General features: G+C 40.7%; 58 protein-coding genes (2 of these 58 cut by a window edge). 44 read left to right on the forward strand and 14 right to left on the reverse strand.

Going from position 1 to position 57,671, the window contains the following annotated elements; genetic code table 11:
- The 27 genes from M3M39_RS04575 to M3M39_RS04705 form a co-directional block, all read left to right on the forward strand.
- A protein-coding gene (locus M3M39_RS04575) for a CvfB family protein (protein ID WP_252796697.1) crosses the window boundary here: on the forward strand, positions 1-111 show its end. The gene continues 768 nt to the left of window position 1, outside the view; 111 of the gene's 879 nt are visible here — the last part of the coding sequence; its start codon lies beyond the left edge, outside the window; it ends in the stop codon at positions 109-111.
- Entirely contained in the window at positions 101-988 is an 888-nt protein-coding gene (xerD, locus tag M3M39_RS04580) for a site-specific tyrosine recombinase XerD (protein WP_252796698.1), read from the forward strand. The genes M3M39_RS04575 and xerD overlap by 11 nt, the downstream gene beginning before the upstream one ends.
- 15 nt (positions 989-1,003) lie before the next feature.
- Complete coding sequence (locus M3M39_RS04585) at positions 1,004-1,360, forward strand: riboflavin biosynthesis protein RibT (RefSeq protein ID WP_252796699.1); 357 nt, start codon at positions 1,004-1,006, stop codon at positions 1,358-1,360.
- Positions 1,353-2,093 (forward strand): segregation and condensation protein A, encoded by a 741-nt coding sequence (locus tag M3M39_RS04590; RefSeq protein ID WP_252796700.1) that lies wholly within the window; start codon positions 1,353-1,355, stop codon positions 2,091-2,093. Before M3M39_RS04585 ends, M3M39_RS04590 begins: the two co-directional genes overlap by 8 nt.
- Positions 2,083-2,646, forward strand: coding sequence for an SMC-Scp complex subunit ScpB (gene scpB / locus M3M39_RS04595; RefSeq protein ID WP_252796701.1), 564 nt, complete (start codon positions 2,083-2,085; stop codon positions 2,644-2,646). The genes M3M39_RS04590 and scpB overlap by 11 nt, the downstream gene beginning before the upstream one ends.
- The gene (locus M3M39_RS04600) at positions 2,643-3,395 is read left to right on the forward strand and encodes a pseudouridine synthase (protein WP_252796702.1); all 753 of its coding nucleotides are present in this window, start codon (positions 2,643-2,645) and stop codon (positions 3,393-3,395) included. Before scpB ends, M3M39_RS04600 begins: the two co-directional genes overlap by 4 nt.
- Complete coding sequence (locus M3M39_RS04605; protein WP_252796703.1) at positions 3,382-3,948, forward strand: ECF transporter S component; 567 nt, start codon at positions 3,382-3,384, stop codon at positions 3,946-3,948. Before M3M39_RS04600 ends, M3M39_RS04605 begins: the two co-directional genes overlap by 14 nt.
- On the forward strand, positions 3,948-5,003 hold the full coding sequence (locus M3M39_RS04610; protein ID WP_252796704.1) for a helix-turn-helix domain-containing protein: 1,056 nt from the start codon (positions 3,948-3,950) through the stop codon (positions 5,001-5,003). Before M3M39_RS04605 ends, M3M39_RS04610 begins: the two co-directional genes overlap by 1 nt.
- The gene (locus M3M39_RS04615) at positions 4,987-6,396 is read left to right on the forward strand and encodes a RecQ family ATP-dependent DNA helicase (RefSeq protein ID WP_252796705.1); all 1,410 of its coding nucleotides are present in this window, start codon (positions 4,987-4,989) and stop codon (positions 6,394-6,396) included. The genes M3M39_RS04610 and M3M39_RS04615 overlap by 17 nt, the downstream gene beginning before the upstream one ends.
- A gap of 53 nt (positions 6,397-6,449) precedes the next feature.
- Positions 6,450-7,154, forward strand: a complete 705-nt coding sequence (locus M3M39_RS04620) for a LysM peptidoglycan-binding domain-containing protein (protein ID WP_252796706.1) — start codon at positions 6,450-6,452, stop codon at positions 7,152-7,154.
- Positions 7,155-7,170: 16 nt separating this feature from the next.
- The gene (cmk, locus tag M3M39_RS04625) at positions 7,171-7,860 is read left to right on the forward strand and encodes a (d)CMP kinase (RefSeq protein ID WP_252796707.1); all 690 of its coding nucleotides are present in this window, start codon (positions 7,171-7,173) and stop codon (positions 7,858-7,860) included.
- An 82-nt stretch (positions 7,861-7,942) separates the two neighbouring features.
- Complete coding sequence (gene rpsA / locus M3M39_RS04630; RefSeq protein ID WP_252796708.1) at positions 7,943-9,151, forward strand: 30S ribosomal protein S1; 1,209 nt, start codon at positions 7,943-7,945, stop codon at positions 9,149-9,151.
- A gap of 63 nt (positions 9,152-9,214) precedes the next feature.
- Entirely contained in the window at positions 9,215-10,522 is a 1,308-nt protein-coding gene (der, locus tag M3M39_RS04635) for a ribosome biogenesis GTPase Der (RefSeq protein WP_252796709.1), read from the forward strand.
- Between the two features lie 179 nt (positions 10,523-10,701).
- Entirely contained in the window at positions 10,702-10,977 is a 276-nt protein-coding gene (locus M3M39_RS04640; RefSeq protein ID WP_252795547.1) for an HU family DNA-binding protein, read from the forward strand.
- A 68-nt stretch (positions 10,978-11,045) separates the two neighbouring features.
- The gene (locus M3M39_RS04645) at positions 11,046-12,317 is read left to right on the forward strand and encodes a tetratricopeptide repeat protein (RefSeq protein ID WP_252796710.1); all 1,272 of its coding nucleotides are present in this window, start codon (positions 11,046-11,048) and stop codon (positions 12,315-12,317) included.
- Between the two features lie 227 nt (positions 12,318-12,544).
- The gene (locus M3M39_RS04650) at positions 12,545-13,747 is read left to right on the forward strand and encodes a CCA tRNA nucleotidyltransferase (protein WP_252796711.1); all 1,203 of its coding nucleotides are present in this window, start codon (positions 12,545-12,547) and stop codon (positions 13,745-13,747) included.
- Positions 13,748-13,759: 12 nt separating this feature from the next.
- Positions 13,760-15,673, forward strand: coding sequence for an ABC-F family ATP-binding cassette domain-containing protein (locus tag M3M39_RS04655; RefSeq protein ID WP_252796712.1), 1,914 nt, complete (start codon positions 13,760-13,762; stop codon positions 15,671-15,673).
- Positions 15,674-15,704: 31 nt separating this feature from the next.
- Positions 15,705-16,655 carry a thymidylate synthase gene (locus M3M39_RS04660; RefSeq protein WP_252797976.1) on the forward strand — a complete coding sequence of 317 codons (951 nt, stop codon included), beginning with the start codon at positions 15,705-15,707 and terminating at the stop codon, positions 16,653-16,655.
- An 11-nt stretch (positions 16,656-16,666) separates the two neighbouring features.
- The gene (locus M3M39_RS04665; protein ID WP_252796713.1) at positions 16,667-17,167 is read left to right on the forward strand and encodes a dihydrofolate reductase; all 501 of its coding nucleotides are present in this window, start codon (positions 16,667-16,669) and stop codon (positions 17,165-17,167) included.
- Positions 17,160-17,381, forward strand: coding sequence for a YozE family protein (locus tag M3M39_RS04670; RefSeq protein ID WP_252796714.1), 222 nt, complete (start codon positions 17,160-17,162; stop codon positions 17,379-17,381). Before M3M39_RS04665 ends, M3M39_RS04670 begins: the two co-directional genes overlap by 8 nt.
- Positions 17,382-17,392: 11 nt before the next feature.
- A complete protein-coding gene (gene ylqF, locus M3M39_RS04675) occupies positions 17,393-18,256 on the forward strand; it encodes a ribosome biogenesis GTPase YlqF (protein ID WP_252796715.1) in 864 nt (287 codons plus the stop codon).
- Positions 18,246-19,007, forward strand: a complete 762-nt coding sequence (locus M3M39_RS04680; protein WP_252796716.1) for a ribonuclease HII — start codon at positions 18,246-18,248, stop codon at positions 19,005-19,007. Before ylqF ends, M3M39_RS04680 begins: the two co-directional genes overlap by 11 nt.
- Positions 19,008-19,038: 31 nt before the next feature.
- A complete protein-coding gene (gene dprA / locus M3M39_RS04685; RefSeq protein ID WP_252796717.1) occupies positions 19,039-19,917 on the forward strand; it encodes a DNA-processing protein DprA in 879 nt (292 codons plus the stop codon).
- A 119-nt stretch (positions 19,918-20,036) separates the two neighbouring features.
- Complete coding sequence (locus tag M3M39_RS04690) at positions 20,037-20,354, forward strand: hypothetical protein (RefSeq protein ID WP_252796718.1); 318 nt, start codon at positions 20,037-20,039, stop codon at positions 20,352-20,354.
- Positions 20,355-20,529: 175 nt separating this feature from the next.
- A complete protein-coding gene (topA, locus tag M3M39_RS04695; protein WP_252796719.1) occupies positions 20,530-22,647 on the forward strand; it encodes a type I DNA topoisomerase in 2,118 nt (705 codons plus the stop codon).
- A 52-nt stretch (positions 22,648-22,699) separates the two neighbouring features.
- The gene (gene xerA, locus M3M39_RS04700) at positions 22,700-23,620 is read left to right on the forward strand and encodes a site-specific tyrosine recombinase/integron integrase (RefSeq protein ID WP_252796720.1); all 921 of its coding nucleotides are present in this window, start codon (positions 22,700-22,702) and stop codon (positions 23,618-23,620) included.
- 108 nt (positions 23,621-23,728) lie between these two features.
- Positions 23,729-24,601, forward strand: coding sequence for an aldose 1-epimerase family protein (locus M3M39_RS04705; RefSeq protein ID WP_252796721.1), 873 nt, complete (start codon positions 23,729-23,731; stop codon positions 24,599-24,601).
- Between the two features lie 98 nt (positions 24,602-24,699).
- Here M3M39_RS04705 and plsY read toward each other — a convergent pair whose 3' ends face one another.
- On the reverse strand, positions 24,700-25,326 hold the full coding sequence (plsY, locus tag M3M39_RS04710) for a glycerol-3-phosphate 1-O-acyltransferase PlsY (protein WP_252796722.1): 627 nt from the start codon (positions 25,324-25,326) through the stop codon (positions 24,700-24,702).
- Positions 25,327-25,476: 150 nt separating this feature from the next.
- Here plsY and parE point away from each other — a divergent pair, with 150 nt between their 5' ends.
- The 10 genes from parE (at position 25,477) to argH (ending at position 38,768) form a co-directional block, all read left to right on the forward strand.
- A complete protein-coding gene (parE, locus tag M3M39_RS04715) occupies positions 25,477-27,438 on the forward strand; it encodes a DNA topoisomerase IV subunit B (RefSeq protein ID WP_252796723.1) in 1,962 nt (653 codons plus the stop codon).
- A gap of 11 nt (positions 27,439-27,449) precedes the next feature.
- Positions 27,450-29,906, forward strand: coding sequence for a DNA topoisomerase IV subunit A (parC, locus tag M3M39_RS04720; protein WP_252796724.1), 2,457 nt, complete (start codon positions 27,450-27,452; stop codon positions 29,904-29,906).
- 75 nt (positions 29,907-29,981) lie between these two features.
- Positions 29,982-30,923 (forward strand): manganese-dependent inorganic pyrophosphatase, encoded by a 942-nt coding sequence (locus M3M39_RS04725; RefSeq protein ID WP_252796725.1) that lies wholly within the window; start codon positions 29,982-29,984, stop codon positions 30,921-30,923.
- A gap of 121 nt (positions 30,924-31,044) precedes the next feature.
- Entirely contained in the window at positions 31,045-31,494 is a 450-nt protein-coding gene (msrB, locus tag M3M39_RS04730) for a peptide-methionine (R)-S-oxide reductase MsrB (protein WP_252796726.1), read from the forward strand.
- Positions 31,491-32,012 carry a peptide-methionine (S)-S-oxide reductase MsrA gene (gene msrA, locus M3M39_RS04735; protein WP_252796727.1) on the forward strand — a complete coding sequence of 174 codons (522 nt, stop codon included), beginning with the start codon at positions 31,491-31,493 and terminating at the stop codon, positions 32,010-32,012. Before msrB ends, msrA begins: the two co-directional genes overlap by 4 nt.
- A 472-nt stretch (positions 32,013-32,484) precedes the next feature.
- The gene (locus tag M3M39_RS04740) at positions 32,485-33,945 is read left to right on the forward strand and encodes an ABC transporter substrate-binding protein/permease (protein WP_252796728.1); all 1,461 of its coding nucleotides are present in this window, start codon (positions 32,485-32,487) and stop codon (positions 33,943-33,945) included.
- Between the two features lie 23 nt (positions 33,946-33,968).
- On the forward strand, positions 33,969-35,423 hold the full coding sequence (locus tag M3M39_RS04745) for an ABC transporter substrate-binding protein/permease (protein WP_252796729.1): 1,455 nt from the start codon (positions 33,969-33,971) through the stop codon (positions 35,421-35,423).
- Positions 35,416-36,159: an amino acid ABC transporter ATP-binding protein gene (locus M3M39_RS04750; RefSeq protein ID WP_274705422.1), complete on the forward strand. Its 744-nt coding sequence runs from the start codon at positions 35,416-35,418 to the stop codon at positions 36,157-36,159. Before M3M39_RS04745 ends, M3M39_RS04750 begins: the two co-directional genes overlap by 8 nt.
- A gap of 22 nt (positions 36,160-36,181) precedes the next feature.
- Positions 36,182-37,393 (forward strand): argininosuccinate synthase, encoded by a 1,212-nt coding sequence (locus tag M3M39_RS04755; RefSeq protein ID WP_252796730.1) that lies wholly within the window; start codon positions 36,182-36,184, stop codon positions 37,391-37,393.
- Complete coding sequence (argH, locus tag M3M39_RS04760; protein WP_252797980.1) at positions 37,383-38,768, forward strand: argininosuccinate lyase; 1,386 nt, start codon at positions 37,383-37,385, stop codon at positions 38,766-38,768. Before M3M39_RS04755 ends, argH begins: the two co-directional genes overlap by 11 nt.
- A gap of 77 nt (positions 38,769-38,845) precedes the next feature.
- Here argH and M3M39_RS04765 read toward each other — a convergent pair whose 3' ends face one another.
- Positions 38,846-39,073 (reverse strand): hypothetical protein, encoded by a 228-nt coding sequence (locus tag M3M39_RS04765; RefSeq protein WP_252796731.1) that lies wholly within the window; start codon positions 39,071-39,073, stop codon positions 38,846-38,848.
- Between the two features lie 36 nt (positions 39,074-39,109).
- Positions 39,110-39,475 (reverse strand): hypothetical protein, encoded by a 366-nt coding sequence (locus M3M39_RS04770; RefSeq protein WP_252796732.1) that lies wholly within the window; start codon positions 39,473-39,475, stop codon positions 39,110-39,112.
- Between the two features lie 333 nt (positions 39,476-39,808).
- On the opposite strand from M3M39_RS04770, the gene M3M39_RS04775 reads away from it, so the two are divergent.
- The 5 genes from M3M39_RS04775 (at position 39,809) to M3M39_RS04795 (ending at position 47,771) form a co-directional block, all read left to right on the forward strand.
- On the forward strand, positions 39,809-40,669 hold the full coding sequence (locus M3M39_RS04775) for a helix-turn-helix domain-containing protein (RefSeq protein WP_252796733.1): 861 nt from the start codon (positions 39,809-39,811) through the stop codon (positions 40,667-40,669).
- Positions 40,670-40,760: 91 nt separating this feature from the next.
- Positions 40,761-45,611 (forward strand): glycoside hydrolase family 70 protein, encoded by a 4,851-nt coding sequence (locus M3M39_RS04780; protein ID WP_252796734.1) that lies wholly within the window; start codon positions 40,761-40,763, stop codon positions 45,609-45,611.
- A 196-nt stretch (positions 45,612-45,807) separates the two neighbouring features.
- Positions 45,808-46,710: an XRE family transcriptional regulator gene (locus tag M3M39_RS04785; protein ID WP_252796735.1), complete on the forward strand. Its 903-nt coding sequence runs from the start codon at positions 45,808-45,810 to the stop codon at positions 46,708-46,710.
- Positions 46,711-46,843: 133 nt separating this feature from the next.
- Entirely contained in the window at positions 46,844-47,428 is a 585-nt protein-coding gene (locus tag M3M39_RS04790; protein ID WP_252796736.1) for a hypothetical protein, read from the forward strand.
- A gap of 31 nt (positions 47,429-47,459) precedes the next feature.
- Positions 47,460-47,771, forward strand: a complete 312-nt coding sequence (locus M3M39_RS04795) for a hypothetical protein (protein ID WP_252796737.1) — start codon at positions 47,460-47,462, stop codon at positions 47,769-47,771.
- A gap of 6 nt (positions 47,772-47,777) precedes the next feature.
- On the opposite strand, the gene M3M39_RS04800 is transcribed toward M3M39_RS04795, so the two are convergent.
- Positions 47,778-49,523 carry an MFS transporter gene (locus M3M39_RS04800; protein WP_252796738.1) on the reverse strand — a complete coding sequence of 582 codons (1,746 nt, stop codon included), beginning with the start codon at positions 49,521-49,523 and terminating at the stop codon, positions 47,778-47,780.
- Between the two features lie 144 nt (positions 49,524-49,667).
- Here M3M39_RS04800 and M3M39_RS04805 point away from each other — a divergent pair, with 144 nt between their 5' ends.
- On the forward strand, positions 49,668-50,225 hold the full coding sequence (locus M3M39_RS04805) for a TetR/AcrR family transcriptional regulator (protein WP_252796739.1): 558 nt from the start codon (positions 49,668-49,670) through the stop codon (positions 50,223-50,225).
- Between the two features lie 312 nt (positions 50,226-50,537).
- On the opposite strand, the gene M3M39_RS04810 is transcribed toward M3M39_RS04805, so the two are convergent.
- Together M3M39_RS04810 and M3M39_RS04815 are read right to left on the reverse strand one after the other, a co-directional pair.
- Positions 50,538-51,407 (reverse strand): DegV family protein, encoded by an 870-nt coding sequence (locus tag M3M39_RS04810; RefSeq protein WP_252796740.1) that lies wholly within the window; start codon positions 51,405-51,407, stop codon positions 50,538-50,540.
- A 1-nt stretch (position 51,408) separates the two neighbouring features.
- Entirely contained in the window at positions 51,409-51,837 is a 429-nt protein-coding gene (locus tag M3M39_RS04815) for a MarR family winged helix-turn-helix transcriptional regulator (RefSeq protein WP_252796741.1), read from the reverse strand.
- A 129-nt stretch (positions 51,838-51,966) separates the two neighbouring features.
- Here M3M39_RS04815 and M3M39_RS04820 point away from each other — a divergent pair, with 129 nt between their 5' ends.
- Positions 51,967-53,676 carry an Rqc2 family fibronectin-binding protein gene (locus tag M3M39_RS04820; RefSeq protein ID WP_252796742.1) on the forward strand — a complete coding sequence of 570 codons (1,710 nt, stop codon included), beginning with the start codon at positions 51,967-51,969 and terminating at the stop codon, positions 53,674-53,676.
- A 37-nt stretch (positions 53,677-53,713) separates the two neighbouring features.
- Here the strand turns inward: M3M39_RS04820 and M3M39_RS04825 are convergent, their stop codons facing one another.
- The 8 genes from M3M39_RS04825 to M3M39_RS04860 form a co-directional block, all read right to left on the reverse strand.
- Positions 53,714-54,646, reverse strand: a complete 933-nt coding sequence (locus M3M39_RS04825; protein WP_252796743.1) for an MFS transporter — start codon at positions 54,644-54,646, stop codon at positions 53,714-53,716.
- 116 nt (positions 54,647-54,762) lie between these two features.
- Complete coding sequence (locus M3M39_RS04830; protein ID WP_252796744.1) at positions 54,763-54,963, reverse strand: hypothetical protein; 201 nt, start codon at positions 54,961-54,963, stop codon at positions 54,763-54,765.
- Between the two features lie 605 nt (positions 54,964-55,568).
- Positions 55,569-56,495, reverse strand: coding sequence for an N-acetylmuramoyl-L-alanine amidase (locus tag M3M39_RS04835; protein ID WP_252796745.1), 927 nt, complete (start codon positions 56,493-56,495; stop codon positions 55,569-55,571).
- The gene (locus M3M39_RS04840; protein WP_252796746.1) at positions 56,479-56,751 is read right to left on the reverse strand and encodes a phage holin; all 273 of its coding nucleotides are present in this window, start codon (positions 56,749-56,751) and stop codon (positions 56,479-56,481) included. The genes M3M39_RS04835 and M3M39_RS04840 overlap by 17 nt, the downstream gene beginning before the upstream one ends.
- A complete protein-coding gene (locus tag M3M39_RS04845) occupies positions 56,741-57,046 on the reverse strand; it encodes a hypothetical protein (protein WP_252796747.1) in 306 nt (101 codons plus the stop codon). The genes M3M39_RS04840 and M3M39_RS04845 overlap by 11 nt, the downstream gene beginning before the upstream one ends.
- A 46-nt stretch (positions 57,047-57,092) precedes the next feature.
- A complete protein-coding gene (locus M3M39_RS04850) occupies positions 57,093-57,245 on the reverse strand; it encodes a hypothetical protein (protein ID WP_252796748.1) in 153 nt (50 codons plus the stop codon).
- Positions 57,238-57,600, reverse strand: coding sequence for a hypothetical protein (locus tag M3M39_RS04855; RefSeq protein WP_252796749.1), 363 nt, complete (start codon positions 57,598-57,600; stop codon positions 57,238-57,240). Before M3M39_RS04855 ends, M3M39_RS04850 begins: the two co-directional genes overlap by 8 nt.
- 15 nt (positions 57,601-57,615) lie before the next feature.
- Positions 57,616-57,671, reverse strand: the end of a protein-coding gene (locus M3M39_RS04860) for a hypothetical protein (RefSeq protein WP_252796750.1). Its footprint extends 436 nt past the window's final position; only the last 56 of its 492 coding nucleotides appear in the window; its start codon lies beyond the right edge, outside the window; it ends in the stop codon at positions 57,616-57,618.

Below are 57,671 nucleotides of genomic sequence, written 5' to 3' on the forward strand. Positions count from 1 at the left end.
GGGATTAGTAAGGCCCAGTTCAAACGAGCAATCGGGCACTTGTTTAAGCACCACAAACTAACAATTACTCCAGCCGGAATCGAATTGGTGGAAGATCAGCATGAAGGATGAGGTAGATAACTATCTGCACTATCTGGTGGTAGAACGAGGATTAGCAGAAAATTCCGTGCAAAGTTATCGTCAGGATTTGATGCAGTTTGTCGATTATTTACAAAACCACCAACTAACGAGTTGGGGTGCCGTCGACCAATTTACGATTTTAAGTTATTTAGAAACGGAAAAGAAGGCTGGAAAAGCTCGAAACTCCGTGATTCATATTGTGTCGTCTTTACGTAAGTTTTTTCAGTACTTGATGCGCCTGAAACGGATTCAGGTTGATCCCATGCAAAAGATTGCCACCCCCAAGCGGGGGGTTCATCTTCCTGCCGTGTTGAATGACCAAGAGTTGCACCGGTTGTTGGCTGTTCCCAACGTCCAAAAAAAGTTGGGGATACGAGATCGGGCAATTTTAGAGGTGTTATATGCGACGGGGTTACGGGTGTCTGAGTTAGTGCATCTTAAATTGCAGGATCTTCACCTTGAAATGCAGTTGATTCAAACCCTTGGAAAGGGGCACAAGGAGCGAATCGTTCCCATTGACGTAGTGGCAATTAGTTGGCTTGCACGGTATCTGGATGAAGTCCGGCCGGCATTATTGAAACAGACGAAAACCCCGTATGTTTTCTTAAATTCCCGAGGCAACCAACTGAGTCGGCAGAGTGTCTGGAAAATGTTGAAACAAACCGCAATCGCTGCTGGCATCCAAAAAAACATTACTCCCCATACGCTGCGCCATACGTTTGCAACTCATTTGTTAGAAAATGGTGCTGATCTGCGAACGGTACAGGAACTACTCGGGCACGCTGATATTTCAACCACCCAAATTTATACGCATGTTTCTCACGAACATTTAACTCAGGAATATCAGAAATATCATCCTCGGGCGTAGGTACAGGAGGAAGCAATGTTATATAAATACCAACCAGAAAACGAAAAAGTGGTCCTAGGAATTTTAACGTTATCCCAGCGCTCCCATCAAATTGAATTTTTACAGGAAGAGATTCAGTGGTACGAAGACGGTGATAATCGAGATTTGTACCTGTGGAAGGATCAATTTAATAACTGGGCAGGGGTCATTGGCATTGAAGAGCAGCCCCAGTGCTTATTGGTCCGCAAAATGATTCTCACCCCGGATGCGGATACCTATTTTAATGCCTTTCGGGTTCTCGATAATCTCAAGAATTTGTATCCTAACCTTCCGTTCCTAGGAACGTTGCAAAATCAAGAAGTGATCACGCGATGGGAGCGAAATAATGAGTAAATCAAAGCTAAAAATCCACCTTGCAGATTTTGACGGTCCCTTAGAACTCTTGCTACACCTCATTAAAGCAGCACAAATGGATATCTATGACATTAATATTAAAGAGATTACCGACCAGTATGTGAGTTATTTACAAGAAATGAAGGAAGCCCAGTTAGACGTTGCGGGGGAGTTCTTTGTGATGGCTGCTAACTTGATGCACATTAAATCACAGTGGCTTTTAGCCGAGGAAATTGAAGACGAAGAGCCAGACGAAGACCCACGAGCAGATTTGGTGGAACAACTATTAGAATACAAACGATATCAACAAGCAGCCCAAACCCTGCAAAAGCGGGAAAAACATCAACAAAAGGTGCATACGCTGGTTCCAGTTAAAGCGGAAACTGAAGTTGAGATTCAAGCCGATGAGTTTGAAGTAACAGAACTTGCCAAAGCTTGGCAGCGGATTGTGCGACGCCACCGCCAGCTGAACGTAGGCCCCGTAAATCAGATTGAAGAGTGGCAATTTAGTATCAACGAACAGGCTGAATTGATTGTTCAAAAAGTAATTCAATCGGGGCGACGGACTTGTTTATTTTCGGAGTTGTTTGTTTCCCAAGCTAGTTTAGAAGAAGTCGTGACGGACTTTTTGGCAGTCTTAACCCTGGCAAAGCAACGGGTAGTGCGACTTACGCAACCACGGGGAAAAACTGATTTCATCATCGAAGGTGGGAAAAATAATAATGACGATTAGTGCTGAACTAGAAGCTTTAATTTATGCAGCCGGAACAACGGGAATTGAGATTAAGCAGCTAGCCCAATTAACTAACCGATCGATGGCAGTGGTCAGAGAAAATGTGTTTAAACTTGTGCAAGCAAGTGAAAATGACGAACGCGGACTCGTAATCCAGCAAACTGGAGAGTTGGTTTCAATGGGAACGAAATCAGAATATGATGCAGTCGTTCGAAAGATTATGAACGAGGATGATTCGTTGTTAACGCCTGCCATGTTAGAAACGTTAACGATTGTGGCGTACCAACAGCCGGTAACCAGATTAATGGTAGATGAAGTGCGTGGGGTGAATAGTTCGGTTTCGTTGAAAAATCTTCAAAGTCTGGGACTAGTTGTGATTAGTGGCCAGGCGGATGAACCGGGGAATCCGAGTCTTTACCAAACAACGGACTTATTTTTACATGCTTTTGGGTTAGTAGACTTAAGCAAGTTACCTCCACTCCCAGCAGAGGAGCAGCCGGGTGAAGAAACAATGTATCGCACGATGAATCATGATGAAGGAGAATCAGAATGAGTGAAAGATTACAAAAGGTAATGGCGCACGCTGGAATTGCTTCCCGTCGGGCCAGTGAACAATTAATTGAGACTGGGCATGTCCGAGTGAACGGCAAAGTGGTAACCACCCTAGGAACCAAGGTAACGGCAGCAGATCGAATTGAAGTTGATCATAAACCAATTCAAAAGGAAGCACCGGTGTATTTTTTGTTCAATAAGCCGCGTGGAGTGATCACTTCAGCTACTGACGAAAAGCACCGAAAAACCGTTTTAGACTATTTTCAACACCAAGTTTCAGAGCGGATTTATCCGGTGGGACGCTTAGACTACGATACGACGGGAGCACTGCTTGTAACCAACGACGGGGAACTAGATTATTTGTTGACCCATCCGAAACACGAAATTCCGAAAACATATTTAGCAAAGGTGACGGGAATTCCTAACGCCACCGATTTTCACCGCTTAGAAACGGGAGTGAAATTAGACGCTAATCATCGAAGTGCACCGGCTGAGGTTCGCTTGGCAAAAAAGATGGGAAATGACAACCAAAATGCGTTAGTGGAACTAACCATTCACGAAGGTCGCAACCACGAAGTGAAAAAAATGTTGCAAGCGGTTGGTCATCCAGTGGAAAAATTAAAGCGCACGGCCTTTGCGGGGCTAAAATTAGCGGATTTAGAACCCGGGCAGTGGCGCTCCTTAAATAAACGAGAGGTTAGAGACCTGTGGGAACTAGCGAAAGGAGAGCAGCAAAATGAAGTCAAATAATCAAGAACTAAAACGGATGGTGCTCATTGCCATGTTAGGGGCAATTGCCTACTTATTAATGTTCGTTTCGTTTCCGATTTTACCGTATGTTCCTTTTTTAAAGCTTGATTTTGCGGACGTTCCCATTTTATTAGGGCTATTAATGCTCGGACCGGTAGCAGCTATTGAAATTACCATCTTGAAGCTCTTTTTATATTGGATGACAATGGGCTTTTCGGTCATCGAACTAGTAGGGCTGCTCGGATCGTTGGTGGCTTCCCTCCTACTGATCATTAGCTTCTGGTTGATGAAAAAATGGTTACTGGCTGGATCCAAGAAAAAAGGGCTGGCAATTGTGTGCGCAGCTGTGGTCCTGGCCGTGGGAATGAGTCTCTTAAACTACTTCATCCTTATGCCCGTTTACATTAACGTAGCTGGATTTAAACTTTCGATTTCGCTTCCGAAACTAATTCTGATTGGGGTCTTTCCTTTCAACCTTATTAAGGGTGTGGTTGATGGAGCCCTGTTAGTCTTAATTTACGGACGGCTAAAGAATTGGATTGCCCAGCGCTAATGTCTAGTTTAGACCAGGAGCTTAGCCTACTGTTAGTGGATCAAAGGGAATGGCGTCGTCCCCGGTCATTAGAGAACCTCGTGAAGGGAAAACGGACGGTAGCTACCTTATATTGGGGCTTGCGCTATCAACTACTAGGCTTACTAGGAATCGCTCGTTACTTAGAGGTTAGTAAATTGGATTTTGTGGGTCTAGAGCAGCAACGGTTACTTCAAACAAACGCTGGTAAAGTCCGATTAACGCCACTAGGTGCTCAGCAACAAGCAAAACTAAAAGCACAATTGCAAATGGGCTGGAAAGTACGGTTTCAAACGACCGATTTAATGCGGTTAAAGCATCGTTTTTTATTACTAATCCAAGTTGCTTCGGAGTATCATCATCACCAAAATCAATATTTTGTGCTTAAAACTTCCTTACGAGAACAGCAGTGGATAAAGCGTTATTTTGGACAATTACGGTCGGGGAAAAAATTAGAGCAATTTCCAGACAATGTGAGTGCTTTTTTAGCGAAGTTACCAGAGGTAGTTGCTCAGGTGGTGGGAGCAGAATTAGTGGGTTATCACAATAACGGCCGTACCCGGGATCAAATTGCCCAAGAATTATGCCAAAGTTCTTTAGCCATCGCTTTTTTGGAACTGACCGCATTAGCTGCACTAGTTGACTGGGGTTCTGCCCACCCTGATTCACTTCTAACGCCATTGAAAAATGGGTTAGAACGCGGCTTGATTAGTAAAAATGCGGTCCAAACGCTGCGTCTTTATCAAGCAAACCACTCGTTGAAACAAGTGGCCCGGAAACAACGAATCCGTTTATCAACGGTTCAGGAACATCTCTTGGAAGTAGCGATCTACCTTCCGATTGCGCAGTTTCCCTATCTTGATTTTGTGAGTGCTGAGATGAAGCAGGATTTAATGGAACGGTTAGGGACAGATTTGGATGACTGGCAATTTGAAGCAGAGCGCGATTCTGAATTATCTTTTTTCCAATTTCGATTGATTCAAATTTGGATTACGAAGGGTCAACGGGAGGATCAGAAACATGGATCAGCTGACTAAATTATTACAGACTCAGTTTGGCTTTTGTGATTTTCGGCCGGGACAAAAAGAGGCGGTTGAAAAATTGCTGCATGGTGAATCAGTTTTAGCGGTCTTACCGACAGGAGCCGGGAAGACCTTGATTTATCAACTGTATGGCTGCATTACCAAACGTCCGGTGATCATCGTCTCGCCCTTGCTTTCGTTAATGGCAGATCAAGTTGAACGAATGCAGGCTCAAGGGGAAAAGCGGGTTGTTGCCATTAATTCGCAACAAAATTGGTTGGAACGCCAACAGACTTTAAATCATTTAGACCAGTATCGATTTATTTTTGTGGCCCCAGAAAGTTTAGCTAATCCGGAACTATTACAACGCTTGGCTGCTACTAACCCAGGGTTATTTGTTGTGGACGAAGCCCACTGTATTTCACAATGGGCGGTAGACTTTCGCCCCGATTACTTAGATTTGGGGACCTATTGGAGGACAGTTGGGAAACCACAGTTACTCTTACTAACGGCCACTGCTTCTCCCAAAGTTCAAACCGATATTTTGCGTAAATTACGGGTGAAAACAATCTCTCGTGTAATTTTAGACGTGGATCGGCCAAACATTTTTTTAGCGGAGCAAACCCTTGCTTCAGAAACTGAAAAACAAAAGTGGTTAGTGACTTTTTTTCAGCAGACGGCGGGTCCCGCTATCATCTACTTTTCTAGTAAAAAGCGGGCTAATCAAATGGCAGCTACGTTACAGGCAGAAACAGAACTGGAAGTTGCCCCTTATCATGCTGATCTTGATCCAGAAACCCGGTTTAAGGTGCAGCATCAATTTATGGATGATCAACTGCAGGTAATTTGTGCGACCACAGCCTTTGGTATGGGAATTGATAAACCTAACGTTCGGGTCGTAATTCACTATCATTTGCCTCAAGATTTAGAAAGTTATCTCCAAGAAATTGGGCGGGCTGGGCGAGATGGAAAGCAGAGCCTGGCATTAATGTTGTACACGCCTGGAGATGAAACGTTAGCGTTGAATCTAATTGACCGGGCTTTGCCGACTGAGATTGATTTGAATCGGTATGAACAGCATCAATCTTTAGAAGAACAGAAGCAGCGTCTTATTCAGTATTACTCTGAACATCACGTTTCTAGTCAGCGGATGTTGCAATTATTCCAAACGGAGCGAATACGGAAGGAACAAGCCCTTTATCAGGTTGTTCGTTACGCACTAACGACGAAGTGTCGCAGAATTGAATTACTACGTAATTTTACAAGTCAACCGCCCCAAGTACATCAATGGTGTTGTGATGTAGATCAACCAGAGTGGACGGTACCACAATTAAATTTAAAAGTAGCACCGCGAAAAAAGCAATCTGCTGTAAAAGACTGGCGGGAAGTTATGGCTGAGTTATTTTAACCAACGCTTAACATGCTATAATTAAGACATTATAAAGAGGGAGGCTGAACAGCTTGGAGAAACGAAATCAACCAGGAAATTCAGAGCACGCAGAACAACCGTGGGAACAATCTTTTGACGATGATCCTTCGGCCGCAGCATCTAATTCAGATTTAAAACAGCCAAATGATCCAAAACGACCATCACGAATGGCTTTGCGGAAACGACGCGGAAACATCAAGGTGATTGTGACCATTTTAGTTTCAATCGTAGTCCTCATTGCGGTATTCGCTTTGGCATTTGGGATGTCACAGCAAAATAGTTTAAATGATGGTAGCAAACAGACGACGAGCAAAACTACCAAGCAGGCCTCGAAAAAGCCAGCGAAGCAAACGCAGAAAAAGCAGCCTAAGAAACAGAACAAACGGAATAAGACCAATAATAAGCAGCTGGATAACACTACGGAACAGCAAACAAATACCGAGCAAGACACTGATAACACAACTGCTTCGCAACCAAGTAGTTCACAATCACAGACTACTACTTCTGCTCCAACCACAGAAACTACAACTGGTGCTGGACAAAGCAAACAAAGTTATAGCCAGAATCAGACGACTAATTCGGAAACAACCTCCAAGAACTACGTTGTCGTACAACAACATGAAGGATTGTATCGAATTGCCCAAAATGCAGGAATTAGTATGCAACAATTGGAACAGTTAAACGGCTTAACCCCCCAGAGCGTAATTATGCCTGGACAAAAATTAAGAATTAGATAGTTGAGGATTGATGAGGATGCACGCACAAGGATTACAAGTTGCCATTGATGGCCCGGCCTCGGCTGGTAAAAGCACGGTCGCTAAAATTGTGGCCCAACGATTTTCATATGTTTATGTTGATACGGGTGCCATGTACCGTACCATTACGCTGGTAGCTCTTGAGGCCCAAGTTGATTTAACCAATGAAGCTCAGATTATGAATTTGTTACAACAAACGCAAATTACATTTCGTCCAGGCGAACCAGTTCAACACGTCTTTGCTAATCAAACTGAAGTAACGAATGCGATTCGATCCGAAACGGTGACAAATAATGTTTCCACGGTTGCAGCCCTGCCACAGGTTCGCTCTGCTTTGGTGAAACGACAACAAGAAATTGCGGCAGATGGGGGAGTGGTCATGGATGGTCGTGACATTGGAACGACCGTTTTACCCAATGCCGAAGTTAAGATCTTTTTAATTGCAAGCGTCGAGCAACGAGCAGAACGTCGCTACTTAGAAAATCAGGCCAAGGGCATTACGACTAGTTTGTCTGATTTACAGACAGAAATTGCTGAACGTGACTATAAAGATTCGCATCGCGCGGTTTCTCCATTGCAAAAAGCACAAGATGCGGTTGAAATTGATACAACTACTCTTACCATTAATCAAGTTGTGGCTAAAATTGCCCAATTAATTGATGAAAAGCTAAATCTTACTAAAAATTAAGCTAGTTCATGATGTTTTACTGGTATTCTACAATCAATTAGGATAAAATGAACGTAGAGTAGTTTCAAGGAGGAAATGTTTGATGAGTGAAAATGAAAACAAACAGTTATTAGATGCGCTTGATAATATCAAGCAGGTAAACGTTGGAGACGTTGTTGATGGTGAAATTTTAGCCGTTGATAATGATCAACAATTAATGGTCGGAATCGAAGGAGCCGGAGTAGAAGGTGTGATTCCACGCCGCGAAATTTCTGGAGATCCAGACGAAAACATTGCTGACAACTACAAAGTAGGTGACCAAGTTAAAGTTGTAGTTGTTTCCAAAATCGGGGATGATAAGGAAAACGGAAGTTACCTCCTTTCAATTCGTCGTTTAGAAGCCTTGAAGGTTTGGGATGAAATCAAAGAAAAAGCAGAAAAAGACGAAACCATTACTGTTAAAGTAACTCGTCCAGTTAAGGGTGGGTTAGTGGTTAACGCTGATGGTGTCCGTGGCTTTATTCCTGCTTCGATGATTACTGATCACTTTGTCAGTGACTTGAACCAATACAAAGGTCAAGAACTGGAAGTTAAGATTATTGAAGTCGTTCCAGAAGAAAACCGTTTAATTCTTTCTCACCGGGCAATTGCTGAAAAAGACCGGGCTGAAGCACGAGAAAAGATTATGAATTCAATCAAACCAGGCGATGTTGTTGAAGGAACTGTTGCTCGTTTGACGAACTTTGGTGCTTTTATTGATCTTGGTGGAATGGACGGGTTGGTTCACATCTCTGAAATTTCATATGATCACGTTAGTAAGGCTGCTGATGTCTTAGAAGTTGGCGAAAAAGTTAAGGTTAAAGTTCTTTCCGTTGATCCTGATCGTGACCGGATTTCACTTTCCATCAAACAATTACAACCAGGTCCTTGGGATGATATCGAAGAAAAAGCTCCAGTTGGAAGCGTCTTAGACGGAAAAGTTAAACGACTTGTTGACTTTGGTGCCTTTGTAGAAGTCTTCCCTGGTGTGGAAGGATTAGTTCACATTTCTCAAATTTCCCACAAACACATTGATAAGCCAAGTGATGTGTTGAAGACTGGTGAAGACATTAAGGTGAAGGTCCTTTCGATTGATCCAGAAGAACACCGGTTAGCATTATCAATGAAGGCTTTAGAAGAAGCTCCTGCTGAAGAACACAAGCAAGCTCCTAAGCACAACATTGATGATAACTCAACTGCAAATGCTCCTGAAGAAGAAAGTGGCTTTACTTTAGGTGATATCTTAGGTGGAGACATTAATTCACAAGACTAATTAATTTGAAGAAGTCCTTCATTATAAAATGAAGGGCTTTTTTATTTCAAAAGGAGGAACAAGATGGCAAATCCAACCGTGGCAATTGTAGGACGTCCCAACGTGGGAAAATCAACCATTTTTAATCGCATTGCTGGAGAACGAATTTCAATTGTCGAAGATACCCCGGGAGTAACTCGGGATCGAATTTATGCACATGGAGAATGGCTGGGACATAATTTTAATTTAATTGATACCGGTGGAATTGAAGTCTCTGAGCAACCGTTTATGCAACAGATTACGGCGCAGGCAGCGGTAGCAATCGATGAAGCAGATGTGATCATTTTTATGGTAAACGGGCGCCAGGGCATTACAGATGCTGATGAACGCGTGGCTCAGTTACTATACCGTGCAGATAAGCCAGTTGTGGTGGCGGTCAATAAAATTGATAATTTTGAGAGTCGAGCAGACGTTTACGATTTTTACGCATTAGGATTTGGGGATCCCTATCCAATTTCTGGAGCGCACGGACTTGGATTGGGGGATTTGCTGGATGCAGTGATTAAAAACTTTCCAGAAGTTCCTGATCCAGAGCCGGATACAAGCATTCGCTTTAGTTTAATTGGGCGGCCTAACGTAGGAAAATCTTCATTAGTAAACGCCATCCTGGGGGATCAACGGGTCATTGTTTCGGATGTTGCTGGAACGACCCGCGACGCCATTGATACGAAATTTATCCATGATGGACAAGAATTTACCATTGTGGATACCGCCGGAATTCGAAAACGGGGCAAGGTTTACGAAAAAACCGAAAAATATAGTGTGATGCGGGCCATGAAGTCCATTGATGAAAGCAACGTGGTCCTAGTGGTCTTAAATGCTGAAGAAGGCATTAGAGAGCAGGATAAGCGGGTTGCAGGCTATGCTCACGAAGCTGGGAAGGGAATTATTATTGTCGTTAACAAATGGGATATCCTAAAAAAGGATAATCATACCCAGCGGCAATTTGAGGCCCAGATTAGAATGGAATTTAAATACCTAGATTACGCACCAATTATTTTTGTGTCTGCCAAGACGAAGCAACGCTTACAACAACTTCCGGAGTTAATCGAACGGGTTAATGATAACCACGAAAAGCGGATTAGTTCTTCAACCTTGAATGAGGTCATTATGGATGCAGTGGCGATGACGCCCACTCCAACCGTTAAAACTCGAAAATTGCGGATCTACTATGCTACTCAAGTAGCTATTGCTCCGCCAACCATCGTTCTGTTTGTCAACGACCCAGAACTGCTCCATTTTTCATACAAGCGTTATCTAGAAAACCAAATTCGGAAAAACTTTGACTTTAGCGGGACCCCCATTCACATTATTGCACGAAGTCGAAAATAGGCATGATGGGATGAAAACCCTTAAGATTGTGTTAAAATGGCGTTGCAATCGTGGTTTCCGTGTGCTATCTTTAAATACGAGATGATGCTTGCATTGTGTCATCTAGTGTTCTGATTGGATGAGAACGCTTAGAAGTCGATGTTTGAATTTCAAACATCTTTTCAGGAGGTGAATCACTCATGGCCAACAAAGCAGAATTAGTAGACGATGTTGCGCAAGCAACTGGTTTAACTAAAAAGGATGCTACGGCAGCAATGGATGCTGTTTTTGATGCAATCCAAGCACAACTTGCAAAAGGTGAACGTGTTCAATTAATCGGTTTTGGTAGTTTTGAAGTGCGTGAACGTGCTGCACGTAAAGGACGTAACCCACAAACTGGTAAGGAAATTGAAATCCCTGCAAGTAAAGTACCTGCCTTTAAACCTGGTAAAGCTTTAAAGGATGCTGTTAAATAAACATTATTTAGCAGGAGTCGGTTCGCATGTGCGAACTGGCTTTTTTTGTTGGAAAAGAGAGGTTGACAATGAGTTATTCAGAACAAGCACTAGAGGCATTACAAAATAACGATCTAGATTCATACCAAAAAAACTTAAAACTAGCGGAAGCACAAGATGACGATGAGCTCTTGTTTTCTCTAGCTGAAGAAATTTATTCCCTCGGTTTTGCTGATGATGCCCTGCAATTGTATCGAAAGCTACTCAAACGTTATCCTGATGAGGACGAACTGCGGACCTACATTGCAGACATTTTGATTACGCAAGATGAAACTGACAAAGCGCTCGATTACTTGCATCAGATTCAACCAGATTCGGAGTTTTACTTAAATTCTCTACTAGGTCAGGCTGACTTATACCAAACCCAGGGACTAACCGTGGTTAGTGAACAAAAATTAAAAGAAGCAGAAAAATTAGCGCCTGATGAACCAGTGGTAAAATTTGCCCTAGCTGAACTTTACTTTTCGGAAGGAAAATATGCCGAAGCGATTCCGTTGTATTTAGCTTTAATCAAACAGGGGAAGTTAAACATTTCCAACGTAAACCTCGTAGAACGGATTGGGGTGGCCTATGCCAACGTCGGGAACTTTGAGAATGCAATTGGTTATTTAGAACAGATTCAACCGGCCGAAATGTCTCCGGCCGTGCAATTTGAAACCGGGTTTACGTATTTACAACTCAAGGATTACAAAAAAGCGATTGCGCTGTTTGAAACGTTGCGTGATACCGATCCTCAGTATAGCTCTTTGTATCCGTACCTGGGTCAGGCTCTTGAAGCTGATCATCAACCGGAAGCAGCGCTGCGAACCTACCAGGAAGGGATTGGAATTGATGAATACAATGTGACCCTTTATCTTCTAGCAGCTAAACTGGCGGAACAACAAGGCGACCAAGCCACCGCCATTGATTACTTACAACGCGGGCATCAGGCTAATCCGGATAATCTAGCGGTAATTACCCAATTAGCTGCCGCTTATTTACGCAATCAGCAAAACCAAGCGGTTGTTGATTTATTAACGCCGTATCGAAACGAACACGAAACGGATGGTCAACTGGATTGGGACTTAGCCGTTGCCAATGCCCGCTTGGATAATTTGACTGAAGCCACTGCTGATTACAAGCAGGCTTATTCGAGTTTTAAAGATGATCCAGAATTTTTAAAAGAATACATTTTATTTTTGCGAGAAACTGGATCAGTTCAAGCAACGTTGCCATTACTGCGTCACTACGTTCAGCTGGCCCCGAATGACGACGAAATGATTTACATGTTAGAAGACTTAGAAGACTTAGAAGACCAATAGGTAGACAAAATACCTCCAAAAGTTAGAGCAAAATCTAATTTTTCAGAGGTATTTTTGCTTTGGTCATTTTTAGTTTTCATAAATTATTGCTATCCGTTAGCAGATCATCTAAAAATGAAACTGGACCGTTTTGCTGTTTATAAATAAATTGTCTCTGATGTCAATGGTTAAATTGACGTAGTTTCTTGGTATAATTGACAAAAAGACGAAGAAAGAAGTGGCACTGTTTGCAGATTAAAAAATTACCCAACGCTTTTAAAGAGGCCCAACAAGTGCTCCAAATCATTGAGGAGCATGGTTATGAAGCTTATTTTGTGGGAGGAAGCGTACGGGATACAATCTTGAAATTACCGCTTCATGACGTTGACATTGCGACGTCCGCTTATCCAGCAGAGATTAAGCAAATTTTTGTACACACGGTTGATACTGGAATCGAACACGGAACGGTCACCGTTTTGCATCATGGGCAAAGTTTTGAGATTACGACCTTTCGGACTGAGTCGGGGTATCAAGATTATCGCCGGCCGGATCAGGTTACGTTTGTGCGTTCTCTAAAGGAAGACCTCATGCGTCGTGATTTTACGGTGAATGCCCTGGCCATGCGCGAAAACGGGGAGGTAATTGACCTGTTTGGTGGCATTTCTGATTTACAGCAGCACATCATCCGCGCTGTGGGGAATCCCTCTGAGCGCTTTCACGAAGATGCGTTACGGATGATGCGAGCGGTTCGCTTCGGGAGCCAGTTGGATTTTACGATTGAAGCGCAGACAATGGCCGCTATTAAAAGTAATAGTCCGTTATTAGAAAAAATTGCGGTGGAACGGATTCACGTTGAGTTTGTAAAGATGCTACTGGGAATTGCTCCTTTACGCGGACTGGCTCAGATGCTCCAGACGGACTTGCTCTGTTATGTGCCCGTTTTAAATCACCATTTGAAGCAATTAGCGGTGGTAAGTGAACTTCCACTAGCACGTCAATTAGAGAATGAAACTGAGGTTTGGAGTTGGCTGGCCGTGAGCCTGGATTGGTCGGTCGCGCAAATTCGGACAACGCTGCAGGCGTGGAAGAGTTCTAAGCAACTAATTGCCGATGTGGCCAGCGTTACAGCAGCGAGTCAGTCCTTACTTACGGATCAAATGACGGATTGGCAGCTATACCAAACTGGAGCGACGAACTTACAAACAGCAGCCCAATTACTAGTTGTCTTAGGAAAACCGGATTACAGTCAGGAACTTGCCCGTCGGTACGAAACGCTGCCCATTCACAATAAGCACGAGCTTGCTATCAACGGGAAACAGTTGATGCAAGCAGGGATTAAACCGGGACCCCAACTGGGCCAAATCTTAAACCAATTAGAACAGCAGGTCGTGGCAGGAGCAATTGAAAATGAACCCCAGCAATTGTTAGATCACGCCCAATCAATGAAGTGAGGCAGGAAAGCAATGGTAGAAACGTTACGAGCCGAGCATTTAACCAAAACCTATGGAGAAAAGACCCTCTTTCGGGATCTGAATTTTATTATTAATGAACACGATCGGATTGGATTGATCGGGACGAATGGGAGTGGAAAATCATCTCTTCTAAACGTGATTGCTCAGTTAGATCACGATGCTACTGGAGAGATTATTACTTCTAAAACCTATACAATTGGTTATTTAAAACAGCATCCAGAATTGCCAGAGGATAAAACCGTTTTAGAGGCAGTCTTTTCAGGAAATCAGACCATTTTTCAGGTGATTCGACGCTATGAAGACACTTTAACTGCCTATTCTGAACATCCCGAAAATCATGATGCTGAACGCGCGTATTTAGCAGCTGAAGCGAAGATGAACGAATTAGATGCCTGGAATGCTGAGAGTCAGGTCAAAACGATTTTAACCCAACTCAAAATTACAGATTTAAACCAAAAAATTGGGACCATGTCAGGAGGAATGCAAAAACGAGTGGGATTAGCTCAAATCCTAATTCAAGCACCGAACCTCTTGTTATTGGATGAGCCAACGAACCATTTGGATTTTGATTCCATTGCCTGGCTGGAGCAGTATTTGAGCCGTTATCATGGCTCCTTACTAGTTGTAACTCATGATCGTTACTTTTTGGATCAGGTGACCAATCACATTTGGGAATTGTCGTTTGGAAAATTACATGAATACGATGGAAATTACCAAACGTACGTTGCAAAAAAAGCAGAACGAGTAGATCAAGAACTGGCAGCGGGACATAAACAACAACAGCTGTACAAGCAGGAATTACAGTGGATGAAAACCGGGGCTAAGGCTCGTTCTACCAAGCAAAACGCCCGAATTGAACGTTTCCAAGAACTCAAACAAGAGGTCGATCAAGGGACTCCAGTTGAAGAAGACGTGAACATTAGCATGGGCCAGCAGCGGTTAGGGAAAAAAGTAATTGAAATGAAAGACGTTAACCTCACGGTGGCGGATCATCCGATTTTACGTGACTTTAATTTAATCGTTCAAAACGGACAACGCTTGGGAATTAGTGGGGAAAACGGAACTGGAAAATCGAGTTTTCTCAATGCAATTGCAGGCAAGCTTCCGCTAGACTCTGGAACCATTGAACTGGGTGAGACTGTGAAGCTGGGCTACTATACTCAGCAAATGGAACCCATTCCAGAAGATAAACGGGTGATTAACTATCTGACGGACATCGGTCAAAAGGTGGTCGATAAGGATGGGAATCAGATCAGCGTTACTAATCTGTTGGAACAGTTCCTGTTTCCCAAATCAACGCACGGAACTCTGATTCGCAAGCTTTCCGGGGGCGAAAAACGGCGTCTTTATTTACTTAAACTTCTGATGGAACAACCAAACGTTCTCTTACTAGATGAACCTACTAATAACCTGGACATTGGAACTCTGACCGTGTTAGAGAATTACATTGATAATTTTAACGGAACCACAATCACCGTTTCTCATGATCGTTACTTCTTAGACAAGGTTGCTGATCAACTCTTGATGTTTAAAGGGGATGCTGAAATTGATCGTTACACGGGGTCCTTATCGAGTTATTTAGCAGAACAACGCGAACAAACAAATGCAGCAGCTGAGCCGGCCAAGGCTAAAAAAACGCAATCCAATCCCAAAACAGAACAAAAATCAGAGATTAAAACGAAAACAAAGCTGACTTATGCCGAAAAACTCGAATGGGATCAGATGGACCAAAAATTAGCTGACAATGAAGCCGCCGTGACAAATATCCAGGAAGAGATGCAACAAAACGCGGCGGACTATAACAAACTAGCAGAGTTACAACGCCAACTGGATGAATTAAATGCCCAGGGCGATCAACTAGTTGAACGGTGGGAATACTTAAGTCAGTACGTGGACGAAGACTAGCGAGGAGAATGGAATGTTAGAGGAGAATGGAATGTTAGAAGACCAATATTTAAACCTAGCGCGCTTTGTGTTAGAAAATGGCCACCCCAAGGGTGACCGCACGGGAACCGGAACCATTAGTTACTTTGGCTATCAGATGCGCTTTAACCTAGCAGAAGGGTTTCCGTTGTTAACCACGAAAAGCGTTCCCTTCCGCTTGATTAAAAGTGAACTGCTGTGGTTTTTACACGGAGATACTAACATTCGCTACCTCTTGCAAAACAATAATCACATTTGGGACGAATGGGCCTTTAAAAACTGGGTGGAATCCGCTGAATATCACGGACCAGACATGACTGATTTTGGTTTACGCTCTCAAGTAAATCCAGAGTTTAGAGCAGAATATCTTAAGCAAAAAGACTGGTTTTGCCAGCAAATTGTTGCAGATGAGGAATTTGCTAAGCGTTATGGTGACCTAGGGTTAGTCTATGGGAGTCAGTGGCGCAGTTGGCAAACAGCCGATGGTCGAACGGTGGATCAGATTCAAAAGGTGATTGAGCAAATCAAGACCAATCCTAATTCTCGGCGCTTAATTGTTTCGGCTTGGAATCCTGGCGACGTTGATGATGTGGCATTACCACCGTGTCATACGTTGTTTCAGTTTTATGTGAACGATGGCAAATTAAATTGTCAGCTCTACCAGCGTAGTGGCGATATTTTCCTCGGGGTTCCGTTTAACATCGCCAGTTACTCTCTGTTAACGAGTTTAATTGCGAAAGAATGCGATTTAGTTCCGGGCGAGTTCATTCATACTTTGGGAGACGCTCATATTTATCAGAATCACGTTGCCCAAATTAAAGAACAACTAACTAGAAAACCATATCCAGCGCCCCAACTGTGGTTGAATCCGGCGAAAAAGAGTATTTTTGACTATGACATCGATGATATTAAGGTAGAAAATTATCGTCATCATCCGCGGATTAAGGGAGCGGTTGCCGTTTAGGAGGAAGAAAAATGTTAGCATTTATTTGGGCAGAAGCGCATCAACATGTAATTGGCAAAGATGGAACGTTGCCGTGGCATCTTCCAGATGACATGCACTTTTTTAAAGAACAAACGACGGGGCATCCCATTTTAGCGGGGCGAACAACGTTTGAGAGTTTTGGTCGTCCCTTACCGCACCGTGAAAATATGGTTTTAACTCGCCAACCCGCCACCGATTTTCCCGCCGGAGTAGAGGTCTTTCCTACTACAACTAGTTTCTTGCGATATGCAAATGAGCATCAAGACGAGTTAATTTTTGTGGTGGGGGGAAGCCAAATCTTTCGCTTATTCCGCTCTGAAGTAACCTGGTTATACCGGACGGTGATTGATGCGGATGTTAGTGGTGATACTTGGATGCCAGAGATTGATTATGTCCAATTTAACTTGGTTAAAGAGTGGCCTGGTGAAGCAGGTGAACAATATCCCCACCATTTTGAAATTTGGCAGCGAAAGGAAGCAAACCATGCGTAAGAGTTTTTACGAGTATCTGATGACGGAACGAAATCCAAATAGTCATGATGAAATTGCTGAGTTTGCTAATAATGCCTTTTTTGATCAGAGCTTTCCCAAGCATACCGATAATTTTGCCGAAATTTCTAAGTATCTCGAAGAAAATGCGGGATATCTACCGACCATGACAATTTTTGACGATGTTTGGCAGCGCTACTTGGCGTACTTAGATTAAGGAGGATTTTTATGCAAAGTAACATCCAATGGTTTCCCGGCCACATGGCCAAGGCCATTCGGCAGTTTGAAGAAAACATCAAACTGGTTGATATCGTTTTTGAACTAGTGGACGCTCGGATTCCTTTTACTTCGATTAATCCAGAGGTGAGTCGCATTAGTCTGACCAAGCCGCGTTTAATGATTCTCACTAAGGCTGATTTAGCTGATCCCAATTTAACTAATCAGTGGTTAACTTATTTTCGTCAGCAGGGTAATGCCGCTCTAGCAGTTGATTCTAAAGTTAATGGTGTCTCTAAAAGGATTGAAAAAGCGGCTCAAACCCAACTCGCTAGTAAACTAACGTCTCAGAGTGAACGGGGATTAGCTCGACAGAGCTTAAAGGCTATCTGTGTCGGAGTCCCCAATGTCGGGAAATCAACCCTTTTGAATCAACTGGTTAAACGTCGTTCTGCTCCGGTGGGAAATCGTCCTGGGGTAACGAAGGGGCAACAATGGTTAACCGGAAACGGCCATTTAGAATTACTGGATACCCCAGGAATTTTATGGCCTAAATTTCAAAATCAAACAGTTGCCGAAAAGCTAGCTTTGACGGGCGCCATTCGGGAAAGCGCATATCATAGTGATGATGTTGCTTTGTATGCTCTCCGCTTTTTCAAAAACCAGCAGCCGACTGCACTAATTAACCGCTATCGATTAACAGAGGCTGATTTACAATTAGCTGATCCTGATTTATTATTAACTATCACTGCTAATCTAGGAATGCGTGATGACTATGAACGGGCCTCTGATCGAATCATCAACGACGTTCGTAAGGGCAAATTGGGACGGTTTACGTTAGATGATCTAAAGGAACTGATTTCCGATGAAAATTAGTGAACTTAAGGTGGCTTTTGCGCAGGTTCAATCTGATGGAGATCCGCTCTTAGCGACCTATCAAGATGACCCAAGAAAGGGGGTCCAACGGTTGTTGCAACAAACCCATCGTCGGTTAGAACGACAGCGGCTTGCTGTCGCCGCTTTTCAGCAACGGTTGCACTATGAAAAAGAATTGTGGCATCACGGAATTGAGTACGTTGCTGGGGTAGATGAGGTTGGTCGGGGACCGTTAGCTGGTCCTGTGGTCGTAGGCGCAGTCATTCTTCCGCATGATTTTTCGCTGGTAAACGTCAATGACTCCAAGCAACTTAGTGATCACGAACGCCGGTCCCTCGTACCATTAATTAAACAAGCTGCGGTGGCGTATCAAATCGTAAGGATTAGTCCCCAAATCATTGATCAAGTTAATATTTATGAAGCCAGTCGTCTAGGGATGAAACAAGCTGTAGAACAATTAAATCCGCTGCCAAATCATCTTTTGGTGGATGCCATGGTGATTGACGCTGATTTTCCCCAAACCAAATTAATTAAAGGGGACGCAAAATCCGCTAGCATTGCTGCGGCTAGTATTCTTGCAAAGGTTGCTCGAGATGATTTAATGATTGAATATGCCAAACAATATCCAGAATACGGATTTGATCATAACGATGGCTATGGCACCGCGTCCCACTTACAGGCCCTGCGTCAATTTGGGGCGACTCCCATTCATCGAAAAAGTTTTGCTCCAGTACGTGATTTGGGACAATAACTTCGTATCTCTTCTAAAAGGAGAGAAAACGATGGATAAAAGAGAATTTTTATTACGCATAAAATTATGCCCTGGGATTGGATTAAAGGGTGAGAGTTTAATTTATGATTGGCTATTACAGCAGGTTCATTTTGCGAGCTATTCGTTAGCGGGGTTGTTGCAACCACTAGCTGCTTTATTGCGAGCACATCGCTTGAAAACAAGTTCCTTTATTCAACATTTTTTAAGTCCAGAACTTAGCGAACGGGTGCAAGCAAATCAACGGGGCGGCTGGATTACCATTTTAGATGCTGAATATCCAGCTCAGCTTAAAGAAATTTTCCTGCCCCCCATCGTGTTATTTTTTGCAGGGAAGCTAAAATTTTTGACCAAGATTCCTGTTCTGGGAATTGTTGGCTCACGAAAATGCTCAGCATATGCAGTTAACTCATTAAAACGAACTGTAACGGCTCCGGTGGTTAAGCAGTATTTAATTGTGTCTGGATTAGCAGCCGGAGTGGACACCTTGGGTCATCAGTTAGCACTAGCACATCAAGGACAAACCGTCGCGGTGTTAGGTACGGGTTTAGATCATTATTATCCGGCTGCTAATCGGGCCTTACAACAAGAGTTAGTGCGTCATCAACTGGTGATAACGGAATACCCGTTAGGCTTTGGCCCCCGCCGGTACCAATTTGTGGAACGGAACCGGATTATTGCCGGGTTGTGCCAAAAGTTATTAGTGGTGGAGGCTCGCCAAAAGTCCGGGAGTCTCATTACTGCTAGTTTGGCATTGCAATCTAATCGCGATGTGCTCGCAATTCCAGGCAACATTAATAGCCAGCTCTCGTTAGGAGCTAACGAATTAATTGCTGCTGGAGCCCAACCTTGTATTGATACGCAGGATTTGTTGGGACGAGTAGTCTTGTAGCTAGCTTTTGTTAAAATCACTTTTATTCAATTAATTCTTAAGCGATTTTTTGGAACTTCTCACTTGTTTACGTGTATAATCTAAAATAGACGATACTTGATACGTAAAGGAGAAGTGCCATGTTTAATTTTCTTAGTAGCGTTAATTCATTGGAATTTCTTGCGGTAACAAACATCTTACTGTGGATCATTACAGCCTTATTATGGGGAATTGATCGCCTGATGAAAAAGCCAGCCTATAAGATTGCCTGGGCTGACTGTGGCCAAATTGTGTGCTTTATCGACACGGTGATTTTAATTTTTAGCATCTGGTTCTACGGAATTGTCTTAACCTTAGGACTTTACGTTCCTGATGTAATGTTGTTATTGATTGCCGTGTTTGTATTAGTAGCAGCTTTTGTAGGCGGCGTTGTATGGAAATTTCTCAATAAGAAATAAGCAGTTGGGTAAATTTTATGCGCTCACGATGTCTTTCAAATGATTTTGGAAGGCTTTTTTGTTACTCTTTAATTTGACACGTATAAAAAATTGCAATATGCTTTGTTAGAATTTCACTGCCAATTGGGGCATCAAGTTCATATATATAGTAGAAAAGTGACGAGGGATAAAGTGAATGGCCACTAAAACAACAACCAAAAAGAAAGCAACCAAACGAAAACGGAGTACTACCAAAAAAAAGTTAGTAATTGTCGAATCACCCGCAAAGGCTAAAACGATTAGTAAATATTTAGGCAGAACTTATAGCGTCATTGCTAGTAAAGGGCACATCCGTGATTTACCGAAGAGTCGGATGGGGATTGAAATTGACGATAATTTTAAACCTGATTACATTTCAATTCGGGGTAAGGGTGATACCATTAAAACCCTCAAGGCCGAAGCAAAAAAAGCTAAGGAAGTTTTTCTGGCTTCTGACCCGGACCGAGAGGGAGAAGCGATTGCCTGGCACGTAGCTCACATTTTAAACCTAGATGTGAATGACCATAACCGGGTAACCTTCAACGAAATTACCAAGGAAACCGTTAAAGATGCCTTTAAACATCCCCGGACGATTGACATGAACCTGGTGAATGCCCAACAAGCTCGGCGCATCATTGACCGCTTGGTGGGGTATTCCATTTCACCTATTTTATGGAAAAAAGTTAAGAAGGGGCTGAGTGCGGGTCGGGTTCAATCTGTGGCTCTGTGGATTATTATCCAACGGGAACGAGAGATCCAAAAATTCCAACCAGAAGAGTATTGGACTATTGATGGAGTTTTTAAAAAAGGACGCTCTCAATTTAAAGCCAGTTTTTATGGGTTAGACGGTAAAAAAACGGCCTTAAAGAATAACGATGCCGTCCAAGCGGTCCTAAGCCGAATGGATGCAGATTCCGATTTCACCATTATAGACGTCAAAAAGCGGGAAAAGAAACGGCAGCCACCCCGGCCATTTACCACTAGTACGTTGCAACAGGATGCCAACAAGAAGCTTCGTTTTCGGACGGGGCGGACAATGATGGCCGCTCAGCAACTTTACGAAGGAATCAACATTGGTAAGGAAGGTAGTCAGGGATTAATTACTTACATGCGGACCGATTCAACTCGAATTTCTGCAGGAGCTAAGCACGAAGCAGCCACTTTCTTACACGAAAACTACGGGGCTGAGTACGCTGCCAACCATCCGCGGAAGGGAAAGTTACCAGAAGGGGCCCAGGATGCGCACGAAGCAGTTCGCCCGACGTCGGTCTTACGGACACCCAAGAGTATTGAACAGTACCTCACAAAGGATCAATATAAACTATACAATTTAATTTGGAGTCGTTTTGTTGCTAGTCAAATGACCCCGGCCGTTGTTGACACGGAAACCGTTACCATTGACCAAAATGGGGTAAACTACAGGGCCAACGGATCAAAACTCAAGTTTGAAGGGTATTTAAAGGTTTATGCAGCGGGAAAAGAAAAGGATAACGTTTTACCGGACTTAGAGGTGGCAGATAAGGTTCGTTTGGTTAGCAATCAACCCGACCAACACTTTACCCAGCCACCTGCTCGTTATACTGAAGCCGCGTTGATTAAAACGTTGGAAGAAAACGGGGTTGGCCGGCCATCTACATATGCACCAACCTTAATGACGATTCAAAAGCGTTACTACGTTAAGCTTGAAGCGCGCCGTTTTGTCCCAACGGAACTAGGTGAAATCGTCAACAAATTGATCGAAGAATATTTTCCAGACATCGTCAACGTTGATTTTACGGCCGACATCGAAGGACAACTTGATGAAATTGAAGAGGCCAAACGTAAGTGGGTCGCCGTGGTTAATGAGTTCTACCAACCATTTTCTAAGGAAGTTAGTCATGCGGAAAAGGAAATGGAAAACATCCAGATTAAAGAACCACTGGCAGGCTTTAACTGTGAAATCTGTGGAGCACCCATGGTAGAAAAAATGGGGAAGTACGGGAAGTTCTTTGCTTGTTCTCGGTTCCCAGATTGTCGTAATACCAAAACAATTGTTAAAGAAATTGGAGTTACCTGTCCGAAGTGTCATAAGGGACAGGTCATCGAACGCAAGACCAAGAAGAAACGAACCTTTTACGGTTGTTCACGGTATCCAGATTGTGATTTTGTCTCATGGGATAAGCCGATTGGGCGTGATTGTCCGAAGTGTCAACACTTCCTGGTCAACAAAAAGGTCCGGGGTGGCTGGCAAATCCTGTGTCCTAACGGTGACTACGAAGAAAGCATCATTAAATAAAACAGAAAAGGCCGTCCTAGTGGAACGACCTTTTTTCTCACGGAGAATAACAATGAAAACGAAGCATACTGATCGAGAATTAATTACGTTATTTGAGCGTTACTTGGATAACGAACGCCAGTACTCTAAGTTAACCATTCGGGCTTATCGTGATGACTTGGAACAATTTTGGCATTTTTTGCAGAATACGGGGAAACAAATTTCCTTTACAAAGGTAGAACCCTTTGACGTGGAAGTGTTTTTGAGTGAACTACATGATCAAGGTGATGCTACCAATACAATTGCACGGAAGGTTTCAGCTTTGAGTTCCTTTTACAATTTTTTGGCAAATAATCGCTTGACCGCCGAAAATCCCTTCCGTTACGTGCAAATTAAACGGCAACATCAGCTTCTTCCCCGTTTTTTTTACGATCAGGAACTTAATCAATTATTTAAAACGGCCAGGGCCAACCCCAAACCGGAGTTAGCTGAGCGAGATACGGTGCTGCTGGAGGTTTTATATGGAACCGGGATTCGAGTGAGCGAATGTGCCAACCTAACGTTACGACAAATTGATCTCGACAATAACATGATGTTAGTACATGGAAAGGGGAATAAAGATCGTTACATTCCCTTTGGGCATTATGCTCACGAAGCGATTGAAACCTTTGTTAAGCATGGGAGAAAGCAATTAATGGAAAAAAATCATCAGGAGCATGACTACCTAGTGATTGACTATTTAGGTAAGCCCATGACAGCTCGTGGAATTGAGTATTCATTGGATCAAGTCATGAAGCGGAGCGGGCTGCACAGTCAAATTCATCCACACATGCTGCGTCACTCGTTTGCCACGCAGATGTTAAATAACGGGGCCGATTTACGGACGGTTCAAGAGATGTTAGGGCATAGTAATTTATCGACGACTCAAATTTATACCCACGTTACCAAAGAAAAATTACTCCAGAATTATCAACAGTTTTTTAAACGTGATTAATTGGGTAAGATAATTCTTTTTAATTCTGCACAATTATTATAGAATTAAACTAGGTAGACCAAAAATCAATCATTGGGCTAAATCAATTAAAACATTGGAGCGAGAATCATGACTGTTGAATTACGCAATGACCAATTAACCATCAAAATTGATGAACTCGGAGCTGAGCTGGTCTCCGTTGTCCGCGCTGGTCACGAGTACATTTGGAATGCTGATCCCGCTCATTGGAAGCGGCACGCTCCGATTTTATTTCCCATCGTGGGGAAACTAAAAAATAATCAATATCAATACCAGGGGCAAACGTACCGCATGTTTCAACATGGTTTTGCCCGTGACCAACAATTTCAGGTGATTAGTAATGCTGCCGATCAAGCAGTTTTCCTTTTGGAAGCTAACTCAGAAACCAAGCAGATGTATCCATTCGATTTTCAATTAGTTGTCAGTTATACGCTACGCAAAGATCAAGTGGATGTCCAAATGACGGTTCTCAATCCCAGTGAAACGGATGATTTGCTTTTTGCAATTGGAGCTCATCCGGGCTTTCAAGTTCCGTTGGAAAAAGATGTCGAGCCAGCGACCTTAACGGTTACCCCGGAGGAATCTTACCAACTAATCCAATTAGGAACAGATGGATTAACTAAGCCCGAACAACTAACGGAGCTTTTTACACAACCAGTACCACTAACACCTGCTTTATTTCAACATGATGCTCAAATCATAAACGTAAAGGTTAATCCTAAAACAGAATTAACCATCACTGCTCCTAACCATAAATGGGGTGTAACGGTTACAGGGATTTTAAATGACTACTTTGGCATTTGGTCGACTGCTCCTCAGGTTTCTAACTTTGTGTGCTTAGAACCCTGGTGGGGGATTGCAGATTCTGAAGCGGTTTCTGGGGAGTTGGCTGATAAGCCAGACATTCGGAAGTTAACTGCTGGAGCAAAAAAAACATTTGAATTTCAAATTAAATTCTTCTAACTAAAAAGGACTCTAATTATGAGTTTGACCAACAGGAGTAAATGTTTCATGCTGGTGGTAGCTCAAACTAAAGAGTCCTTTTTCTTGTCGCTTTAATTTTATTGATGGGATTTACGATACTTTAAATACCAGTAATATAATCCAAATGGAAGGATATTTTCCGTACCATTTAAGATTTTTTTGATATTATTACGATGTCGATAGAGCGTGAAGCTGGTCAGTACCAAGGCCACCATTTGCAGTGCAGTATCTGAGGTTGTTAGTGAAACAAGGAAAATAATGATGAAGCCGAGGATACTGCCAAGGCTCATCATACTGGTGATAAAAACGCAGATAAATGCCGTGCCAGCTGCAATTAGAAAGAAACCAAAATTGTAAGCCATTAGCATGCCGGCACTCGTTGCTACCGCTTTACCACCTTTAAAGTGATCAAAAATCGAGAAAGTATGACCTAAAACCGCCATTACCCCAAAAATCAGGGGATACCAGGAATGAATGCCAAATTGCATGGGAAGCCAGGTTGCCAACCAACCCTTCCCAATGTCTAATAACATTACAATTGTGCCAGCTACGGGACCTAAAACCCGTAATGTATTAGTAGCTCCGATATTTTTTGATCCGTGCCGGCGGATGTCAACGTGAAAAAAAAGCTTTCCAATCCAAATTCCATTGGGAATTGAGCCTAACAAATAGGCAACACTTAAAAGTAGTATTATTTTAATCATTTGTCCTCCTACTTTGAAAAAACTATCACTCGTTATTTTAGCATTTATTATAGCAATAAAACAGCATGCCTCATTCACCACGAATTCTGATTGTTGCAATCGTAGTTCAATCGGGTATGATGATAATGGCAAAAAAAGGAGTAATGAACGATGACAAAGAAAAAGGAAAATCAAGCATACGATGCTTCCTCAATCCAGGTTTTACATGGATTAGAAGCTGTGCGGAAACGACCAGGAATGTACATCGGTTCTACCGATAGTCGGGGACTGCATCACTTGGTGTATGAAATTGTTGATAATGCCGTGGACGAAGCCATCGCTGGTTACGGTGATGCCATCAATGTCACAATCAATGCAGATAATAGCATTACCGTGGAAGACCACGGTCGGGGAATGCCAGTAGAGATGCATGCTTCTGGTAAACCTACTCCAGAAGTAATTCTGACGGTCCTACACGCTGGAGGGAAATTTGGCCAAGGTGGTTATAAAACCTCAGGAGGCTTACATGGAGTGGGATCGAGCGTTGTTAACGCGCTTTCAACCAGTCTTACCGTCCAAATTGTCAGAGATCAACAACTATATCAAGAAGAATTTGTGGATGGCGGAAAGCCGGTTGGTACTTTGAAAAAGCTAGGTAAAACAAAGCGACCAACGGGAACCACGATTACATTTAAGCCAGATCCAACGATTTTTACCACGGTGGTCTATAACTTTGATACGTTGGCAACTCGGCTTCGTGAAGCAGCTTTCTTGCTAAAGGGAGTTAAAATTACTCTAACTGATAAACGAGCAGGGCAAGAACGCCAGGAGGTTTATCAATTTGATGAGGGAATTAAAGAGTTTGTTACGTATTTAAATGAAAGTAAGAGTACGCTGGGTCCCGTCATGGATTTTGATACGGTGAAAGATGGAATCGAAGTGGAAGTGGCCGCTCAGTATAACGACGGCTACACAGAAACCATGATTTCGTTTGTTAATAACGTTCGCACCAACGATGGCGGGACTCACGAAGCTGGTTTTCGAAGTGGTTGGACGAAAGCGATGAATGAGTATGCTCGCAAGGTGGGATTACTAAAAGATAAGGATAAAAACCTTGATGGCTCCGACGTTCGGGAGGGATTAACGGCCGTGATTTCTCTGCGCGTGCCAGAAGAAGAACTCCAATTTGAAGGGCAAACTAAGGGAAAATTAGGGACTCCTGCCGCTCGCTCCATTGTTGATAATGTGACTTCAGAACAGTTAGTGTACTTTCTGATGGAAAACGGTGATTTTGCTAATACCTTAGTGCAAAAGGCACTTCGTGCGCGTAAAGCGCGAGAAGCTGCTAAGAAAGCTCGTGATGAAAGTCGCAAAGGGAAAAAGAAGAAAAAGAGTGAACGACTTCTCTCTGGGAAATTAACCCCAGCTCAATCTAAAGATGCCAGCAAAAATGAATTGTTTCTAGTCGAAGGTGATTCGGCCGGTGGTTCTGCTAAGCAAGGACGAGATCGCAAGCATCAGGCCATTTTACCGTTACGAGGAAAGGTGTTAAACACCGAAAAAGCCAATGTTACTGATATCTTAAAGAATGAAGAAATCAGTACGATTATGTATACGGTGGGCGCCGGGATGGGGAGTGACTTTTCTCTGGATGATGCAAACTACGATAAGATTATCATTATGACCGATGCCGATGATGATGGGGCACACATTCAGATTCTGTTACTTACGTTCTTTTATAAATACATGCGACCGATGATTGAAGCCGGCCGTGTGTACGTAGCACTACCCCCGTTGTATAAATTACAAGCAGGGAAAGGGAAGCAAGCCCAGGTTGAATATGCCTGGACAAACGAGGAATTAGAACAGGCCCGCAAGGATTTCCCCAAAGGAATGACCTTACAACGATTTAAGGGATTGGGAGAAATGAATGCGGATCAACTGTGGGAAACTACGATGGATCCAGAGCACCGGACTCTCATTCGGGTTCAAATTGATGACGCCGCCCAGGCCGAAAAGCAAGTTTCAACCCTAATGGGGACCAAGGTGGAACCGCGGAGGGATTGGATTGAAAGTAACGTCCAATTTACCCTTGAGGATGAAGGTAGCATTCTCGATAAAACTTTGAATTAGAAGGTGAACAAATGGCAAAACAGGCCGAAATTAAAGATCTTTCACTAGCATCTGTGATGGATGAGCGCTTTAGCCGCTATTCGAAGGCCATTATTCAAGAGCGAGCACTTCCAGACGTTCGTGATGGGTTAAAACCCGTCCAACGGCGGATTTTGTATTCCATGAATAAGGATGGCAATACCTATGATAAGGGATTTCGGAAATCAGCGAAGTCGGTGGGAAACGTTATGGGAAATTTTCATCCCCATGGAGACAGTTCCATCTATGATGCGTTGGTCCGGATGAGTCAGGACTGGAAATTACGGGCTCCCTTGATTGATATGCACGGAAACAATGGTTCTATGGATGGGGATCCACCGGCTGCGATGCGGTATACAGAAGCCCGGTTAAGCAAGATTGCCGGGGAGATGTTACGTGATATTGATAAAGATACGGTTAGCTGGGTTCTCAATTTTGATGATACGGAGTACGAACCGACCGTTTTACCCGCTCGAATTCCCAACTTGCTGGTGAATGGGGCCACTGGGATCTCAGCTGGTTATGCGACAGAAATTCCTCCGCACAATTTGAGTGAGGTGATTGATGCCCTGATTTACCTGCAAGCTCACCCAGCTGCCACGCTAGATCAACTGATGCAATTTATTCAAGGACCAGACTTTCCGACGGGTGGCATTATTCAAGGATTAGATGGGATTAAACAAGCCTATGAAACTGGACACGGTCGGATTGTGGTACGATCCCGCACTGCCATTAGTGAAATGCGTGGTGGGAAAAAGCTGGTGCAGGTAACGGAAATTCCGTATGAAGTTAACAAAGCCCAGCTCGTTAAACAGATTGATGAAATTCGGTTAAATAAAAAAATCGATGGAATTGCTGAGGTGCGAGATGATTCTGACCGGTCAGGATTAATGATTTCAATTGAATTAAAACGCAATGTTGATGAACGTGGAATTTTAAACTATTTGTATAAGAATACTGATTTGCAAATTTCTTACAATTTTAACGTAGTGGCGATCAAGGATATGCGTCCGGAACGACTTTCCTTAAAAACAATTTTAACCACTTATCTAGAATATCAACGTTCCGTCTTAACCAAACGCACTCAGTTTGACTTAAAGAAGGCCCAAGAGCGACAACACATTGTGTTGGGATTAATTAAGGCTCTGTCCATTCTTGATGAAGTGATTAAAACGATTCGGGCGAGTCAGAATCGCAAGGATGCCCGTGATAACCTGGTTTCTACCTATGATTTTACTCAGAAACAGGCAGAAGCCATCGTAGCGTTACAACTATATCGGTTGACCAACACCGATGTTACTAAATTAAACGAAGAAAATGCGAACCTTGCAGCGCAAATTGCCGAATATCAAAATATTTTAGCCGATCCCAGTGAATTAGATCGCGTATTGAAGCAGGAATTGGAAGCCGTTGCGCAGGAATACCAGATGCCGCGCCGTTCCACCATTCAAGCAGAGATTGAAAGCCTAAACATTAGTAAACAGGTCACGGTTCCTGATGAGCAGGTGATGGTAATGGTTTCTCGTGATGGTTATTTAAAGCGCACCAGCCTACGCTCATTTGGTGCAACCGAACTAGAGGATAATGGTCTAAAAGAAGATGATTATCCGGTCTTTATTCAGCAACTAAGTACCCGGGATTCCGTCTATATTTTCACCGACGGTGGGAACTTGATTTATCGTCCCGTTCATGAAATTGAAGACGTGAAGTGGAAAGATACTGGCGAACATATTTCGCAACTAAATGGGTTGCAACCAACTGAAAAGGTAGTTACGGTAAAAGATTTTTCATCGTTGCGAAAATCCGGAAACTTTTTAATTGCCACTCGAGCTGGTCACATTAAGCAGGTTGAATTTGCAAAACTATTACCTGGTCGAACTTATCGCAGTCGGGCCATGACGTACGTCAAGTTAAAGAATGAACTAGATGCAGTGGTAAACGTTACTTACCGAGAACCAGATGATCCAGCGGATGTTTTAATCATGACGGAACACGGATTAGGATTGCGGTATGCAATTACAGAAGTGTCTACCAATGGTCCCCGAACGGTCGGAGTAAAGGCGATTAATCTAGGGGAAACAGATCATGTGGTTAACATGCAATTAGTTACAGAAGCAGATCAAGTAGCGATGATTTTTCAATCCGGAAACTTTAAAAAGATGGCGGTTGCTGACATTCCCCAAACTGCGCGTTCGCGGAAGGGCATTAAGGTTTTGCGAGATCTAAAAACTAAAGAGAACTTATTAGCTAACTTTATTAAGCTTGATGCTAATGAAACAATCTTGCGGGTTTATACCGATACACGCCATTCCCAAGACGTGATCTTGGCTGATTATCAAACAGCGCCGCGAACCGCCAACGGATCTAAACTAGTGGACGTTTCTCAGGCGGGAACCCCCGTCCTATTGACTCATTTAGTGATGGACCAGTCAGAACCAACGGCTGAATAAGCGAAAATTTTGCTCCACCGTCATTGCTTAAAATGTGGTACAGTGATAACAAAGGTGAATAAAGGAGATTTTTTCATGACAAAAGAATTAGTTTTTGGCCACCAAAATCCAGATACAGATGCAATTGCTGCAGCAATTGCGTTAGCGTATTTAGAAAAACAAGATGGTTATGATACTGAAGCAGTTGCCTTAGGTCCAGTTAACCCTGAAACCCGATTTGTTTTGGATCACTTTGGGGTAAAGGCACCTCGAGTAGTGGAACACGCTAAACCAGAGACCGATTTAGTGATGTTAGTAGATCACAACGAACCACAACAAAGTATTGCCGATATCGCGGACTTAACGGTGACCCACGTGGTTGATCACCACCGGATTAATGGCTTTGATACGTCCAAACCGCTTTATTACAGAGCTGCTCCTTACGGTTGCTGTTCTACTATCATCACGCAAATGTTTTCAGAAGAAGGCGTGACGATTCCAAAGGAAATTGCCGGATTAATGATGTCTGCCATCATTTCTGACACCTTGTTGTTGAAGTCACCAACGACGACGGATGTTGATCGAGATGCTTTACAAGCCCTAGCCGAAATTGCTGGCGTTGATAACTACGAAGAATATGGGGTACAGATGCTAAAGGCAGGTACTAACGTTGATGCTAAATCTGCCCAAGAATTAATTGATAGCGACGCCAAATCATTTACATTAGGCGGAAAGAGCGTTCGGATTGATCAAATTAACGTGGTTGATTTAGAAGACGTGAACAAACGACTTGCTGAAATTAAGACAGCCATGGAAGCAGAAGCTCAAAATGAAAACTATGATCTTTTCTTGGTATTAGTTACGAACGTCTTAACTAGTAACTCCGAATTGATTGTGGTGGGAGAACCGAAGGACGTGGTTGCTAAGTCCTTTAACAACCAATTCGATGAAAACGACGTTATGAATTTACCGGGAGTGGTTTCTAGAAAGAAACAAGTGGTTCCACCATTAACGGATCAATTAGAAGGAAACAAATAATTAAGTAAAAATAGCTAGATCTTGATTGAGGTCTAGCTATTTTTAATTGTGAGCAATATATTTGCAATTGATCTTCATATCATTAGAATAAAGGACAGTAATAGTCAAGGAGGGATTTGTGATGAACAAAGATGAATTAAAACAAAAGTTAACCCCAGAGGAATACGCGGTTACCCAAGAAGCAGCTACTGAACCTGCTTTTACGGGGAAGTACGACCAATTCTTTAAGAAAGGGATTTACGTCGACGTGGTTAGTGGAGAACCACTGTTCAGCTCGGCTGATAAGTACGACTCTGGTTGTGGTTGGCCTGCTTTCACTAAGCCAATTCAAAAAGACAACCTCAAGAGCAAGACTGACACGTCCTTTGGAATGATTAGAGAAGAAGTTGAGAGTTCTAAAGCTGGGTCCCACTTGGGACACGTCTTTCCTGATGGTCCTGCCGATAAGGGTGGACTCCGGTACTGCATTAACTCTGCTGCTTTAAAGTTCATTCCTTATGATGAAATGGATGCTGCTGGCTATGGTCAATACAAAGCGCAGGTAGATGCCAATGGAGGTCCTAACGAATGAAAAAAGAAGAAACCGCAATTTTTGCTGGAGGATGTTTCTGGTGCATGGTCCGTCCATTTGAAGAAACACCGGGAATTATCTCAGTTGTATCTGGATACACTGGTGGACACGTGCCGAATCCAACTTACGAACAAGTCTGCAGCCACACTACTGGTCATACCGAAGCAGTTAAGATTACCTTTGATCCAAGTGTTATTTCTTACAAGGATTTGGTGGAAATTTATTGGCGCCAGACGGACCCAACTGATGCTATGGGTCAATTCCAAGACCGGGGGGATAGTTACCGGCCGGTGATCTTTGTAAACAGTCCGGAACAACGTGAGGTTGCTGAAACTTCTAAAAAAGCTTTGGAAGAATCCGGCAAATTTGACGAACCAATTGTGACTAAGATTGAACCAGCCCAACCATTTTACCCAGCTGAAGATTATCATCAAGATTTCTACAAGAAAAATCCTTTGCGGGCTCAAATTGAAGAAATGGGTGGCCGGGAACAATTCATCAAAGACCACTGGAAATAAACTTAATCCTTTCGTCGTTTAGAACGGCGGAAGGATTTTTTATTATGCTCGATTGGGATAAACACGGACGTTTACTTCGTTAAAATGACTTTTAGTGAAATTTTCCGAATTAAATTACTAAAAAGGGTTGTAATTTATTCAAATCATGCTATGATAAATAAAAATTACAAAGACAAAGCATTAGTTAGGAAGTAGTAATCTAATTGGAAACCCGCAGTGAGATGTTGGTTGGTGCGAAACATCATGTGGAAGATTAGACGAACGTCACCTAATTGTTGTATGCGATTGCAAACCATACTGGGTGCTCCCATTATAGAGCCAACGATTCGAAGCTGGATTGTGAGAGGTGTTGATTTTAAATCAGCATAATAAAGGTGGTACCGCGTATAAGGCGTCCTTTAGTCAAAAGAAATTTTGACTAAAGGACGCCTTTTTTGTTGGTGTAATAAATTAGAAAGCGGAGGAGAAGGAAATGCAGAAGCAGAAAAAATGGCTGCAATGGTTGATCATGACTTGCATGTTATTAATCGGGATCAGCGTGACCGGTCAGATTGTCCATGCAGATGAGTCGTTACAGAAGGTAAAGGATAAAGGGGTTCTAACGGTGGCCACTTCCCCTGATTATCCCCCTTTTGAGTTTCAAGTGAATCAACATGGACGTTCAAAGGACGTCGGGATGGACATTGAGTTAGCCAAACAAATTGCCAAAGATTTGGGGGTCAAGCTCCAAATTAAGAACATGGATTTTAATTCTTTGTTAGTTGCCATTCAAACCGGCAAGGCTGACATGGCAATTGGGGGAATTAATCCCTCCCCCGAACGGAACCTAAATGCAGATTTTTCACAAATCTATTATTACGGCGGAGAATCATTTTTAATCAATAAGGCGGATGCAGAGAAGCTGAACAAACAATCTGCTTTGAAAGGATTAAAAGTCGGAACCCAAACTGGATCCATGCAACAAAGCCTAGCCAAGAAAAATCTAAAGGGCACCAAAGTGGTTACGATGGATAAAAATACCGATTTAATTTTGGCACTCAAAACCCATAAAGTCGACGCTGTCGGAGTGGAAACTCCAGTAGCACAGGCTTACGTCAAAAACGATTCAGATTTAAAGATGGTTAAAGCTGATTATCATTTAAATAAAAAGGATACGGGTTCAGCGGTTGCCTTTCCTAAGGGGGCCACAACCTTACAAACGGCCGTGAACCAGTCGATTGATAAGGCAAAATCCCAACACTTAATGCCTAAGTATTTAAAAACCGCTGGAAAGTACATGAAGGTTAATACCGCCAACACATCAATGGCTCATTACTGGAAGTACTTCTTTAATGGATTGAAATATACCTTGTTAATTTCAGTTTGTGCCGTGGCCGGTGGAATCATCTTAGGAATTATCTTAGCTCTCATGCGTTTAAGTAATTTTAAATGGTTGAGTTGGCCTGCCGTTAGTTATGTTGAAGTAGTCCGGGGAACGCCCATGATGGTACAGGTCCTGTTAGTCTACTTTGGACTGGGCGTCTTAGTTAACATTCCGGCTTTGCCGGCTGGGATGATTGCCGTGACTTTGAACAGTGCTGCTTATGTAAGTGAAATCATTCGGGGCGGAATTAATTCGGTAGCTAAGGGCCAAAAGGAAGCTGCACAAAGTTTAGGTTTGTCGAAAACTGATGCACTCCGGTTTATTGTTTTACCGCAGGCCTTTAAGAACATTTGGCCGGCGCTTGGGAACGAATTTATCTCGGTGATTAAGGAAAGTTCAATTGTTTCTATTATTGGAGTAACCGATTTAGTATACGAGTTGAATGTGGTTCGAGCTGATACTTACCGGGGCGTGGCACCAATTGTAGTGGTAATGGCCATCTACTTTATTATTACATTTACGCTAACTCGGCTCTTAAATTACATGGAAAGAAGAATGAAACACGATTAAAAACGGATGAGGAGGAAAGGACGATGCAGAAAAAATGGCTTAAGTGGTTATTAGTTGTTGTCACGGTGGTGTTAGGAAGTACCCTTGCTAAGGCAACGGTTCATGCTGATGACTCGTTGCAAAAAGTGAAAGAACGGGGGGTTTTAAAGGTCGCAGTGGCTCCCGATTATCCCCCGTTTGCCTTTCAAGTTAATGAACACGGAAAATCCAAAGACGTGGGAATGGACATTGAAGTCGCAAAGCAAATCGCTAAGGATTTGAACGTCAAATTACAACTAAAAAACATGGATTTCTCTTCGGTATTAGTGGCCGTGCAAACTGGAAAAGTTGATTTAGCTTTAGGTGGGATTAATCCTACTCCGGCTCGGGAACAAAATGCGGATTTTTCTAACATCTATTACTACGGGGGCCAAAGCTTCCTGATTAACAAAACGGACGTTAATAAATTTAAGAACCAAAAGAGTTTGAAGGGACAGAAAGTGGGAACTCAGACCGGTTCCATGCAGCAGACGCTAGCGAAAAAATATTTAACTGATAGTAAGCTAGTTAGCATGGATAAAACCACAGATTTGGTCCTAGCCATTAAAACGCATAAGGTTAACGCCGTAGGAGTGGAAAAGCCCGTAGCGCAAGCCTACGTGGAAAATGATCCAGATCTAAAGATGATTCCAGCAGACTATAAATTAGATAAAAAAGAAACCGGATTTGCCGCTGCCATGCCTAAGGGAGCAACTTCATTGCAAACGGCGGTAAACCAATCACTGGATAAAATTGCGAAACAACATTTAATGCCGCAGTATTTAAAAACAGCAGCAAAATATATGAAAGTAAATACGGTGAATACCTCAATGTGGCACTACTGGAAGTATTTCTTCGATGGATTAAAATATACGCTGCTAATTTCTGTTTGTGCCGTGGCCGGAGGAATTATCCTGGGAGTTTTGTTAGCGTTGATGCGGTTAAGCAAGTGGAAGGTTCTCAGTTGGCCCGCTATTAGCTACGTCGAAGTAGTGCGGGGGACGCCGATGATGGTGCAAGTCCTGTTAGTCTACTTTGGACTGGGGATTTTAATTAACATTCCTGCGCTCCCGGCTGGAATCATCGCCGTTACGTTAAACAGTGCCGCGTATGTCAGTGAAATTATTAGAGGGGGAATTAATTCGGTGGCCAAGGGCCAAAAGGAAGCCGCACAAAGTCTGGGCTTATCCAAAACGGATGCTTTACATTACATTATTTTGCCCCAAGCCTTTAAGAACATTTGGCCAGCGCTTGGAAACGAGTTTATTTCGGTGATTAAGGAAAGTTCAATTGTCTCCATCATTGGGGTAACCGATCTGGTGTACGAGTTGAACGTGGTTCGGGCTGATACCTACAGAGGAGTGGCTCCGATTGTAGTGGTAATGGCGATTTACTTCATCATTACGTTTACGTTGACAAGATTATTAAACTACTGGGAAGGGAAGATGAAACATGACTAATCCATTGATTAAAATTGATCACATTCAAAAGCAATTCGAAAAGAACCAGGTTTTAAAAGACATTAACGGAGTGGTAAATCAGGGGGAAGTAGTTTGCATCATCGGGCCCTCGGGATCTGGGAAAAGTACTTTACTCCGGTGCATTAACCAGTTGGAAACACCGACGGCTGGAGCGGTCTGGTTTAACGGCAAGGATCTGACTAAGGAAACAGCTCAGCAGCTTTCCACGCTAGGCGAATCAATCGGGATGGTGTTTCAGAATTTTAATTTATTCCCGAACTTAACGGTCATGGAAAATCTCACGTTGGCCCCAATGCGGGTGAAAAAGTTAAGCCAAACGGAAGCACAAAAAATTGGGATGAAGTATCTAGATCGGGTTGGATTAGCGCAAAAAGCGGATGCTTATCCGGCCAGCTTATCTGGAGGACAGCAGCAACGGGTGGCAATCGCCCGGGCCCTGTCGATGAATCCGGAGGTAATGTTATTTGATGAACCAACTAGTGCTCTTGATCCAGAAATGGTGGGCGAAGTGTTGCAAGTAATGCAGGAACTAGCAGAAGAAAAGATGACCATGATCGTGGTTACCCACGAAATGGGCTTTGCCAAACAGGTGGCTGATCAAGTCTGGTTCATGGACGGCGGTTATCTGTTAGAAAAAGATACACCTGAAGCCGTTTTTGAACATCCAATGGAAGAACGGACTAAGGATTTTATTAATAAAATCATCGTTGATTAAACCAATATAGGAGGAATTCAGAATGACAAACCAAAAAGTAGTATTAGCATATTCAGGTGGATTAGATACCTCGGTCGCAATTGCGTGGTTAATCGATCGGGGTTACGACGTGGTGGCTTGCTGCGTGAACGTTGGTGAAGAAAAAGATGCGGCGATGTTGGAAGCAAAGGCCTTAAAAACTGGAGCAGTGGCAGCGTACGTAATTGATGCGAAGGATGAGTTTGCTGATAATTATTTGACGTTAGCACTCCAAGGAAATGTTTTATACGAAGGGGTCTACCCGCTCGTATCTGCTTTATCACGTCCCTTGATTGTCCAAAAGTTAGTGGAGGTTGCTAAACAAGTGGGCGCAACGGCAATTGCCCACGGATGTACCGGGAAAGGAAACGACCAAGTACGATTTGAAGTAGCTATTCATTCCCTTGCTCCAAACGTGGAAGTCCTCAGTCCAGTGCGGGATTGGCATTGGTCTCGAGAGGAAGAGATTGATTATGCTAAGGAACATGACATTGCCATTCCCATTGATTTGGATTCGCCATATTCTATCGACGCTAACATCTGGGGCCGGGCTAATGAAGCCGGTATTTTAGAAGATCCGTGGGTAAGTGCACCAGCGGATGCCTTTGCGATGACCAATTCGATTGCGGATGCTCCCGATCAAGCAACGGAACTCGTGATTAGTTTTAAGCACGGAAAACCAGTAGCTTTAGATGGACAAGCAATGGACTTTGCTCCAATGATTGAAACTTTGAATCAAATTGCCGGAGAAAATGGGGTCGGCCGGATTGACCACATTGAAAATCGGTTAGTGGGAATTAAATCCAGAGAAATTTACGAAGCCCCGGCTGCTACAGTGTTGATTAAAGCGCACCAGGCCCTTGAAAATCTGACGTTAGAACGGGATTTAGCCCACTACAAACTTACCGTTGAAAAAGAACTAAGTGAGTTAATTTACAATGGATTGTGGTTCTCACCGTTAATGAAAGCCCTGCAAGCCTTCATCACCACTAGTCAACAAGTTGTAACTGGTGACGTCCGTCTGAGCCTTTGCAAAGGCAACGTTACCATTCTAGGACGGAAATCAAATTGGAGCTTGTATGACAAGGATCTTGCTACTTACACGGCTGCTGATTCCTTTGATCAGGAAGCAGCCAAGGGCTTCATTAAACTGTGGGGCTTACCGACCCAAGTAGCTGCACAAGTTAAGCAAAAAGAGGAAGGTCATCATGAGTAAAAAGCTATGGGGCGGCCGGTTTCAAGCAGAAACGAATCAACTAGTCGATGATTTTGGGGCGTCAATTGGATTTGATCAATTGATGGCCGAAGAAGATCTAATGGGATCCTTAGCGCACGTTAAAATGCTGGGTCATACCGGTATTTTGAAGCAGGACGAGGTTGAGCAAATTACCACTGGATTAAAATCTTTACAGGATGAATTAAAGGAAGGAAAGTTACAATTTTCGACCGCAAACGAAGATATCCATATGAACCTGGAAGCTTTGCTGACAGAGCGAATTGGACCGGTTGCTGGGAAACTGCATACGGCCCGTTCGCGGAATGACCAGGTGGCCACTGACTTTCATTTGTATGTGAAACGGCGTTTACCTCAGATTTTAGCCGCCATTAAGGAACTGCAAGCTACGTTACTAAAACTGGCTGAAAAAAATGTCAAAACGGTTATGCCGGGCTATACCCATTTACAGCATGCACAACCAATTTCGTTAGCTCAGTCGTTTCTGGCGTACTTTAACATGTTACAACGAGACTACGAGCGGTTTGAATTTAACCAAAAGCACACTGATTTATTACCACTCGGTGCTGCGGCCTTAGCTGGAACGACTTTTCCGATTGACCGGGAATATACCGCTCAAGAATTGGAATTTGATGCGGTCTATCCTAACTCGTTAGATGCCGTTTCTGATCGGGATTTTGCTCTGGAATTTTTAAGTAATTGCTCGATTTTAATGATGCATCTCTCCCGTTTTTGTGAAGAATTAAGTTTATGGGTAAGTCAGGAATTCAACTTCGTCGAGCTCAGCGATGCCTATACCACTGGTAGTTCGATTATGCCACAAAAGAAGAATCCGGACATGGTGGAACTAATTCGTGGCAAAACGGGACGAGTTTATGGGCATTTAATTGGATTGTTAACAACGATGAAGGGATTGCCCCTTGCCTATAATAAGGATTTGCAAGAGGATAAAGAGGGTGTTTTTGATACGGTTAAAACGATTTTACCCACTCTGAAAATCTTTACCGGAATGTTGCAAACGATGAAAATTAACAAAGAGCAAATGTACGCTAGCACTGAAAACGACTATTCCAATGCTACCGAGTTAGCTGATTATTTAGCTAGCAAGGGAGTCCCATTCAGAGAAGCCCATGGCATCGTGGGGCAATTAGTGTTTAAAGGCATTCAGGAACACCGGAATCTCCAGGAGATGTCATTAGCTGAATTACAAGCAGCCTCGCCATTGATTGAAAATGATGTGTATCATGAGCTACAGCCAGAGGTAGCAGTGGAACGGCGCAATTCACTAGGGGGAACTGGATTTAAGTCGATTCAACAGCAAATTGAACAGGCTCAACAAACATTAGCTCAAGAATAAAAAATTTGATTTTACAGAACCAAAAAAGGGGTTGGAAAAGTGAATTTCCAACCCCTTTTAGTTAGTGCTGTAATTATTTAAAAATTAATGACTTCAGGAGCATCCCGGAATGATTCAATCACAGCTGAAGTTAAAGTAATTTCAAGCACGGCCTGGTTAATAATATTATCGTCAAATCCTTGTAAGGCAGTAGTTTGATTAACCAACTCTGTCACAGCTTGTTTTCCTGTAATAACCTTAGCGGTGGCATGATTAGAAGAAAACCGAATTCCTAGTTTCGGATCATATAAACTAGCAATGGCCACCTGTGGGTGAACAGCGGTATTTTGTGCTCGGCTTGTTTAGGGATTCGTAACGACATAGAACACGTTTTCGTGTTTTTCCGACTGAGTGTAGGTCACAATTGAATTACTAATCTTACCAGCATCATCACTAGAGGCCAAATAGAAGTATCCAGGTAATTCACTCAAGACGTTACTAAAACGAGATTGACCCGGTTGGTTTTCACCACTAGCAGTTTCTCGTTTGGTCATTTTGCGAATGGTCATAATGGTTAATGGAATTACTAAAATAATGTAACCAATGATCCCGCCAACTAAAATTAAAAACCAGTAACTACTAAAAAAGTTCCAACCATAGATTAAACTCCCAAGCACAAAAGAAATCACATAGACAATAAAGAGTTCAACAAACCGTTTTAAATACATCAGTGCACCTCATTTAAATTTATTTTTGATAATCTAATTAATGAATTAATACAAAAAAGGTAGATGCATTAAATTAATCACATCCACCTTATTGTCACTTAATTAATTGATAAAATTAAAATTTAAAGAACCACGTAAAAATGTTAAAGATTGATGGCATAGTTAACACCTCCTTAATTGTCTAAATACAGTATAACTTAAATTTAGTAATCTTTAATCAAATGTAGTAAATTTACTTCATTTTTCAGATTAACTAGTTAGCATGTATGTTACAATACTCACTAAATTGTTATCATACAATTGTTATGATTTTAATATTAAGGAGGAACTATTTTGACAGAATTTGGGAAATTATTGAAATACTTACGTACAAGCCGTCAAGTTACCCAAAGTCAGTTGGCACATAACCTAATTTCACGTGATACGGTAGTACGAATTGAAAATAAACATCAAAGTCCTTCTTTTGAAACAGGAGCCGAAATATTGGAAAAATTAGGCATTTCTCTAAGTGATTTTGATAAACAACGAGCTGCCTATAATCCCAATAGTTTTTCTGAGTTAAGTCAGTTATTTTTATATCAACTAAGTAGTTCTGGGGATCATCAAACTTTAAAAAGAATCAAGGAATTAGCACGGAAAATTTATCAAGAAGATGAGAACAGCACTGCGAGAAATATCATGTTAGCTGTAGAAGCAATGATGAAAATTGATGATGATAATTTTGATGTGCAAAAATTAAAATCCTTACGTTGCTTACTAAAACCAGTATGGAAAGATTTATCGAAAATTGATGAATGGTGCATGTTGGACTTACGAATTTTAGATACAAGTCTTTTTTTCTTTGAATTAGAAACTGCCCGTGAGATTATGCACCATGCTTTTCGAATTATTGATAAAAAATATCCAACATTAGCAGGATTAAAAGCAGCATTTAGTGCTAATTATTGTTACTTATTAATTTTAAACCAAAAAATCAAAGCACCATTTTTAGAATTAGCAGAATCACGGAAAATTGCTTCACAGACTGGTAGATATGATTTGGTTTTAGTGGCTGATATTCGCCGGATTGTCTTAGAACATTTACCTGATTATAAGATTAAAGTAAATCATAAGTTAGCTATTTTAAATGATTTGGGTGCCCAAAAATTAGTTATATCGTTACGAAAGGAAATTAATACTATTTTAGCTAGGTAATTGTAATAATTTTGCTACAATCTTAAAATATTTTTCGATAAAGTTTTAGAATAACTTTAATCAACTCAAACAAACCGGAAGGGGATTATAGATGTTTAATAAAACTTGTCGAAAAAAGATGTACAAAGCGGGTAAGTCCTGGGTAATTGGGGCAATTTTCACCATTACGTTAGCTGGAGTTACTGTAGTTAGTGGGGACCAGGTCTCTGCTGCTGATAATCAGAATGAACCAGCTACTAGGATAACTAAACAGGTTGATTCTAATGAAGCGAATAAAGCTGATGATAGTCAACTGGCACCGGATCAAAAGCAACCTGATGTAAAAGCTGCTGAGGAAAAACCAACAGTTACGCAATTAGCAACCAAAACTGATGCTGCCACCGGAAATACGAAAACGGAAGCAGCTCAAACGGAAAAGCAGGAAAGCCAGTCAGAAAAAAGTAACGTTATTGCAGAAGATCCACAGCAATCAGTTAATTTAGAAAAAGATGCTGCTAATAATGTTTCAGATCAGCAAAAGTCGGTTCAATCGACATCAGAACAAACGCAAACTGCTAGTTCTAAAGAAACGAATTTCGAGTCACAATCTAATCAATTAAATTCAAAGGCTAGTTCTGATCAAGTAGATTCCGAAAAACAAAACTCGGAAAATGGTGAACAACCAGATTCAAATAACGAACTTCGTCATGACTCGCAAGAAACAAAAAACACAGATTCTAACCAGCAACCAGAATCAGCAAAAACTGATGATGAAGAACAAAATGAAGAAACCGATTTTAACAAACACAATAAATTATCAGAAAAACCAGGCCAGTATCTTGATAAAAATGGTGCTTTTTACTATCAATATGATGATGGTAGCTATGCTAAAGGTTTAACCACAATTAGTGGATTCACTCAATACTTTGATTCTGACGGAAAACAAGTAAAAGGTGACTACGCTACGATTGATGGTAAAAATTATTACTTTAAGCCCGGGAGTGGGAATCTTGCCACTGGAATTCAAACAATTAATTCCCAAAAAATTGCATTTAATAAAGATGGTAGTCGAGTGCAAAACTCATTTTATGAATCTGATAAGCAAAAAGAATTGAATAATTTAGATGCTTTAAAATTGCAACCAGACGATGATGACGAAACTGGGAATAGCGCTAGTTCAAATAGTAATCCTTATTATCAACAACGGAAAAAAGAAAATGACAAAAATAAAGTATCCGGAAATATTTATTATGTCGATCAAAACGGTGAAATTGTAACAGGATTACAAACGGTTGATAAAAAAACTTACTATTTTGACGGTAGCGGAATTATGCGGCGGGGATTCTCAGGAGTCTTTAACGGGGAGTTACTTTATTTTGATGCTAAGACTGGAATTGCAACGGAAACGAAAAATTCCAAAATCAAAGAAGGAATTAATGATCAGACCACTGCATACACACCTCATAATGCTGTCAATGGAACCTCAAAGGATAATTTTAAAAACATTGATGGATATTTAACTGCTGAGTCATGGTATCGACCAAAAGAAATTTTGGCTGAGGGAAAAGACTGGCGGGCGTCGACAGCAAATGAATATCGTCCGATTCTAATGACTTGGTGGCCAGACAAAAAGACGGAAGTTAACTATTTAAATTATATGGTTAAAGCCGGCTTAATTGATAACCATCAGGGGTTTAAACTTGATGATGACCAACATTTATTAAATGAATCAGTTACCGCTGTGCAAAAAGCGATTGAAACTAAAATTAGTCAACGAAATGATACAGAATGGTTACGTGAATTGATGAAAGATTTCATCAAAGAACAACCACAGTGGAATATTATTAGTGAAACTCCTAATCATGATCACTTGCAACGAGGGGCGTTAAGTTTCGTTAACAGTAAATTGACGCCCGACGCTAATTCAAACTTCCGTTTGATGAATCGGACGCCAACGAACCAAACTGGAAAAGAAAAGTATGACGTTGACAAAAGTAAGGGTGGATTTGAGTTACTATTAGCTGATGATGTTGATAATTCCAATCCTGTGGTTCAAGCGGAACAATTAAACTGGTTACATTTCTTAATGCACTTTGGTTCCATTACTAATAATGATCCAGATGCCAATTTTGATGGAATTAGAATTGATGCCGTTGATAACGTTGATGCTGATTTACTCAATATTTCTGCCAAGTACTTTGATTCCTTATACGGGGTAAAAAAATCTGATAAAAATGCGATGAGTCATTTGTCCATTTTAGAGGACTGGAGTCATAATGATCCGCTTTACATGCGTGATCATGGGCAAGGTCAGCTTAGTATGGATGATTATAGTCACACGCAGTTAATTTGGTCACTAACTAAACCAGATAAACTGCGGGGGGCGATGAAACGATTCTTAGAATATAAAATGGTAGATCGAAGCCGAGATAATCAAGATAATCAAGCTCTACCTAATTATTCTTTCGTAAGAGCACACGATAGTGAGGTGCAAACTGTCATTGCACAAATTATCGAAGATTTATATCCTGGAGTAAAAAATAGTTTGGCACCAACCCAAGCACAGCTTGATGCTGCTTTCAAAGTTTACAATGCGGATATGAAGCAGGCTAAGAAAAAGTATACCCATTACAATATGCCGAGTGCATATGCAATGATGCTTACCAACAAAGACACGATCCCTAGGATTTACTATGGAGATTTGTATACAGATGATGGGGCATTCATGGAAACCAAATCACCTTACTTTGAAGCAATTGATAATTTCCTTAAGACTAGAATGAAATATGTAGCTGGTGGGCAAACGATGGATGTCGATAAAAATGATGTCTTAACCAGCGTTCGCTTTGGAAAAGGGGCTATGAATGTCGATGACCAAGGGACTGATGAAACTAGAACCGAAGGAATTGGAGTAATTGTCAGCAATAATCACGATTTGAAGTTAAATGAATCTGATCAAGTTGTATTGCACATGGGAGCTTCCCATCGAAACCAAGCCTTTAGAGCGGTAATTTTAACGATGACCGATGGCTTACAAAATTACGCTACTGATGAACAGGCTCCCGTTCGTTGGACAAATGAAAATGGAGATTTAATTTTCACTGGTAATGAAATTAAGGGTTATCTCAATCCCCAAGTTTCTGGATATCTTTCTGCATGGGTTCCAGTTGGGGCAGCTGTAAATCAAGATGCAAGAACTAACGCCAGTGAACAACAGAATAATGATGGGAATACTTTCCGGTCTAATTCGGCTTTAGATTCACAAGTTATTTTTGAAGGATTTTCAAATTTCCAAGCAATGCCGAAAACTATTGATGAGTTTGCTAACGTTCGGATTGCTAAAAATGCTCAAATGTTCCGTGATTGGGGAATTACTAGTATGCAGCTTGCACCACAGTATCGGTCTAGTGAAGACGACACTTTCCTAGACTCAATCGTTAAAAATGGATACGCATTTTCAGACCGATACGATCTTGGATTCAATACGCCAACTAAATATGGAACTGATGGACAGCTGCGTGATGCAATTAAGGCCCTTCACGCCCAAGGAATTCAAGTTATGGCTGACTTTGTTCCTGACCAACTTTACAACATGAAAAAGCAGGAACTAACGACGGTCAATCGGACAGACTCCTTAGGAAAACAGAATACAGATTCTGATATGCAGGGAGATCTATATGTTTCTAATACCCGTGGTGGTGGAGCTTACCAAGAAAAATTTGGTGGGGAATTCTTAGATCAATTGCAAAAAGATTATCCAGAATTATTTAAGGATAAACAGATTTCAACTGGTCAACCGATTGATCCAAGCACTAAAATTAAGGAATGGTCTGCTAAATACTTTAATGGAAGTAACATTGAAGGTAAGGGTAAAGATTTCGTCTTAAAGGATCCTTCTACTGGTCAATACTTCAAGGTGGTTGATAATGGGAACGGTAATGATTATCTGCCAAAACAATTGGTTAACCTACCTTCTTCCGCCGGATTTACTCGTGATCAACAAGGAATTATTTACTTTGATACGAGCGGTTATCAAGCCAAGCATTCTATCATTAAAGATGATTTAGATAATTACTACTACTTTGATGACAATGGTCACTTAGCAACGGGAGAACAAACGATTAATGGTTCCAAGTATTACTTTTTACCAAATGGAACTGAACTAAGAAGTTCATTCTTCCAGGGGCAAGATGGCAATACGTATTATTACACCGGTTCAGGAAAACAAGCGCGTAACCAATACGTTCTAGATAAGGGTGGTAATGCTTACTACTTTGGTGATGATGGGAAGATGTTGACTAATCAACTATATTCCGTTGAAGGACGTTATACCCAATATTTTGACCAGAATGGGGTGGAAGCTAAAGACCGCTTTGTTAAAACTCCTGATGGTCACGTTCATTATTTTGATGATGGAAGTGGGAACTTAATTGCTAATCGTTATGCTGGTGATCATGATGGTAACTGGTATTACATTGATAAGAACGGAAATGCTACGACCGGAATGATTGAGCTAGATGGAGTGAAAAAATATTTCCACGACAATGGAATTCAAAGCAAGGGCGAATTTATTGACCTTGGAAATAATCAATTTTTCTATACCGATGCAAGAGACGGGCATGTTGTTTCTGGATATCAAGTAATTAATGGACATCCACATTATTTCGATCCAAATACTTCAATTCAAGTTAAAGGTGACTTTGCTACTAATCCGGAAAACGGTAAAACTTATTACTTTGATGTAAATAATGGTACTCCGGTAGAAAATCAATATCTTACCAAAGATGGTAAAACTTATTATCTTAATGCTGCTGGTGAAAAGGTATATGGAACCCAAGTGATTGGGGGAAAAAAAGTTAATTTTGATTCACAAACAGGAGCATTGTTACAAGAAACTGTAGATGACAAACCTGAAGCTACGGTTACTGATACTGATGAAGCAAAAACAGCAGTTACTAATTAATAATTAACACGTATTTAAGGAAGTAGTTTTTATAACTACTTCCTTTTTTTATTGAGTTAAACCATTGATTTAAAGCGACTGCAACCTTGCGTTGCGAGCTTGTCAATTAACCAGAGCTTCAGATTAGCTAGCATTATCCACTTAGTTTGCTATATTGAAAACAGTTTAAATTTATTAATGCAGGAAGGAACGAACCATGCAAAATAATTCATTAGGGAAGCAGATTATTCGCTTACGCCAAAAGCAGCAGTTGTCACAAGCTAAATTAGCAGAACGTTTATTTGTGTCCAGACAGGCAATCTCGAAATGGGAAAATGGAGAAGCAGAGCCGGATTTAGATAAATTGGTTCAACTAAGTCAAATTTTTAACGTCGATTTAGATTATTTGGTTTTAAATCATCCAATGCACCAAGCATCGATATTAACATTATCGAAAATCAGGAAGAAATATCAGCAGCCAATTTTAAGGGATGTCAGTTTTAGTTTACATAATCATGAACGGGTAGCGTTATTAGGAAGTAACGGAGCCGGAAAAACGACGTTAGTTAACTTAATTGCAGGGCGAATAAGACCAGATTCTGGAACTATTCAGCGTAATTACCAACCGCAACTAGAGTTTAGTTTAATGCCACAGCAAAACGTTTTAATTGGCCCTATGCGCGTGCAAGAAATGATCGAATTGGAAGTTAGTATTTCCCAATTAAAAACGGTTGACGTTCCGGAATTACTAAAAAGGGCAAATTTATGGGACCAGCGAAACCAGGTAATTGGTTCATTGTCCGGGGGACAAAAACGAAAATTGATGTTTTTATTAACTGTGATTAAACCTGCTCAATTATTTATTTTTGATGAACCAACCGTTGGTATGGACTTAGAAACAATTGATCGTTTTTGGCAGCATCTCGACCAAATTACCGGAGCAACGCTGGTGATTACACATGATTTTAATCAGATTGACCATTATTTTGATCGGGTCTTGTTGTTAAGAGAGGGAGTCATCACCGCAGACGAACGGGTAGCCACGATTCATGCCCATAATCAGAATTTGGATACTTGGTATCGCCAGCATAATCAAACACCGGAGGTTTCGTATGAATAACTATTTAATCCTGAAAATGACCTTTCGTAATCGACGCTTTATCTTTTTTACCTTGATAATTCCAATTTTATGGTACATCTTGATTCGATTACTTAATCATAATTATGCTCAAATAGCGTCTAATTCATTATTGATGGTTACTTGTGCAATTTTAGCTGGAATTGCCGGCAATTCCTTGGTTACATTTGCTAAATCGGTCAATTACACGAATGATTTTTATTTACTGCAAATTGAAACATCACCATATAGTATTAAAAAGTGGCTTAGTGATGATATTTTGGTACAAACCATTTTAAATGCTGTCATTTCAGTTGCAGTTCTTATTTTCGGTATGATCCTAGGAGACTATGGTTTATCCTGGAACTTATTAATTGTTTTTTGCTTATTGCTTTATATCGGGATTTACTTAAGTTTGTTTGGCTTTTTAATCGGTCAGTGGTTAGATGTACAAACCTTAGATGCAACAAGCTTCTTTTTAATGTTTTTGGTCATGTTCTTTTTGATTCCGTTTCATGAATTTGCTAGTGGTAAATGGATCCAATTGATTACCAAGGTCCAACAGTTGTTTCCGTTCTATTACTTATATCAGATTTTTACATCTAAATTATTGGGTCAAACGTGGATAATTAATTTAATTTGGTTAGTTGGCACTAGTTTACTAACCGGGGTTCCAGCCATAATTGCCATTTATTATTTATTGAAGAAAAGGATTGTCTAACAAGCAGAATTGGAATCGGAGGGATTTAGTAATGGCAGATCAGCATAACTGGAGTGCCATTCATAACTGGTTGAAACATGAATACGAGGCGGGGCATTTTCAGCAACCGCCAGCTGGGAATGACCGACAATCTCAAGCATCTAATCAGGAAAGTGATTGGAAATTGGGGCAAAGACAGGCCCAACGAGATTGGCAATTTAGGCATCATTACCGTTGGCATTGGGAAATGATGTGGATTCTTTTAAGATGGTTAAATCCATTGTTTCAGAGTAGGTTCCAAGAAATTATTGATTATGGTGATGGTTACAGACAAACGTGGAAATGGTTAAAGGAAAGACATTAAAAGTGATTAATGTCTTTTTTTGAATTGAAAAATAGGAATTACCAATAGAGATAAAAATGGAATCCAGATCATTGTCTTATATACTTTTAAAAATGCCGCTTTAAGCTGATGTTTAATCATTCTCTTGAATTTTTTGACGAAATTCTCAATGCTTGTGCTAATCAAAGTAGTTTCTGCTCTGACTTTGTGATCGACAATTTGATCAACCTTAATTTTAATCTGCTTTTTCAAGGGTTCGGGAAGCTCATCGGAGGTAATCCCTTTGGTTGCGGCCGTTTGTTGAATTGCAAGTTGGTAATTTTGGTCTTTCAAGGCCTGGATTTTACGGGCGGGAATGGTTAGATGGGTTTTATTGAACGTTTCCTTGTTCTGAGAGATGTTATTAATATTAGGGTTCAATTTTTGTTTAATTGTCTGGTTAAGCTTACGTTTGGCTACTGAAGGAATTTGTAATTCAGCAACTTGACGATGACCATACTCGATTAAATTGGCCTTAGCCGTTTTAACATTGTTGGTTAATAACGAAGTAAAAATAGCAATTGCAAGCACCATTCCGACTTGTCTTAACACGTTAGCGACACTATTAGAATCAGTTAATAATTGCCCATGGAAATTAGATGCTGCCAAGATATTTGCGGTTGAAGCAACGATTCCGTAACCAATTCCAAGCACGATTCCGGCGTAGATTAATGGTAGTGAACCGTGATCTAGGTTTAATTTTGATAACAGATAATAGGCAATTCCCATCAAAATAAATCCAGTTGCGAGCATTATTTTTTTATTTACTTTTTTGATAGCTAGTGATGAAAAAATCACTGAGAACATGACCGCAATCGAATAGGGAGTGATTAATAGTGCCGCTGAAAGCTCACTATGATGATAGACTTTGGTTAAAAAAGTGGGGATTATAACTGCAAATCCCCCCAGTAAATAATTACAAATTACCAAAGCAAGGGCAGATCCGGTAAAGTTGCGGTCTTTGAACAACTCTAAGTTAATCATGGGATTTGCAACTTTATTTTCAATTAGAATGAATGCGATAAATGCTACTAATGCAGTTAATAACAAACTAATGAGTGGAAAAGAACCCCAGCCCCAGTCTTTTCCTTGAACCAATGCTAGTGAAAAAGAAGAGAGAACAAGCATACTAACGATTGTTCCAAGCCAGTCAAGGTTAACCGTCTTCTGAATTAGTTCTTTTTTAAGTGGTAAAACTAGGTTGAAAATAAGCAGGATCACAACGATAATTGGAACATTAATGAAAAATACCCAACGCCAACCCCAAAATTGAGCAACTAATCCACCAATTGTCGGGCCTAATGCAACGGCTAATCCTTGAGATCCAGCTAATATCCCAATTGTTTTATTTCGATTATGATCATCTGTTAATTCCATTGCAGTTACCATACTGGTTGGGATAATCATAGCGGCTCCAAGACTTTGCAATCCTCGTGCTACGAGCATGAAGGGCAGATTGGGGGAAATTCCGGTTAATAATGACCCAATTCCAAAAATAAGTAACCCGGTAAAGATAAATTTATTTTTACCTAACTTGTCTGAGAGTCGACCAAAAGGAATGATCATACTAGCAAAAATAATGGTGTAGATATTTAAAGCCCAGGATAAATTATTGAGGCTCGTTCTAAAAGCAGTTTGGATTTCTGGCAATACGATCGTCATAATGGACGTGTCTATCATACAAAGAATATTAACAATAATTAAAATTGGTAAAACCGTTCTTACTTTTTTCATAAATACAATTTCTCCTTTTTATTTATTTTTGTCACACTAGTGACATTTTTCAGGAAAAGCATATTATAAAAAAGAGAATCAGTCTATAATAATTCTAAAAATGAAACAAAAACCGTTAATTTGTGACTTAAAAAGGAGCTAAAAATGAGCAAAACAACTGATCGGACGAAACAATGGTTAATTAATGGATTTTTCACTAAATTAAAAACTAAGCCGTATGACAAAATCACAATTAATGACATTACTGCTCAAGCTAATGTTTCCAGAAGAACATTTTATCGATTATTCAATCATAAAGAAGAACTATTAGATGAGTACTGCGATGCAATTTTTGCAGAGTATTTTGCTTTTTTAAGGTCAACATTCACAGATCAGTTAACTTTTGACCAGATGCTGTTGAATTTGTTTACTTTTTGGTATCAAAAAAGAGATAAAGTTACGGTTTTAATTCAAAATAATCTGTTTTTACCGTTAACGTTAAAAAGAAGAGAGCAAAGACGAGCAGACACACTGAAAGCTTATAGGAAGTTTGACGTAGCATGGCATGGTGAAGTTAATCAGCAAGAAGCGCAATATATTATGGATTTCTTTTTAGGCGGGTATTGGAATTTAATTTCTAATTGGTTAGCTAAAGAAACGCCGGACGATCCAACAGTAATTGCAAAGACGCTAGGAGAAGCACTGCAACGTTTAAACGAATAAACGAAGAATGCTAAAAAGAGCTAAAAATGGAATTGAACAAATGGCCATTGGCCATTGGGCCAAAATTAACTGAATTTGTTTAAAATTTTTAATTGATGCTTAATTTACGATGAATTCATGGCTTGGAAAGACGAGAAGCTTAAATTGGCTAATAGTGTTAATTTTTATTAATTATATAATTACTTCGTATAATATATATTATGTAAACTAAATAAGTAATTAAGGGATTTCGAATTCGCTATTTACTACCTATTTCTAAATACGGATTTTAAATAAAAAACAACGGATTTTAAATCCGTTGTTACTTCTTGATTAATCGTTATTTTTAATCTTTCGTTCCCAACCTAAAGCTAACGCACCAGAACCCAAATGCGTTCCGATTACCGGTCCAATCTCTGCTTGACTAAACTCAACCTCTGGAAATTCACTTTTAAGGTGCTTTAACCATTTCTTTCCAACTTGGTTTGCATTCGCATCAAACACAAATGCCTTAATCGGATAATCAACATCAGCTGCTTTTTCTTTAAATAAATGTTCAACTCGTTTTAATGCACGTTTCATAGTTCGAACTTTCTCAAATGCCACAATTTCATCAGTTTGTCGATCAAAAGTTAAAATTGGTTTAATGTTCAATAATCCACCAATAAATGATGATGCATTGGATAAACGTCCGCCTTTAACTAAATTTTTAAGATCATCAACTACAAATAGCTCATCAATGGTTGCGCGTTGTTCCTTTAATTTAGAAATAATTGTATCTGGATCGGTATCAGTAGCTGCTAACTGAGCAGCATAAATTGCTAAATCTCCCATTAATCCCAATGTAATCTCCGAATCAAATGGGATTACTCGGATATTTGTAATTGTACTAGCAATGTTCATAATTTGGTTATAGAATCCAGAAATAGTCCCCGCAAGTGTAATTGTGATAACGTTTTCATATCCTTCATTTGCTAATTTATTGTATAAATCAATTAATCTTCCGGTTGCTGGTTGTGAGGTAGTTGGTAACTGAGATACGGCTGCAAGCTTTGGATAAAAATCTTTGCTAGTTATGTCTACATTTTCCAAATATTGGCTTGATTCAAATAAAATGTCTAATGGAATAACATGAATATGATTCTTCTTAATTTCTTTTTGAGAAAGATAACATGTACTATCGGTCACAATTGCGGTTTTCATTCTATACACCTCGTTTGTCTAATCGTTTCATACTGGTTTCTAAACGGTTTAAGAGAATTTTCAGTAAATTAGATTCATCAGTTGTCCATTGAGAAAAGATTTGTCGTTGTAATTGATCATAGGCAGCATTAACATCGTTTAATTCAGTTTGTCCCTGCTCCGTCAAATGATAAACTAACTGACGGTGATCATCTCCAACTGCATGTTTATCAATCATTTCCTTTACTAGCAATCGTTTAAGCTGACGAGAAAGCGTTGATGTATCTAATTTCATTGCTTGAGACAATTTTTCTTGGGTATCATTACCGGAATTAATTGCTATTAGCAACTGCCATTCTGAAATGGTTAGATGATGTGCTTTAGTAATCATTTGTAAATTGTGTTGATGAATTTTACTGACAGCACGCAATGCTTCCAAACTATTCTTCATTGTTAAATCCTCCGCTAATCATTATAGCATTAATTGCCTACTACAAAATTAACCTTTTCCTTATTACTGTTCGCAACTGCCTTTATAAGATATACTTAAAATAACGTTAAATTTAGAAGGAGACAAACTATGTCATTTGACGGATCCTTTACTCATGCAATGGTGAATGAATTAAATTCTGTACTCATTGGAGGACGCATCACAAAGATTAGTGAACCATATCCCAATGAAATCATTGTGACGGTTCGTTCTCAACATCATAACTATCAAGTCTTATTATCAGCCAACCCCACTTATGCTAGAATCCAAACAACTAGCATTCCGTTTCAAAATCCTCGAACGCCTAATACCTTTACCATGACGCTAAGAAAACACTTACAGGGTAGTTTTATTAAGCAAATTCATCAGGTTGATAATGATCGTATCGTTCACATTCACATTAATACTAGGAATGAAATTGGGGATTTAGAAGAACTAGTCCTGGTAATTGAAATCATGGCCCGCCACAGCAATATTATGTTAGTGGAAGCTCAAAATAGAAATATTATTGATGCCATCAAGCGCATTGGTCCTGATAAAAATCGCTTTCGAACCATTTTACCTGGTTCAAAATACGTAAATCCACCACAACAAGATTTAATCGACCCCTTTAAACTAACAAACATGAATTTAATCGAACAATTAAATCACGACTTTCCCAATGCTGAAGTATTGGCAGGTGAACTACGAAAATCATTACAAGGATTGGGAACTGATACTTCTTTAGTTTTAGCTGCTGCTTTACACCAACCAGGTGAAGATTTACAAACTAAATACAATCATTTTTGGAATCAATTTGATCGTCCTACCCCCGTAACTACCCTCACCCAGCAGGGTAAGTTAGGGTTTGCCCCCTTTCCCTACCCTCCTTTGCAAACCGAGCAGCATTTTTCTTCTTTGAGCACGATGCTGGATCATTTCTTTCAAACCAAGGTCCAGAGAGAACGAGTTCGTGAGCAAGGTGCTCAATTAATTCAAGTTACGAGAAATGAGCTAAAAAAGAATCGCAAAAAAATTAAGCGTTTAGAAAAAGATGCCAAAGATGCCACTAATGCGGACCAATACCGAATTAAGGGTGAAGTATTGATGACCTATTTACATCAAGTTAAACCAGGGATGAAGCAAGTTTCATTACCTAACTTTTACGATAACAACCAACCAATTGAGATTAACTTAAAAGTAGATCTTTCTCCATCGGCTAATGCACAGTGGTACTTTAAACAATTCCAAAAGAAAAAAAACGCTGGCAAATACATTCAAGAGCAGCTTCAAAATACTCACGTTGAAATTGATTACTTTGAAAATATTGAGAGTCAAATTGAATTAGCTAATCCTGAAAATTTAGCAGATATTAAAACTGAATTACAACAAGCTGGTTATTTGAAACGTAAGACAAAAAAAACAACAAAGAAAGTTATGGTTAGTCAGCCAGAAAAATTTGTAGCTAGTGATGGTACCGTAATTTTAGTTGGTAAAAACAATTTACAAAATGATAAATTAACCTTAAAAACAGCCGATAAACGAGAAACTTGGTTGCATACCCAAAACATTCACGGCTCTCACGTGATTATTCGTTCATTTTCACCTAGTGAAAAAACTATTTTAGAAGCTGCTAATCTAGCAGCCTACTTTTCCAAAGCACGCAATTCAGCAAATGTTCCCGTTGACTATGATTTGGTAAAAAGAGTCAAAAAGCCTAATGGAGCTAAACCGGGATTGGTTCATTATACCGGTCAAAAGACGGTCTATGTTACCCCTAGTCAAACCTTAGTGGAACAGTTACGTCAAAACGCTAAATAACACTGAAATAACCCAATGCTAAGACAATAGCATTGGGTTATTTCAGTTTATCTTGATGGTCCATTAAAATTAAAAATAGGATTGACAAAATTGTAAATCCAGCAACAATGCCTAGCATTGTAATTACTCCCAATCTTGTCAGTAATAAACTAATGAGCGGATTAAAAATTACGGTTAAAATTGTAATTAAAAAAGCTAGACCAGATAAAAACGTAGCGCGCTCTCGATCCTGAACCCATTGATTTAAGATGGTCATTACAAGTGGATCAAGAAAATCAACTGTAATATACAAAATACCTAGACCAATGATAAACAACCATGACATTGGTTGGATTTGTAGTAAAAAACTAACGCTAATCATCACAATTATGAACAGCATTATCCTGGTGATTTTCCAGTCTAAAATGCGATATGATTGCGTAGCTACTAATCCACCAGCAAAACTAAATAACATAAAGATTAAGCCATTAGAAGTTGCAGAAAACCCCATTTTAGCAATTGTCTGGGGCATAAAAGTGAAAATTGCATTTACAATTGCTGTAATCATTCCAGTTAGTAAAAAGGTAACTAAAATGTTCCCACTACTAAGCATGGCACGAAAAACCACTAATGGTTGCCAAAAATTGGTTGCTCTTAAATTACGCGCGGATTTAGCTTCATTAGGTAATTTACTAATTAACAGTATCGTTCCAAGTAAGAAGCCTGTTTGTGCAAAATAAGGCCACGTAAAATTATAATGAAATAAAAAGCCACCAATAAAAGTTGCAATCCCAGTTGCTAATGCTGTAATTAACTGAACTTGTCCTCTAATTCGATCATAATAATTACCCTCATGATGATTTCGTAATGCTTCAAAAAAATATGCCGTATCAGAGCCACTTAAAAGTGCATTTCCAATTCCTTCTAAAATAGCTGAACTAAAAATGATTAATTGTGGGACAATTAAATGATAATTAACATGTAGTTCCATAGATTGCCAAAATCGTTGATATAGAGGCATTAATAAAATTAGTAGTTTCACTTATTTTCATAAATTACCAAAAAAAGTCGGTAAAAAGTCGGTAAGCAAACTAAAAGAGGATGACATTAGTCGTCCTCTTTTTCTGTTGTGTTTAAATTCGTTCTACGCTCAGCGATGTATTTTTCTATATCGACCAAATCATCTTCAGTGGCCAATTTTAAAATGAAGCTCTTAGTAGTCGAACGTTTGTTGATATATTGTTTTCTAATTTTGTTTGCTTCGTCCCATTTTTTGTTAGCTTTTCTTCTGGAATTGGATAACGTCATTTTAATAACCACCTAAAGAGTAGAATGATTAATCCTATCAATCCAAATAGTTCAGCCAGTCCATGCCAACTAAATTTCTGTGGTTCAACTGTTATTTCAAAATGTTTTCCTACCCATTTTCTAGGTTTAAACTTCATTTCCTCTCATCCTCTCTTTTTTTCTGTTATAATAAAAACGTAGCAAGGAGGAGGTCGAGTCCTCCTTGTGGTAACTACTATCTAAAAACGAATCTGAGCTTTACAATTAGAGGAATGTTAATTGTTATTTCAATTTCCTTTAATTTAGGGCTCTTTTTCTTTTTAGAGGTCATAGTCATCACCTCCCTTACTACAACTATTATATTACACGCTAAAGCGTGTAAAGTCAACAAAAATTAGCAAACTTCTTTATAAATTTATCTGCAGGATATTTTCACTTTTATGTTTGATTTCCATTTGATAATTCCCTAATCCCTTGGGAGAGTAAGTTAAATACTTTTGATTTATTTTTGACTTATTTCAAATTTTCCGTAAATTTACTCTACATTTTTTCGTTTAAACCGTAAACCAAAATAAAAAAGGCCCGACCATCTAATTAAAGATGATCGGGTCTTATTATTAATTATTTTAGTAGAACGTTCCCCAGGCAGCTTGACCAACTGGACGAACCGGGCAATAGCGTGTCCCATTGTAACTCGTGTAGACGATCCAAACGTAGCCATCATTAACTACGTATCCATAGTAAACAAGTGAATACCATGCTGGCAATTGGCCGGTTACGGATGATTCAACATTCGGTGCACTGTGAACGTTGATTGGTGTATCACCATTCACGAATGTACCATCTTCAGACGTATAAGATTGTGCACGCGGCTGTGATGGCCGGCTAGGTTGCGACGGTTTTGGCGCTGGCACAGGTTGGCTAGGTGTTGAATCACTTACGCCATTCTCAACGTCGTGAGCAAACTGTGCTGGTGTAATTCCCATCTTTGATAAGTAGCCATACGGGTCTGTGTGGTCACCCCAAATGTTGTTTGAAATCCAGTTGTGGCTCTTAACGCCCCAGTAGTTCCCATCATCAACGGTTAGCGGGATCCCATAGGCGTTAGCACTATCACGGATGAGATTGATGTACGTAGCGTAGTTTACTTTGAAATCCTCGTAGTTGTCAGTTTCTGCTAATTCAATTTGTACAGGTGAGTTAGCGTTAGCCCACGTTCCGGCTCCCCATTGAACGTAACCAGGTTGTCCCACTTGATAAATGTGACCAGGTGTACCATCATTGGCATTTCCCACGATATAAGCAACGTAGGCTCCGTTTGAGTACCAGGTACGCTTTTCAAAAGCTGCATTGTTCTGTGCACTAGCATTTGGTGTCCCAGTTTCGTGGGCAATGATGGTTTTGTTAGTGGTTGGTTGGCTAGAACCTTCACCAGTACCTAACGAATAAGTGTAGTCCACAGTAGCAGCCTTAGTATTGGCCGGTACAAGTGCAAATAAAAAGCCCGCAGACAGAACTGCGAGCGTTGAAACTACTTTAGTTTTTGTTTCCATTTTTTGGTCCCCCTTGATTTCCGTTGTAATCATAAACAACGCCAAGCATGACGCCAATAGTTAGAATTGTGCCTAAAACACCAACGACTTGGTCTTGATGAATTGGTAATTCAACCCCAAAGGCGTTGCAAATTTGCTGTGCAAGTAATAAAAAAAGTAGAACAAGGTTCAGAACGACTGACCCGTCTACTTTCCCGTCACTACTAACAATGGCCGTACGTTCAAGCCACTGTCTTAGTTTTCCTTTATTTGTCAATGTGTTCACTCCCAACATCTGCTTCCAAATGATGAATCTTAATTGCGTGTTCTTGTAATTGAAGCTGGTGCGCTTGTAGAGTTGCATCCGTGTGTTTTTGATAATTATCTAAACTCTTCCCCAACTTGTCGATAGACTCGCTAAGTGCTTCATTAGAATTTCTCAACGCGTCCGTGCTGCGATTTGTTGGTTCTACCAATAGTTTTTTGACTAAGAATGTCAGCCCACCACCTAGCACGGTCAAAATTCCCATGACGCTAGCCCAATCCTCAATAGTTAGCCCAAAGATTGTCATTTCATCGCCACCTTTCCAAATTAAAAGCATCCGCTTAATTTAACAATTAGACGGATGCTTCTTTGCCGTGTTTTTCTTTGAGAATTTGCTGGTATTGATCATCAGTAAGATTGCCGTTGTCACGGAACCATAGCAGTTGGTCGCTGCTAAAATAGTCTTCATACTGCTGAATCATTTCAAAACTCGGAAAATTATCCATTAGTAGAACCACCCTTCTTTAGTTCAGCAACTTCTTTTTGCAAGCTACTAATTTGAGCTCCCTGCTGCGATACCGTAAAAACTAATGTGGAAATTGTATTATTAGCAGTAGCATGACCTTGCGCTAATTTTGATAACTTAACACTAGCAATTACATTTTGAATTTCATCAAAATCTTGTGGCAGCACCGTGCCGACACCTGCATTAGCTGGAACAAAATTAAATAGTTTAAAATTGTCTGCAAAAATATCTTGGAAATCACTAGGAACATTGGCCGGATACATATCTGTCTGCTCAGTTGAGCTGAAATCAGTGACGGCGTAGGTATATTTGTCATATTTAATATAAACTTGCATTACTGTTCCTCCTTTCTAGCTGTAAACTAGATGACAGCTTCCGTTAATTTCGACAGTGACTTCATCGCCAA

Source organism: Fructilactobacillus hinvesii, from assembly GCF_024029435.1.
GTDB classification, from domain to species: domain Bacteria; phylum Bacillota; class Bacilli; order Lactobacillales; family Lactobacillaceae; genus Fructilactobacillus; species Fructilactobacillus hinvesii.

Excerpts from the sequence above, each read along its gene's own strand:
- xerA (WP_252796720.1), top strand. The coding sequence starts at position 22,700 with ATGAAAACGAAGCATACTGATCGAGAATTAATTACGTTATTTGAGCGT.
- M3M39_RS04815 (WP_252796741.1), bottom strand. The coding sequence starts at position 51,837 with ATGAAGAATAGTTTGGAAGCATTGCGTGCTGTCAGTAAAATTCATCAA.
- rpsA (WP_252796708.1), top strand. The coding sequence starts at position 7,943 with ATGAGTGAAAATGAAAACAAACAGTTATTAGATGCGCTTGATAATATC.
- M3M39_RS04600 (WP_252796702.1), top strand. The coding sequence starts at position 2,643 with ATGAGTGAAAGATTACAAAAGGTAATGGCGCACGCTGGAATTGCTTCC.
- M3M39_RS04705 (WP_252796721.1), top strand. The coding sequence starts at position 23,729 with ATGACTGTTGAATTACGCAATGACCAATTAACCATCAAAATTGATGAA.
- xerD (WP_252796698.1), top strand. The coding sequence starts at position 101 with ATGAAGGATGAGGTAGATAACTATCTGCACTATCTGGTGGTAGAACGA.
- cmk (WP_252796707.1), top strand. The coding sequence starts at position 7,171 with ATGCACGCACAAGGATTACAAGTTGCCATTGATGGCCCGGCCTCGGCT.
- M3M39_RS04670 (WP_252796714.1), top strand. The coding sequence starts at position 17,160 with ATGCGTAAGAGTTTTTACGAGTATCTGATGACGGAACGAAATCCAAAT.
- M3M39_RS04850 (WP_252796748.1), bottom strand. The coding sequence starts at position 57,245 with ATGGATAATTTTCCGAGTTTTGAAATGATTCAGCAGTATGAAGACTAT.
- M3M39_RS04690 (WP_252796718.1), top strand. The coding sequence starts at position 20,037 with ATGTTTAATTTTCTTAGTAGCGTTAATTCATTGGAATTTCTTGCGGTA.
- M3M39_RS04590 (WP_252796700.1), top strand. The coding sequence starts at position 1,353 with ATGAGTAAATCAAAGCTAAAAATCCACCTTGCAGATTTTGACGGTCCC.
- M3M39_RS04855 (WP_252796749.1), bottom strand. The coding sequence starts at position 57,600 with ATGCAAGTTTATATTAAATATGACAAATATACCTACGCCGTCACTGAT.
- M3M39_RS04640 (WP_252795547.1), top strand. The coding sequence starts at position 10,702 with ATGGCCAACAAAGCAGAATTAGTAGACGATGTTGCGCAAGCAACTGGT.
- M3M39_RS04725 (WP_252796725.1), top strand. The coding sequence starts at position 29,982 with ATGACAAAAGAATTAGTTTTTGGCCACCAAAATCCAGATACAGATGCA.
- parC (WP_252796724.1), top strand. The coding sequence starts at position 27,450 with ATGGCAAAACAGGCCGAAATTAAAGATCTTTCACTAGCATCTGTGATG.
- topA (WP_252796719.1), top strand. The coding sequence starts at position 20,530 with ATGGCCACTAAAACAACAACCAAAAAGAAAGCAACCAAACGAAAACGG.
- M3M39_RS04770 (WP_252796732.1), bottom strand. The coding sequence starts at position 39,475 with ATGTATTTAAAACGGTTTGTTGAACTCTTTATTGTCTATGTGATTTCT.
- M3M39_RS04610 (WP_252796704.1), top strand. The coding sequence starts at position 3,948 with ATGTCTAGTTTAGACCAGGAGCTTAGCCTACTGTTAGTGGATCAAAGG.
- M3M39_RS04680 (WP_252796716.1), top strand. The coding sequence starts at position 18,246 with ATGAAAATTAGTGAACTTAAGGTGGCTTTTGCGCAGGTTCAATCTGAT.
- M3M39_RS04810 (WP_252796740.1), bottom strand. The coding sequence starts at position 51,407 with ATGAAAACCGCAATTGTGACCGATAGTACATGTTATCTTTCTCAAAAA.
- M3M39_RS04800 (WP_252796738.1), bottom strand. The coding sequence starts at position 49,523 with ATGAAAAAAGTAAGAACGGTTTTACCAATTTTAATTATTGTTAATATT.
- M3M39_RS04805 (WP_252796739.1), top strand. The coding sequence starts at position 49,668 with ATGAGCAAAACAACTGATCGGACGAAACAATGGTTAATTAATGGATTT.
- M3M39_RS04645 (WP_252796710.1), top strand. The coding sequence starts at position 11,046 with ATGAGTTATTCAGAACAAGCACTAGAGGCATTACAAAATAACGATCTA.
- M3M39_RS04830 (WP_252796744.1), bottom strand. The coding sequence starts at position 54,963 with ATGACGTTATCCAATTCCAGAAGAAAAGCTAACAAAAAATGGGACGAA.
- msrA (WP_252796727.1), top strand. The coding sequence starts at position 31,491 with ATGAAAAAAGAAGAAACCGCAATTTTTGCTGGAGGATGTTTCTGGTGC.
- M3M39_RS04820 (WP_252796742.1), top strand. The coding sequence starts at position 51,967 with ATGTCATTTGACGGATCCTTTACTCATGCAATGGTGAATGAATTAAAT.
- M3M39_RS04790 (WP_252796736.1), top strand. The coding sequence starts at position 46,844 with ATGGTTACTTGTGCAATTTTAGCTGGAATTGCCGGCAATTCCTTGGTT.
- ylqF (WP_252796715.1), top strand. The coding sequence starts at position 17,393 with ATGCAAAGTAACATCCAATGGTTTCCCGGCCACATGGCCAAGGCCATT.
- dprA (WP_252796717.1), top strand. The coding sequence starts at position 19,039 with ATGGATAAAAGAGAATTTTTATTACGCATAAAATTATGCCCTGGGATT.
- scpB (WP_252796701.1), top strand. The coding sequence starts at position 2,083 with ATGACGATTAGTGCTGAACTAGAAGCTTTAATTTATGCAGCCGGAACA.
- M3M39_RS04825 (WP_252796743.1), bottom strand. The coding sequence starts at position 54,646 with ATGGAACTACATGTTAATTATCATTTAATTGTCCCACAATTAATCATT.
- M3M39_RS04615 (WP_252796705.1), top strand. The coding sequence starts at position 4,987 with ATGGATCAGCTGACTAAATTATTACAGACTCAGTTTGGCTTTTGTGAT.
- M3M39_RS04745 (WP_252796729.1), top strand. The coding sequence starts at position 33,969 with ATGCAGAAAAAATGGCTTAAGTGGTTATTAGTTGTTGTCACGGTGGTG.
- plsY (WP_252796722.1), bottom strand. The coding sequence starts at position 25,326 with ATGATTAAAATAATACTACTTTTAAGTGTTGCCTATTTGTTAGGCTCA.
- M3M39_RS04660 (WP_252797976.1), top strand. The coding sequence starts at position 15,705 with ATGTTAGAAGACCAATATTTAAACCTAGCGCGCTTTGTGTTAGAAAAT.
- M3M39_RS04585 (WP_252796699.1), top strand. The coding sequence starts at position 1,004 with ATGTTATATAAATACCAACCAGAAAACGAAAAAGTGGTCCTAGGAATT.
- M3M39_RS04755 (WP_252796730.1), top strand. The coding sequence starts at position 36,182 with ATGACAAACCAAAAAGTAGTATTAGCATATTCAGGTGGATTAGATACC.
- M3M39_RS04750 (WP_274705422.1), top strand. The coding sequence starts at position 35,416 with ATGACTAATCCATTGATTAAAATTGATCACATTCAAAAGCAATTCGAA.
- M3M39_RS04795 (WP_252796737.1), top strand. The coding sequence starts at position 47,460 with ATGGCAGATCAGCATAACTGGAGTGCCATTCATAACTGGTTGAAACAT.
- M3M39_RS04665 (WP_252796713.1), top strand. The coding sequence starts at position 16,667 with ATGTTAGCATTTATTTGGGCAGAAGCGCATCAACATGTAATTGGCAAA.
- M3M39_RS04780 (WP_252796734.1), top strand. The coding sequence starts at position 40,761 with ATGTTTAATAAAACTTGTCGAAAAAAGATGTACAAAGCGGGTAAGTCC.
- M3M39_RS04845 (WP_252796747.1), bottom strand. The coding sequence starts at position 57,046 with ATGACAATCTTTGGGCTAACTATTGAGGATTGGGCTAGCGTCATGGGA.
- M3M39_RS04655 (WP_252796712.1), top strand. The coding sequence starts at position 13,760 with ATGGTAGAAACGTTACGAGCCGAGCATTTAACCAAAACCTATGGAGAA.
- M3M39_RS04740 (WP_252796728.1), top strand. The coding sequence starts at position 32,485 with ATGCAGAAGCAGAAAAAATGGCTGCAATGGTTGATCATGACTTGCATG.
- M3M39_RS04605 (WP_252796703.1), top strand. The coding sequence starts at position 3,382 with ATGAAGTCAAATAATCAAGAACTAAAACGGATGGTGCTCATTGCCATG.
- der (WP_252796709.1), top strand. The coding sequence starts at position 9,215 with ATGGCAAATCCAACCGTGGCAATTGTAGGACGTCCCAACGTGGGAAAA.
- M3M39_RS04835 (WP_252796745.1), bottom strand. The coding sequence starts at position 56,495 with ATGGAAACAAAAACTAAAGTAGTTTCAACGCTCGCAGTTCTGTCTGCG.
- parE (WP_252796723.1), top strand. The coding sequence starts at position 25,477 with ATGACAAAGAAAAAGGAAAATCAAGCATACGATGCTTCCTCAATCCAG.
- M3M39_RS04785 (WP_252796735.1), top strand. The coding sequence starts at position 45,808 with ATGCAAAATAATTCATTAGGGAAGCAGATTATTCGCTTACGCCAAAAG.
- msrB (WP_252796726.1), top strand. The coding sequence starts at position 31,045 with ATGAACAAAGATGAATTAAAACAAAAGTTAACCCCAGAGGAATACGCG.